Source organism: Stutzerimonas tianxiuensis, from assembly GCF_053470365.1.
On the sequence record NZ_JBPVWS010000014.1, the window covers coordinates 56,038 to 112,133 of the forward strand.

Annotated in this window: 54 protein-coding genes (2 of these 54 only partly in view); 24 read left to right on the forward strand and 30 right to left on the reverse strand. The window is 60.8% G+C overall.

Annotation, left to right across the window (positions count from 1 at the left end; all coding sequences use genetic code 11):
- A protein-coding gene (locus ACSSNI_RS17205) for a cold-shock protein (protein WP_003282211.1) crosses the window boundary here: on the reverse strand, positions 1-179 show its 5' portion. Its footprint begins 31 nt before the window's first position; 179 of the gene's 210 nt are visible here — the first part of the coding sequence; it begins with the start codon at positions 177-179; the stop codon falls past the left edge of the window.
- Positions 180-500: 321 nt separating this feature from the next.
- On the opposite strand from ACSSNI_RS17205, the gene dcd reads away from it, so the two are divergent.
- Complete coding sequence (dcd, locus tag ACSSNI_RS17210; RefSeq protein ID WP_102835792.1) at positions 501-1,067, forward strand: dCTP deaminase; 567 nt, start codon at positions 501-503, stop codon at positions 1,065-1,067.
- A 294-nt stretch (positions 1,068-1,361) separates the two neighbouring features.
- On the opposite strand, the gene ACSSNI_RS17215 is transcribed toward dcd, so the two are convergent.
- A complete protein-coding gene (locus tag ACSSNI_RS17215) occupies positions 1,362-1,943 on the reverse strand; it encodes a superoxide dismutase (protein WP_073300977.1) in 582 nt (193 codons plus the stop codon).
- Positions 1,944-2,306: 363 nt separating this feature from the next.
- Entirely contained in the window at positions 2,307-2,909 is a 603-nt protein-coding gene (locus ACSSNI_RS17220; protein WP_200638772.1) for a LysE/ArgO family amino acid transporter, read from the reverse strand.
- A 94-nt stretch (positions 2,910-3,003) separates the two neighbouring features.
- Between ACSSNI_RS17220 and ACSSNI_RS17225 the strand changes: the two genes are divergently transcribed.
- A complete protein-coding gene (locus ACSSNI_RS17225; protein ID WP_200638773.1) occupies positions 3,004-3,900 on the forward strand; it encodes a LysR family transcriptional regulator ArgP in 897 nt (298 codons plus the stop codon).
- On the opposite strand, the gene ACSSNI_RS17230 is transcribed toward ACSSNI_RS17225, so the two are convergent.
- On the reverse strand, positions 3,897-4,169 hold the full coding sequence (locus tag ACSSNI_RS17230) for a hypothetical protein (protein WP_200638774.1): 273 nt from the start codon (positions 4,167-4,169) through the stop codon (positions 3,897-3,899). The genes ACSSNI_RS17225 and ACSSNI_RS17230 overlap by 4 nt on opposite strands.
- Before the next feature lie 371 nt (positions 4,170-4,540).
- Here ACSSNI_RS17230 and ACSSNI_RS17235 point away from each other — a divergent pair, with 371 nt between their 5' ends.
- Positions 4,541-5,443: an ATPase gene (locus ACSSNI_RS17235; protein ID WP_148926620.1), complete on the forward strand. Its 903-nt coding sequence runs from the start codon at positions 4,541-4,543 to the stop codon at positions 5,441-5,443.
- Between the two features lie 76 nt (positions 5,444-5,519).
- On the opposite strand, the gene ACSSNI_RS17240 is transcribed toward ACSSNI_RS17235, so the two are convergent.
- Entirely contained in the window at positions 5,520-7,433 is a 1,914-nt protein-coding gene (locus ACSSNI_RS17240) for an autotransporter domain-containing protein (protein ID WP_200638782.1), read from the reverse strand.
- Positions 7,434-7,851: 418 nt separating this feature from the next.
- On the opposite strand from ACSSNI_RS17240, the gene ACSSNI_RS17245 reads away from it, so the two are divergent.
- On the forward strand, positions 7,852-9,045 hold the full coding sequence (locus tag ACSSNI_RS17245; protein WP_200638790.1) for a GGDEF domain-containing protein: 1,194 nt from the start codon (positions 7,852-7,854) through the stop codon (positions 9,043-9,045).
- Between the two features lie 6 nt (positions 9,046-9,051).
- On the opposite strand, the gene pncB is transcribed toward ACSSNI_RS17245, so the two are convergent.
- From pncB to hmpA, 5 genes are all read right to left on the reverse strand, one after another.
- On the reverse strand, positions 9,052-10,251 hold the full coding sequence (gene pncB, locus ACSSNI_RS17250; protein WP_200638792.1) for a nicotinate phosphoribosyltransferase: 1,200 nt from the start codon (positions 10,249-10,251) through the stop codon (positions 9,052-9,054).
- A gap of 27 nt (positions 10,252-10,278) precedes the next feature.
- Entirely contained in the window at positions 10,279-10,458 is a 180-nt protein-coding gene (locus tag ACSSNI_RS17255; protein WP_200638794.1) for a hypothetical protein, read from the reverse strand.
- Positions 10,459-10,652: 194 nt separating this feature from the next.
- A complete protein-coding gene (locus ACSSNI_RS17260; RefSeq protein WP_102835800.1) occupies positions 10,653-10,829 on the reverse strand; it encodes a con-10 family general stress protein in 177 nt (58 codons plus the stop codon).
- Between the two features lie 221 nt (positions 10,830-11,050).
- A complete protein-coding gene (locus ACSSNI_RS17265; RefSeq protein ID WP_102835801.1) occupies positions 11,051-11,284 on the reverse strand; it encodes a hypothetical protein in 234 nt (77 codons plus the stop codon).
- A 58-nt stretch (positions 11,285-11,342) separates the two neighbouring features.
- Positions 11,343-12,521, reverse strand: a complete 1,179-nt coding sequence (hmpA, locus tag ACSSNI_RS17270) for an NO-inducible flavohemoprotein (protein WP_200638796.1) — start codon at positions 12,519-12,521, stop codon at positions 11,343-11,345.
- A gap of 281 nt (positions 12,522-12,802) precedes the next feature.
- Here hmpA and ACSSNI_RS17275 point away from each other — a divergent pair, with 281 nt between their 5' ends.
- A complete protein-coding gene (locus ACSSNI_RS17275; protein ID WP_102835803.1) occupies positions 12,803-13,027 on the forward strand; it encodes a DUF2188 domain-containing protein in 225 nt (74 codons plus the stop codon).
- 3 nt (positions 13,028-13,030) lie between these two features.
- Here ACSSNI_RS17275 and ACSSNI_RS17280 read toward each other — a convergent pair whose 3' ends face one another.
- The 6 genes from ACSSNI_RS17280 to gcl form a co-directional block, all read right to left on the reverse strand.
- Complete coding sequence (locus ACSSNI_RS17280; protein ID WP_200638798.1) at positions 13,031-13,915, reverse strand: urea transporter; 885 nt, start codon at positions 13,913-13,915, stop codon at positions 13,031-13,033.
- Positions 13,916-13,990: 75 nt separating this feature from the next.
- Positions 13,991-15,406: a pyruvate kinase gene (pyk, locus tag ACSSNI_RS17285; protein ID WP_200638800.1), complete on the reverse strand. Its 1,416-nt coding sequence runs from the start codon at positions 15,404-15,406 to the stop codon at positions 13,991-13,993.
- A gap of 50 nt (positions 15,407-15,456) precedes the next feature.
- Positions 15,457-16,728, reverse strand: coding sequence for a glycerate kinase type-2 family protein (locus ACSSNI_RS17290; protein ID WP_200638802.1), 1,272 nt, complete (start codon positions 16,726-16,728; stop codon positions 15,457-15,459).
- A gap of 345 nt (positions 16,729-17,073) precedes the next feature.
- Positions 17,074-17,964: a 2-hydroxy-3-oxopropionate reductase gene (locus ACSSNI_RS17295; RefSeq protein WP_200638804.1), complete on the reverse strand. Its 891-nt coding sequence runs from the start codon at positions 17,962-17,964 to the stop codon at positions 17,074-17,076.
- A gap of 32 nt (positions 17,965-17,996) precedes the next feature.
- Complete coding sequence (gene hyi, locus ACSSNI_RS17300; RefSeq protein WP_200638806.1) at positions 17,997-18,779, reverse strand: hydroxypyruvate isomerase; 783 nt, start codon at positions 18,777-18,779, stop codon at positions 17,997-17,999.
- A 201-nt stretch (positions 18,780-18,980) separates the two neighbouring features.
- Complete coding sequence (gene gcl / locus ACSSNI_RS17305; RefSeq protein ID WP_200638808.1) at positions 18,981-20,762, reverse strand: glyoxylate carboligase; 1,782 nt, start codon at positions 20,760-20,762, stop codon at positions 18,981-18,983.
- 115 nt (positions 20,763-20,877) lie between these two features.
- Between gcl and ACSSNI_RS17310 the strand changes: the two genes are divergently transcribed.
- The 6 genes from ACSSNI_RS17310 to ACSSNI_RS17335 all read left to right on the forward strand — a co-directional run bounded on the left by ACSSNI_RS17310 (position 20,878) and on the right by ACSSNI_RS17335 (position 27,948).
- Entirely contained in the window at positions 20,878-21,786 is a 909-nt protein-coding gene (locus ACSSNI_RS17310; protein ID WP_200638810.1) for a LysR family transcriptional regulator, read from the forward strand.
- Positions 21,787-21,889: 103 nt separating this feature from the next.
- Entirely contained in the window at positions 21,890-22,735 is an 846-nt protein-coding gene (gene xth / locus ACSSNI_RS17315) for an exodeoxyribonuclease III (RefSeq protein ID WP_159968793.1), read from the forward strand.
- 136 nt (positions 22,736-22,871) lie between these two features.
- A complete protein-coding gene (locus ACSSNI_RS17320; RefSeq protein ID WP_448259792.1) occupies positions 22,872-23,180 on the forward strand; it encodes a DUF2946 family protein in 309 nt (102 codons plus the stop codon).
- Positions 23,181-23,402: 222 nt separating this feature from the next.
- Positions 23,403-24,800, forward strand: a complete 1,398-nt coding sequence (locus ACSSNI_RS17325; RefSeq protein WP_200638814.1) for a PepSY-associated TM helix domain-containing protein — start codon at positions 23,403-23,405, stop codon at positions 24,798-24,800.
- 187 nt (positions 24,801-24,987) lie between these two features.
- Positions 24,988-26,265: a sensor domain-containing phosphodiesterase gene (locus ACSSNI_RS17330; protein WP_200638816.1), complete on the forward strand. Its 1,278-nt coding sequence runs from the start codon at positions 24,988-24,990 to the stop codon at positions 26,263-26,265.
- Positions 26,266-26,694: 429 nt separating this feature from the next.
- Entirely contained in the window at positions 26,695-27,948 is a 1,254-nt protein-coding gene (locus ACSSNI_RS17335; protein WP_200638818.1) for a sensor domain-containing phosphodiesterase, read from the forward strand.
- 66 nt (positions 27,949-28,014) lie between these two features.
- On the opposite strand, the gene uraH is transcribed toward ACSSNI_RS17335, so the two are convergent.
- Positions 28,015-28,425 carry a hydroxyisourate hydrolase gene (gene uraH / locus ACSSNI_RS17340; RefSeq protein WP_200638821.1) on the reverse strand — a complete coding sequence of 137 codons (411 nt, stop codon included), beginning with the start codon at positions 28,423-28,425 and terminating at the stop codon, positions 28,015-28,017.
- Positions 28,426-28,438: 13 nt separating this feature from the next.
- Positions 28,439-28,933: a GlcG/HbpS family heme-binding protein gene (locus ACSSNI_RS17345; protein WP_200638822.1), complete on the reverse strand. Its 495-nt coding sequence runs from the start codon at positions 28,931-28,933 to the stop codon at positions 28,439-28,441.
- Between the two features lie 146 nt (positions 28,934-29,079).
- On the opposite strand from ACSSNI_RS17345, the gene ACSSNI_RS17350 reads away from it, so the two are divergent.
- The 3 genes from ACSSNI_RS17350 (at position 29,080) to ACSSNI_RS17360 (ending at position 31,668) form a co-directional block, all read left to right on the forward strand.
- Positions 29,080-29,751 (forward strand): heavy metal response regulator transcription factor, encoded by a 672-nt coding sequence (locus ACSSNI_RS17350; protein WP_200638824.1) that lies wholly within the window; start codon positions 29,080-29,082, stop codon positions 29,749-29,751.
- Complete coding sequence (locus tag ACSSNI_RS17355) at positions 29,748-31,103, forward strand: heavy metal sensor histidine kinase (protein WP_200638826.1); 1,356 nt, start codon at positions 29,748-29,750, stop codon at positions 31,101-31,103. Before ACSSNI_RS17350 ends, ACSSNI_RS17355 begins: the two co-directional genes overlap by 4 nt.
- Positions 31,104-31,215: 112 nt before the next feature.
- Positions 31,216-31,668 (forward strand): ferritin-like domain-containing protein, encoded by a 453-nt coding sequence (locus ACSSNI_RS17360; RefSeq protein ID WP_102835820.1) that lies wholly within the window; start codon positions 31,216-31,218, stop codon positions 31,666-31,668.
- 73 nt (positions 31,669-31,741) lie between these two features.
- Here the strand turns inward: ACSSNI_RS17360 and ACSSNI_RS17365 are convergent, their stop codons facing one another.
- Positions 31,742-34,063 carry a putative bifunctional diguanylate cyclase/phosphodiesterase gene (locus ACSSNI_RS17365; protein ID WP_200638828.1) on the reverse strand — a complete coding sequence of 774 codons (2,322 nt, stop codon included), beginning with the start codon at positions 34,061-34,063 and terminating at the stop codon, positions 31,742-31,744.
- A 210-nt stretch (positions 34,064-34,273) separates the two neighbouring features.
- On the opposite strand from ACSSNI_RS17365, the gene ACSSNI_RS17370 reads away from it, so the two are divergent.
- Positions 34,274-35,194 (forward strand): AraC family transcriptional regulator, encoded by a 921-nt coding sequence (locus ACSSNI_RS17370; protein WP_200638830.1) that lies wholly within the window; start codon positions 34,274-34,276, stop codon positions 35,192-35,194.
- A 2-nt stretch (positions 35,195-35,196) separates the two neighbouring features.
- On the opposite strand, the gene ACSSNI_RS17375 is transcribed toward ACSSNI_RS17370, so the two are convergent.
- From ACSSNI_RS17375 to ACSSNI_RS17385, 3 genes are all read right to left on the reverse strand, one after another.
- Entirely contained in the window at positions 35,197-36,726 is a 1,530-nt protein-coding gene (locus tag ACSSNI_RS17375; RefSeq protein ID WP_200638832.1) for a sialate O-acetylesterase, read from the reverse strand.
- 330 nt (positions 36,727-37,056) lie between these two features.
- Positions 37,057-38,736, reverse strand: a complete 1,680-nt coding sequence (locus tag ACSSNI_RS17380; RefSeq protein ID WP_200638834.1) for a response regulator — start codon at positions 38,734-38,736, stop codon at positions 37,057-37,059.
- Positions 38,720-40,246: an ATPase domain-containing protein gene (locus ACSSNI_RS17385; RefSeq protein ID WP_200638836.1), complete on the reverse strand. Its 1,527-nt coding sequence runs from the start codon at positions 40,244-40,246 to the stop codon at positions 38,720-38,722. Before ACSSNI_RS17385 ends, ACSSNI_RS17380 begins: the two co-directional genes overlap by 17 nt.
- Positions 40,247-40,691: 445 nt before the next feature.
- On the opposite strand from ACSSNI_RS17385, the gene ACSSNI_RS17390 reads away from it, so the two are divergent.
- The 4 genes from ACSSNI_RS17390 to ACSSNI_RS17405 all read left to right on the forward strand — a co-directional run bounded on the left by ACSSNI_RS17390 (position 40,692) and on the right by ACSSNI_RS17405 (position 47,059).
- The gene (locus tag ACSSNI_RS17390; RefSeq protein WP_200638838.1) at positions 40,692-41,999 is read left to right on the forward strand and encodes an ABC1 kinase family protein; all 1,308 of its coding nucleotides are present in this window, start codon (positions 40,692-40,694) and stop codon (positions 41,997-41,999) included.
- A 66-nt stretch (positions 42,000-42,065) separates the two neighbouring features.
- Positions 42,066-42,767 carry an SDR family NAD(P)-dependent oxidoreductase gene (locus tag ACSSNI_RS17395; RefSeq protein WP_200638840.1) on the forward strand — a complete coding sequence of 234 codons (702 nt, stop codon included), beginning with the start codon at positions 42,066-42,068 and terminating at the stop codon, positions 42,765-42,767.
- A 441-nt stretch (positions 42,768-43,208) separates the two neighbouring features.
- Positions 43,209-44,945 carry a sensor domain-containing diguanylate cyclase gene (locus ACSSNI_RS17400; RefSeq protein ID WP_448259739.1) on the forward strand — a complete coding sequence of 579 codons (1,737 nt, stop codon included), beginning with the start codon at positions 43,209-43,211 and terminating at the stop codon, positions 44,943-44,945.
- A 158-nt stretch (positions 44,946-45,103) separates the two neighbouring features.
- A complete protein-coding gene (locus tag ACSSNI_RS17405; protein ID WP_319300349.1) occupies positions 45,104-47,059 on the forward strand; it encodes a DNA topoisomerase III in 1,956 nt (651 codons plus the stop codon).
- A 7-nt stretch (positions 47,060-47,066) separates the two neighbouring features.
- Here the strand turns inward: ACSSNI_RS17405 and ACSSNI_RS17410 are convergent, their stop codons facing one another.
- Positions 47,067-47,381, reverse strand: coding sequence for a hypothetical protein (locus ACSSNI_RS17410; RefSeq protein WP_448259742.1), 315 nt, complete (start codon positions 47,379-47,381; stop codon positions 47,067-47,069).
- The gene (locus ACSSNI_RS17415) at positions 47,378-48,073 is read right to left on the reverse strand and encodes an AzlC family ABC transporter permease (RefSeq protein ID WP_448259744.1); all 696 of its coding nucleotides are present in this window, start codon (positions 48,071-48,073) and stop codon (positions 47,378-47,380) included. Before ACSSNI_RS17415 ends, ACSSNI_RS17410 begins: the two co-directional genes overlap by 4 nt.
- Positions 48,074-48,259: 186 nt before the next feature.
- On the opposite strand from ACSSNI_RS17415, the gene ACSSNI_RS17420 reads away from it, so the two are divergent.
- A complete protein-coding gene (locus ACSSNI_RS17420) occupies positions 48,260-49,204 on the forward strand; it encodes a class I SAM-dependent methyltransferase (RefSeq protein ID WP_448259746.1) in 945 nt (314 codons plus the stop codon).
- A gap of 163 nt (positions 49,205-49,367) precedes the next feature.
- On the opposite strand, the gene ACSSNI_RS17425 is transcribed toward ACSSNI_RS17420, so the two are convergent.
- From ACSSNI_RS17425 to ACSSNI_RS17450, 6 genes are all read right to left on the reverse strand, one after another.
- Positions 49,368-50,642, reverse strand: coding sequence for a hypothetical protein (locus ACSSNI_RS17425; protein WP_448259748.1), 1,275 nt, complete (start codon positions 50,640-50,642; stop codon positions 49,368-49,370).
- 51 nt (positions 50,643-50,693) lie between these two features.
- Positions 50,694-51,170: a curli production assembly protein CsgB gene (locus ACSSNI_RS17430; RefSeq protein ID WP_448259750.1), complete on the reverse strand. Its 477-nt coding sequence runs from the start codon at positions 51,168-51,170 to the stop codon at positions 50,694-50,696.
- Positions 51,171-51,258: 88 nt separating this feature from the next.
- Entirely contained in the window at positions 51,259-52,095 is an 837-nt protein-coding gene (locus ACSSNI_RS17435) for a CsgG/HfaB family protein (protein WP_102835835.1), read from the reverse strand.
- Positions 52,096-52,112: 17 nt separating this feature from the next.
- Positions 52,113-52,523, reverse strand: a complete 411-nt coding sequence (locus ACSSNI_RS17440; protein WP_448259752.1) for a curli assembly protein CsgF — start codon at positions 52,521-52,523, stop codon at positions 52,113-52,115.
- Positions 52,520-52,903 (reverse strand): curli production assembly/transport protein CsgE, encoded by a 384-nt coding sequence (csgE, locus tag ACSSNI_RS17445; RefSeq protein ID WP_448259754.1) that lies wholly within the window; start codon positions 52,901-52,903, stop codon positions 52,520-52,522. The genes ACSSNI_RS17440 and csgE overlap by 4 nt, the downstream gene beginning before the upstream one ends.
- A complete protein-coding gene (locus ACSSNI_RS17450; protein WP_159968772.1) occupies positions 52,900-53,550 on the reverse strand; it encodes a helix-turn-helix transcriptional regulator in 651 nt (216 codons plus the stop codon). The genes csgE and ACSSNI_RS17450 overlap by 4 nt, the downstream gene beginning before the upstream one ends.
- Before the next feature lie 236 nt (positions 53,551-53,786).
- Between ACSSNI_RS17450 and ACSSNI_RS17455 the strand changes: the two genes are divergently transcribed.
- From ACSSNI_RS17455 to ACSSNI_RS17470, 4 genes are all read left to right on the forward strand, one after another.
- Positions 53,787-54,422: a LysE family translocator gene (locus ACSSNI_RS17455; protein WP_448259757.1), complete on the forward strand. Its 636-nt coding sequence runs from the start codon at positions 53,787-53,789 to the stop codon at positions 54,420-54,422.
- Positions 54,423-54,522: 100 nt separating this feature from the next.
- Positions 54,523-54,987 (forward strand): VOC family protein, encoded by a 465-nt coding sequence (locus ACSSNI_RS17460; protein WP_102835840.1) that lies wholly within the window; start codon positions 54,523-54,525, stop codon positions 54,985-54,987.
- Positions 54,987-55,811 carry an aldo/keto reductase gene (locus ACSSNI_RS17465; RefSeq protein WP_448259759.1) on the forward strand — a complete coding sequence of 275 codons (825 nt, stop codon included), beginning with the start codon at positions 54,987-54,989 and terminating at the stop codon, positions 55,809-55,811. The genes ACSSNI_RS17460 and ACSSNI_RS17465 overlap by 1 nt, the downstream gene beginning before the upstream one ends.
- Positions 55,812-55,896: 85 nt before the next feature.
- Positions 55,897-56,096, forward strand: partial view of an SDR family oxidoreductase gene (locus ACSSNI_RS17470; RefSeq protein WP_200638873.1) — the 5' portion only. Its footprint extends 775 nt past the window's final position; 200 of the gene's 975 nt are visible here — the first part of the coding sequence; its start codon is at positions 55,897-55,899; its stop codon lies beyond the right edge, outside the window.

The following is a 56,096-nucleotide window of genomic DNA, read 5'->3' on the forward strand; positions in this document are numbered from 1 at the left end:
CCCTTCTGGCCGCGAGTAGCGACGAAGGAAACTTGCTGGCCTTCTTTCAGGCTCTTGAAACCGTCGCCTTGGATGGCGCGGAAGTGTACGAAGAGGTCGTCACCGGATTGCGGAGTGATGAAGCCGAAGCCTTTCTCATCGTTGAACCACTTAACGGTACCGGTTTGGCGATTGGACATTTGAAATGTCTCCTTGAACAAGGTGTAGAGATGATTTGAACGGGCAAATACCCCGAACGGTGACTGTGTGCAAGGAGTTAGGAGTCGTAGCAATGATCGGATCGAAATCTAAACATGTAGCGATTCACGGTGACACATGCAGCAGCAGCCAATGAAAGATACTCCATTTCTGTCGCATTGCGAGCATTATTTTCAGTTTCCGCCCGAAGCGCCAGAGATGCGACGCATGGACCCGGTTCGTGGCCTTTGAACCGGCTCCATGTGCTCGGTAAGATGCACGCCTTTATCTAAACGACCATCAGCCAAATCAGGACGCCCGCCATGAGCATCAAATCGGATAAGTGGATTCGCCGGATGGCCCAGGAGCACGGCATGATCGAGCCCTACGTGGAGCGCCAGGTGCGGACCGAGGGCAGCGAGCGCCTGATTTCCTACGGCGTCTCCAGCTATGGCTACGATGTGCGCTGCGCTGACGAATTCAAGATATTCACCAACATCAATTCTGCAGTCGTCGACCCTAAGAACTTCGACGAGAAAAGCTTTGTCGACGTAAAGAGTGACGTCTGCATCATCCCGCCGAATTCTTTTGCGCTGGCGCGTACGGTCGAATACTTCCGCATTCCGCGCAACGTGCTGACCATTTGTCTGGGTAAGAGCACCTATGCCCGTTGCGGGATCATTGTCAACGTCACGCCGCTTGAGCCCGAGTGGGAAGGGCACGTGACGCTGGAGTTCTCCAACACCACCACCTTGCCAGCGAAGATCTACGCCAACGAAGGCGTGGCACAGATGCTGTTCCTGGAGTCGGATGAAGAGTGCGAAACCTCTTACCGGGATCGCGGTGGTAAATATCAGGGCCAGCGTGGCGTGACCTTGCCCAAGGCCTGATTGGGCTTCACGAGCCCTGGCGGGCGGTAGTGACTGCCGCTCGCATCATCTTTGCGATATGGAATAGTCCGGCGTAGGGCAGGCGCCATCTGGCGGCGTCCCGGCTGCGCGTCCTGCGCTTCCCAGTACTGATCTGCTTCCCGTCGTGCAATGCCTCGAACCAAGATGGCTAGAGTCTTATTCGCTCGAGCAGATGCCGTTTCATTCCGCTTAAGCAAAAAAATGCCCGCATGAATGCGGGCATTTTTAGTTGCGCGAAGGGCCGGCAGTCCAGCTCTTCAAGCAGGCCTAGGCTCAGCCGGCGAAATTCTTCGCGACGAAGTCCCAGTTAACAACGTTCCAGAATGCTTCGACGAACTTCGGACGGGCATTGCGGTAGTCGATGTAATAAGCGTGCTCCCAGACGTCGCAGGTCAGCAGCGGCTTGTCACCAGCGGTCATCGGGTTGCCGGCACCGATGGTGCTCGCCAGGCCGACGCTGCCGTCGGACTTCTTCACCAGCCAGGCCCAGCCGGAGCCGAAGGTGCCGATTGCGGTCTTGGTGAACTCTTCCTTGAACTTGTCGAAGGATCCGAAAGAAGCATTGATGGCATCAGCCAGGGCGCCAGTTGGCTCGCCGCCAGCATTCGGGGCCATGCAGTTCCAGAAGAAGGTGTGGTTCCAGACCTGAGCGGCATTGTTGAAGATGCCACCTGAAGAGGTCTTGATGATGGTTTCCAGATCCTTGCCTTCGAACTCGGTGCCTGGGACCAGGTTGTTCAGGTTGGTCACGTAGGCCTGATGATGCTTGCCGTGGTGATATTCAAAGGTTTCAGCGGAAATGTGCGGCTCGAGGGCGTTCTTTTCAAACGGAAGCGGCGGCAATTCGAAAGCCATGGTGTATCTCCTGCTCAGGTGTCGAGAATAGATGCGGCTCGGAAGGAGGCAGTCTGCACTGGTAACCAGCGCCTCGCGGAACGGAGAAAACTACTGCATTGATGTTCGTCCGTTTACGCCTGTCTTTCCCTTCGCTCGCTACATGCTTGCGCATTCTTCGGCCGATCACGGGCGGCCGCAATGGCGGGCTGAAGCGTTCCACTCCATGCCCGCGGACCAAGGATCATAGCACTCAGCCTGTGGCAAAACCACGCGTCAACTGTGTGGAAAAGCCAGGGCCAGAGCCTTGTAACAAGGTTCTGGCGCAGGGGGAGAGGATGTCCGAGGCCCTCTGCGTGGACCTCCGATTACACTGGGCGTTCCTTAGGCCAGGACAACAAGCTGTGCGGCTACCGTGAACATCATGGTCGCCACGCCCAGATCGATCAGTCGCCAGGTCAGCGGCCGCGCCAGCCAAGGTGCAAGCCAGGCGCCCCCCAGTGCAAGAATCAGAAACCATATAGTCGAGGCGCTCGCGGCGCCCAGCGTATAAGCCGCGGGCTCGGGTTGCTGCGCGCCGAGGGAGCCGATCAGCAGTATCGTATCGAGGTAGACGTGCGGGTTTAGCAACGTCACGGCCAAGGCGGCAAGCAACACGCTCTGCAGTGAGCGCGGTCCGCGTTGGGCGTTTTCCAGCAAGGCTTGTGGGCGCGCTGCACGGCGCAACGCAATGGCACCGTAGACCAGCAAGAACAGCACGCCTCCCCATCGCGTGATTTGTAGCAGCACTGGATTTTCTGCCAGTACCGCAGCGAGACCGAAGACGCCAACGCTGACCAACAGAATGTCGCAGAGGATGCAGAGCGCAGCGACCGGTAGATGGTGCTCGCGGCGCAGGCTCTGCGCCAGGACAAATGCATTCTGCGCGCCGATGGCAATGATCAGTCCGGCGGTGATTAGAAGCCCGTTAAAGTAGCTCTGCCACATGATGCGTTGCCCTATCGTCAAGAGATGCTCGCAGTCTCGGTGCTGTTGGCCTATAAGAAAAACGAAATTCGGTAATGCCTCATAAGGAAATCGAATGTTCGATTACAAGTTACTGGTCGCTTTGGCGGCGGTGGTTGAGCAAGCCGGATTTGATCGCGCTGCGCAGTCGTTGGGGCTGTCGCAGTCGGCCGTGTCGCAGCGCATAAAGCTGCTCGAGGCTCGGTTGGGGCAGCCGGTGCTTTTACGCGCTTCGCCACCCCGGCCAACGGAGGTTGGTCGGCGTTTGCTTAACCATGTGCAGCAGGTACGTTTGCTCGAACGTGATTTGCAGGGGCAGGTTCCGGGGCTGGACGAGAGCCGACTGCCGGAGCGACTGCGCATCGCGCTGAACTCCGACAGCCTGGCTACCTGGTGGCCGGGTGCCGTCGCACCTTTTTGCACCCGTTATGGCGTGGTGCTCGACCACGTGTTGGAGGATCAGGATGTCGGGCTCAAGCGGATGCGAGCGGGGGAGGTTGCTGCGTGTGTATGTGCAGTCGAACGGCCGTTGGCGGGTGCGCGCAGTGAATTTCTTGGTGCCATGCGCTACCGCGCGCTTGCCAGTCCCGCCTACGTTGCCCGGCACCTCAAGCCGGACGCGCCAGTCGAGGCCTTATTAAAGGCCCCGGCGATCGTATTCGGCCCTGATGACCAGCTGCAGCACCGCTATCTAGAGGCGTTAGGCCTGAAGGGGGCGTTCAGTCATCATCTATGCCCGTCATCCGAAGGCTTTGTTCGGTTGCTGCAAAGCGACATGGGTTGGGGGTTGGTGCCTGAACTGCAGGTACGCGCGGAACTGGCGAGCGGGGAATTGGTTGATGTTTATCCGGGCGAACCGATTGATGTGCCGCTGTATTGGCACCATTGGCGCAACGGCGGTGAGTTGCTCGGCGAACTCACACGGCAGCTGTCAGGCTCGGCCAGGCAATGGTTGATCTATAAAACGGATTAGCCAACGACTCGCTGGCCGCGGTAGATGCGTACCGAGGGGCCGCTACGGTCTGATGGTGTGGACGGCGGGGTAAAAAGGGCGGGCATATCGCTATACGTGGCCAGTTGTCTGCCCAGGTCCCGGGTCATCTCGTCGCCGGAGCAGAGACAGGCGGTCAGCATGGCCTGGATCGCATCCGGTTGGCTCAGACGAATGTTCAGCTGCTGCTCGTCACGCAGCCGACGGCGCAGCTGCTGCATGCAATCCAGTACGGACTTGTTGAACTCCATGACGATTCATCCTCCAATCTATCGGCCGTTCTTGGCGTTTTGGCCCGACATCCGTGTCGGAAAGCGCTATCCGCTGGCATGAGTGCTCAAGCAACAGGCGTACCAGTTGCTGTTTGGATTGCCTGTTTTGCTTAGAAAACCTACCGGAAGTGCGTTGCACATGGCTTTACCGCCTGAATGCGCTTTACATCAGCATGATGCAGCGAGGTGCTGACCAGTGCCCGTTGCTGTCGGTGTGCACAGTCTTGAATCGCCTCGGCATGGAACGCCTGTTCCAGGTGCAGGTTCCGGACAGGCGATGGCGCTGAAGAGACGCAGTTGAATCGTTATACTGCGCGCTGTCTCTTGCTTCGCGCCCTTAAAGGTACTCCATGCGCAACGATGCTCACGACGAACTAGACAACATACCCAGCCTGACAGCCGGCCGCGATCGCGATCCGTACCCAGCGCCGGAGCTAGAGCCGATTGGCAAGTCGACGAGTCAGGCTGCCGACGATGCGCGGCCGCGCCAGAAGCGCCGTGCCGCCAGCACTGCGCCGCTGTGGTTCCTGATTCTAGTGCTGTTTGGGTTGCTGATTGCGTTGGGTTGGTGGGGCCTGCAGCAGGTATCCAGGCTCGAGGCTCAGCTGGTGGCCACACAAGAAAGTTTTGCACGCATCAGCGAAGACGCGACCGGCCGGTTGCAGGATATCTCCGGCAAGATCGTGGCGACCGAATCCAGCGTCACCACCGAAGGCGAGGCATTGAAGCTGCGCATCAAGCAGCTTGAAAAGCAGGCGCTGGACTTGGCAGAGCAACAGCGGGCTATCACTACCCAGCAGCAGAGCCTGACCGGCAAACAGGGTAATCAGGACAAGCGCCTGGACGAACAGGGTGGACAGATCGAGCGCATCGCCACTGACGTGCGAGAGCATCAGTCAGCAGCAGCCACGCTCGCCGATACCGTTAAAAAGGTTGCAAGTGATCAGGCCGCGCTCACGTCATCGATGTCGGCGCTGAAGGGTTCGGTGGACGAGCTGGGCAAGCTGTCTGGCCGAATTGACGGGCTGAGCAAGGACGTCGCAGCGTTGAAGCAGAGGGGCGATGCCAGCCAGGCGATCAGTCGCTTGGAGCAGGACGTGCTCATCTTGCGCAGTGAACTGGATAACCGGCCTGCCGCTACGCCAGGCGTAGTGACGTCAGAGTTCGATGCGTTCAGAGCCCAGATGACCCGCAACATCAACACGCTGCAGGGGCAGATTGCCAACCTCCAGCAACAGATAGACCAGCGCTAGGCAAGCCTGGATAAAAAAGGCCGCTGCGTATGTTACGCAGCGGCCAGGCGAATCAGCCAAAGGAGGAATGGCGGTTTTACAAGTCCAGCGCCAGGGATAACCCGACACCCTGGTTGCGGTTGTCGTTGCCTTGGTAGTTGTAGTTGGCTCGGACGCTGAGGCCTGTCGTCAATTGGTGCGCGATACCGACACTGAAACGGGTCTGGTCGCCCGTCGGGGTCGCACCCGGCAGCTCAAAGCTATTAGTCGGCACGCTGTTCAATGACATACGCAGATCTTCGCGCTGCTCATCCTCGCGCTCGACCTCGCGGGCGACCTCGCCAAACAGCCGAGTGCGCTCCGACACTGCATAAGTGCCAAATAGTCCGACCGACAAACGAAGTGATTCCAGCTCTTGGTCTTCGTAGCTCAAAGCGGTCGAGCTGGCGCCTTGCTCTCTATAACCGTCGACGTCGATTTTCTGATAGCTGGCACCGATGAACGGGCCGAACTCTAATGGATCCCCCATCTGCATCAGGTTAAATCCGGTTTTGGCGGACACACCCCAGACCATGCCTTCAGTACTGCCTTTTTCTGAGCGTTCCGCTACGCCGAGGGAAAAGGTGCGGTCCAGTGAATCGTAGTCAAGGTAGCCCGCGCTGGCATTGAGGTCAGCGAAAAACCGGTCTTGTTGATAGCTGGCAAACGCGCTCGTCAGATAGCTGCGCATATCGTAGTCCGAGTCCCCTGCACCGAGGCTGAGGGAGTTCTGCGCCAGGCCCAGACTGAGTCCCGCCAGCCAGTGCTCGCTGACACGGTTGCTCAGTCCAATCGCCAGGGTCGGGCTGTCCCCATCGCCGCCTCCGAAACCGTCGTACTCGGGACGGTTGTAACCTCCTTGAACGAAGGTTCGCCAGCCGCCTACCGATTGCCAGTTGCCACGCTGGGCAGCGAGTTCGTTGTCGAGTAACTGGAGGTGGTTGCGCAGCGCCGAACGGCCCATCTCTGGTAGCAGTGATACCTCTGCCGGTGCTGAAAGAATGGAGTAGATATAGTCAGCGCTTATCTGGTGGACTGCGGTGGTTGGGTGGACCGCGTCGTTGAACAACAAACGGCTCGGATCCGCGTTTGCGGTACCCAGGCCATAAGTCGGATCTAGCGGACAATTGCCCCCATCAAAGCAGACCGCGGTCTGGTTGATAGTGGGGTCGAATCCGTAGCGAGCAAGGTCTGCGCGAACTTCAGAAAGCAGTAGACGGTTGTTCAACAGAACGTAGTTGCCCCCTTGTGCCTGCAGTCCTGCAGCGAGCTCGGCGTTGAAACTGTCGCTCAGGCTGTTGAGAAACGCGCTGGTCCCGAGTTGTGTCCCTAGCGGGGTATTACCAACATCGGGCAGGTCGGAAATGATGATGTAGCGGGCGCCTGCGTTCTGCAGCGCGCCTACCGCCTGAACCATGTTCGCTGCTGCCTGCGCCATGGTCGTCGGCCTGGCTTGAAGTTGAAAGATATCGTTGGCGCCACCGTTGAGGTAATACAGCCCATTCGGGTCAACCTGCGGGTTTTGCACCAGATACCCAGGCCGGCTGCGTGTCAGGCCTCCTCCGGCGTCGACCGTCGAGGTGCCAATGAGTGAGTCAAGGATCTGATCCGTACGGTAACCACCTACTGCGTAGTTGGTACCGTCTGGATTGCCCGTCAGAAGGCGCGGCAGGATTGGGGTCGATGGCAGCGACTGAAGGCCCAGGCGGTTGGCGAGTACTTGGGTAACAACCTGTCCCGCATATTCGGTGTTGTTGGCCGCATAGGTCGGGCCAGTGCGATTGGTAAAGCGCAGACCGCCGGTTGGATTGCCCCCTAATAGAGGACTGCCGACGTCTGGAAAGTTGCCAGCATCACTCAGCGAGTCGCCGAAGTTAACGAATTGGCTGTAGGGGCTGGTCTCCGCATGTGCTGCAACGGATACGCCCGCCAGCAAGATGGCAAGGGCGAGTGGCTTGAGAGCGCTCTGCACGGGTATCTCCTTATTGTTCTTGTTTGGCAGTCGAAGTCGAAGCTCCGACTCCGTTCAAGCTAGTCGCCAATTGAAGGAGGCATAAGCGCTCTAAAGCGTCATTTGCCGGACGGCTTGGTATCGCTCGAATGGATTACGAACCCGAGGAAACTCTCAAAACGCCTTGTTACAAAGTTTTTATGACGTTAGCGCTACAGACCGATTGCCACAGGCCGCTAACCAGAATGGCACCAAAGCCGCATGAAACATGGGGATTTCTGCCGAGCTATTTTTTTGTTAACGGCCTCTGGTGCGAACTCAGGGTTGGCACCGTCCGTCGCTGATGCGATGGGATTATGGCAAAGTGCTACCATTCGGCGCGGTCGGCACGAAGACGTGGATGGCCGTTCCAATGCTTCAGTCGGGTGATTATAAAAAAATGCCGTCCTTGATCGATCTGCTATTGAGCCGCCTGGCTACGCTGCTGCCCAGTGAGCTCAAGTCCACTGAGTTCATGAAGCTGGTCATTCCGCACCGTCACTCGATGCTGATGAGCCAGCGCCGCGCGACCCTGATCGTCAACCGGGTCCGGCTGTTCGCGTTTCTCTTTGCAGTGCTGACACCCGTGTGGGGGATCATCGACCTGATGGTCTTCACTTACCCACTCTGGCTCGGCCTGGCTACCTTTCGCCTGCTGGCCTGCGCTGCCTTCGCCTGCCTGCTGCTGTTCTATCGGCCCAGCGGCAATTTGTTTGATGCCTATCGGGCCGTTGCGCTGCTGTTCACCATTCCGACTGTCTTTTACATCGCTTCGCATACGCTGCTTGGGGGCTATCAACTCACGCAGGCTTCCGCCGTGGTCGCCACAGGCTATGCGTTCCTGCCCTTCGTGCTGATGGCCGGGTTGGCCATCTTCCCGCTGACCCTGTTAGAGAATCTGGTAATGGCGTCCGTCCTGCTTCTCGCGCACGCATTGGCGGGTTATCTGTCATGGACGACGCTCAACTGGCCTTCCTACGCGGGTGGATTCTGGTTGCTGATCTTGATCGCGGGGGTCACCTCGCTGGCAAGTCTCAGCCAGTTGGCGTTCATGATCGCATTGGTACGCCAAGCCATCCGCGACCCGCTCACCGGCGTGTTTTCGCGCGGTAGCGGGCAGGAGATCCTGAAGCTGCAATGGGACACCGCTCGGCGTCACGACACCGGCCTGGCCGTTGCCTTTATCGATCTCGATCATTTCAAGCAGATCAACGATAACTACGGTCACGAAGCCGGAGACCTGGTGTTGCGCGAGTGCACCCAGCAGATGCTGGCCAGTTTGCGTAGCACCGATACGTTGCTGCGCTGGGGTGGGGAGGAGTTCGTTGTGATCATGCCTGACACCGATCGGGAACAGGCGCGCCTGGCGTTGAGTCGCATGATCCGATCGAGCCTCGGTAGGCGCCCGGACGGCAGCCCGCTGACCGCCAGTGTTGGTTTGGCTGAGCGTTGCGTTGATTTTGTCGAAAGCGCAGAAGAACTGTTGGACCTGGCGGACAAGCGGATGTATCTGGCTAAAACCTCCGGACGCAACCGCCTGTGTTTCGAGGCTGCTGGCGAGATACCGTCCGAAACGCCTCTGTCAGCCGCCTGAGCGTATTCAGCGATTCACATCGAACACGTGCATGAGATAGCTGATGAAGGCTTCATCGCGACACATGGTCTTGCCGGGTGAGTCGGATATCTTTGCCACTGGCTGACCATTGCAGCTGGTCATCTTGATCACCATGTTGGTCGGCTCGACCCCCGGTATGTCACACGTCAGCTGGGTGCCGATGCCATAGCTGGTGTTACTGCGCCCGGCTAGGGCGCGATAGATACCAAGCGCCTTCGGAAAATCCAAACCGTCGGAGAAGACCAGTTGGCGGGTCATAGGGTCGATACCCAGCCGTCGGTAATGGGCGATCGCTTTTTCAGCCCATTCGACCGGATCACCCGAGTCATGGCGCAGGCCGTCGAACAGCTTTGCAAGATACAAATCAAAATCTGCGGTGAAGGCGTCCATGGTGATGCAGTCGGTGATGGCGATGCCCAGTGCGCCACGGTATTCGCGCGCCCAGCAGTCTAAAGCCGCGCTCTGACTGTCGATCAGCCTTGGGCCGAGTTGCTGATGGGCCATGATCCACTCATGGGCCATAGTGCCCATGGGTTTGAGGTCCAGGGTGTGCGCCAGATACACGTTGCTGGTGCCGACAAAGTGACCGGGAAAGGTCTCGCTCAGCCGTTTGACCACCGCAGCCTGTACGCCGAACGAAAAGCGCCGACGGGTACCGAAGTCGGCCAGCTTGAAACCGGCCAGCTCGTCGGGCGTGGCTTCTTCGCGCAGCCACTGCAGCTTCTCTTCCAGGCGGTCGGTCGCCTGGTTCAGGGTCACCTGCGGATAGCGAGCACGGTTGCGTACCTCGCTGATGATTGCCAGCAGCGGCACCTCGAAGAGGATTACGTGCAGCCAAGGACCGCGCAGGTAGATCACCAGCTCGCCGTCATCAAGCTCCAGTCGCACGTAGCGGGGATCAAAGCGGAACAGCCCGAGGAAGCGAATGAAGTCTGGCTGCATGTAGGGAATGCGTTCCAGAAATAACAGCTCTTGCGGTTCGAATCGCAGCTCCGCCAAGGCCTCCAGTTGCTCGCGGATAGCACCCAGGTATGGCGTCAGGTCCTCTTCGGATCGACTGCGGAAGGCCCACTCCACCTCCGCATTGGGGTAGTGGTGAAGAACTGCCTGCATCATGGTCAGCTTGTAATAGTCGGTGTCCAGCAGGCTCTGGATGATTCGTTCGGAAAAGGCGCTGCCACGCATGAGTTGCTTCCTGGTTGCGGAGGCGGATCAGGCTCCGCCGATGCCTTCGATCACCTTACCGGTGCCGCCGCAACTTTTACATTCCCCTGCCTCGGTACGGCCGCTGCCGTTGCAAACGGGGCAGATATTTTCACCCGTCCCGGGCGTTCCTTGCGGCGCTTCGTCTCCGGGATTGGACGATGAGTGGTCATGATTTGGAATGTTCATATGAAAACCTCCTCTGCTGAAAGTCTGTATTTGTTTAAGCTAAATAAAATTTTAAATAAGTGATCCGGGGAGGGTGTCGGTTTATTGTCGTAAGAAATGCGCCAGCCAGAAATGCGGTAATTGTCTACGCAAAATAGCGGACAACAAAAAGGGCAAAGATTTTTAATCCTTGCCCTTTTTGTTTTCTATATCGATCAGCTTTTGCTGTTGCGACCGCCGCCGTGGCTATTCTGTCCACCCTTGCGGCCAGCTTCGGAGGCCTTTTCGCGGTCATTGGCGAAGTTGCCACCGCTGTTATGGCCGCCCTTCTTACCTGCTTCAGACGCTTTTTCGCGGTCGTTTGCGAAGTTGCCAGGATTTTTATTTGCCATGTCTTTCTCTCCTCAATGGACAAGACTTCTGCGGGGCTGAACAACTTCATCAGCCTTCAGGATTTCAGAGCCGAGGAGCACGCCAGTAGTTTCCGTTTTATATGTCCTGCGGACGAGTGGTTACAGATGAAGCCGCGACATGGCTAACTGCAAGTACAACGGAACGGCAATTAGCGTGTGGCGTATTTGAATTTACAGAATTGCATCGAATATCGGCCCGATCAGGCGACCAGCGCGAGTTGGCGCTGTGCCAGCAGCCGCATCACGTAACCGATCTTCAGCGCGGTCGGCCCCAGGATCACCAGGGCGTGGCTCGCCACCACCGCTCCGAGCTGAAGTTGGTCATCGACGACATAAGCACCGGCGATACCCAGCAGGAGCAGAAGTACGCCCAACGCCATCGACAGGTTGGCGAATAGTAAAAGACGGTACGAGTCGAGCGGTTGCATAAGCATGGGAGACACCTCGTTTCGGTGATGCGAGAGGGCCGGCCATGAGGCCGACCCGTCCGGTTTACTCCAGCGCGCTTGCTGGCCCAAAGAACTCATGGCGCAGCTGCTGGGCCGGCACGCCGAGTGCGTGCAGTTGCCGACGAACCGCCGCCATGAATGGTTTCGGGCCTAGGAAATACGCATCCAGGTCGCGCTCGGCGGGCAACCAGGCGTCCAGTCGTGCTTCGGTCAACAGGCCGATGGCGTCTGGTTGATGCTCATCGCCACGGTGCTCGTCGTAGCAATAAAAACGCTTTAGTTGGACGTGCTGCTCGGCGAGCTGGTCGATGGTCGCGCGGAAGGCGTGGGCTTCCGCGTTGCGTGCGCAGTGGATGAAGTGAATCGGTCGGCTGGTGCCGAGGGCGACTTCGAGCATAGCCAGCGTCGGGGTGATGCCGACGCCGCCACTGATCAGCACCAGCGGCTTGTCGCTGGACTGCAAGACGAAGTCGCCAGCCGGCGCGAACAGCTCCAGCGTCTCGCCAAGCTGCATTTGATGTAGCGCGTTGGAGGCCACACCGCCGGGTTCACGTTTAACGCTGATCCGGTAGTCCCGGCCATTGCTCGCCGCCGATAGCGAATAGTTGCGGCGGATCTCCTGGCCATCGACCAGCAGGCGCAGACCGATGTACTGGCCCGGTTCATGCGCCACCACGGGTTCGCCGTCCTCCGGCTCAAGGTAGAAAGAGGTGATTTCTGCGCTCTCAGGCACGTTGCGCGCGATTCGGAAATGCCGCGCGCCGCGCCAGCCGCCGGGCGCCTCGGCGGTCTGGCGATAGAGCTGTTCCTCGGTGCCGATCAGGATGTCGGCAAGCTGCTGATAAGCGGCACGCCATGCGTCGATGACTTCGTCGGTGGCGATCTCGGCCCCGAGCACTTCGCGGATCGCTCGCAGCAGGCATCCGCCCACAATCGGGTAGTGCTCTGGCAGAACCTGAAGCGCGACATGCTTGTTGACCACTTGTGAAACCAGCCCGCCGAGCTGATCGAGGCGGTCGATGTGTTTGGCATACATCAGCACGCCATTGGCCAGCGCACGAGGTTGGTCACCGCTGGCCTGGTGGGCCTGGTTGAACAGCGGCCGAACCTCTGGGTGCTCGGCCAGCATCAGTTTGTAGAAGTGGTCGGTGAGGGCTTCGCCGCCGCTTTCGAGCAACGGGACAGTAGCGGTGATTAGGGCACGGTGTTCGGCGCAAAGCATGGAAAACTCCAATTATTGGTAACGCTGTCTCTGGTTGGCAGCGTGGCGACCACGCGTCCCGGACAGGTACTGGAGCTGTTTCAATAATCGTTCCAGGCTGGAATTGACCAGAATCAAGGGCTTAAAGCGATTCTTGGTATTTCGTACCCTGCTGATGTGGGTTTTTATTACCTTGTTGGGTTTTTTGCACCTCAAGTGGTGGTGTCGATCAACAGCCAATCGAACCGTCATCAACCGAAGCGTTCTATAACTTCAACTATCGATGAACAGAGGGAGGCAACATGGAGAACTACCACATCACGCACGATGACGATCGCTGGGTGCTGCGTGAGGAGGGCGATAAACGCGCGCTGCTTGAAGCCTCGACGAAGGAAGACATCATCAACGAGACCCGTGACTACATGAAGCTGCGCACCGCCTCGGTGAAAATCCATACTCTCGACGGCAAGATCGAAGAAGAACGAACCTACCCGCGGGACCAGGACCCACGCGCCACCAGGGGCTAACCTTCAGCTCGGCTGCAACTCGCCCTGGCGCTGATACTGACGTTTACCCAGCGTGACCGCCCAGCAGGCGAGAATGAAGGGCATGGTCAGCGGCGGCAGGCCGAGCTGATCGAAGAACAGCCGGAAGATGATCGCCAAGCCGATGCCCAGTGCTGGCGCCAGTGCCGAGCGGTGAACCTGACTCAACGCCAGAGCGGCGAGCGCCGGGTTGTAGCCAGCCAGCCCGGCCAGCGCAGACGGCTCGGAAGCGCCGGCCAGCAGTGCCATAAAGATGCCTACTGCCGAGCCGCACAGTGTCCACACTGCAGCACGTCGATCAGCCAACAGTAATGCCGCGAACAGGCACAGCCCCGCCATGGGGTCAGCGAGAAACAAGACCTGGCCCACCCCCCGCATTATTCCCCCCAGCGCGCCCCAGCCATCCAGCTGATGCTCGGGTATGCGCGCCTCGACAACGCTTTCCAGAGCACCTGATAGCCCCATGGCCAACCATCCCAGCAGGACAAAGGAGAGTGTGAAGCCCGGCAAGCTACGCCGCTCACGCATCCGTCTGAGCAGGTGGTGCTGTACGGCGCTCGACAACGCGCCAGACATGATGATCAGCAGGCAGGCGAGCGGCGCCAGACCGAGCATCAACGTGATCAGAAGCCCTAGTAGCGCGGCGTTGTAGCCGTAGAGACCGGTTTCGATATCCTCAGGTGGATAACCGAGGCGCCACGCCGACAAGGTGCCGCTCAGCAGGCCGAGGAGGGCGCCCGCCAGAAACGCCAGGTCATGCAGCGCGATTGCAAAGAGGATCAGCAGGCCGCAGCCCAGGTGGCGCTGCAAGAAGATTTGGCTGATCCCGTTGAGCATCGAGCGCAACAACTGCGAAAAACGAGGGGGCATGGGCGTGTCGTGAGAAAAGGGCAAACAGACCCTCACCGGCGGAGCTGCGCTGCGCCGGTGAGGTTGTCTGGAGGGTCAGTTGAGCATTTCGATGCGCAGCGAGTTGGTGGTGCCAGACTGCCCCAGCGGCACGCCCGCCGTGATCACCACAGTATCCCCGGTGCCCGCCATGCCCTGGGCGCGGGCCAGTTCGAGCGCATTGAGGCAGACATGCTCCATGTCATACATGCGTGCATCGATCACCGAGTACACACCCCAGGCCACGGTCAGCTTGCGTGCGGTCGTCAGGTTCGGCGTCAGGCTCAGAATTGGCGTGGCCGGTCGCTCCCGCGAAGCGCGCAGGCTGGAGCGGCCTGACTCGGTGTAATTGACCAGCACTGCAACCGGCAGAATGCCGCTGATCCGGCGAATGGCGCAGCTGATCGCATCGGGCAGGGTGGCCTCGGCGCTTGGCCGATTGACGTCCAGCTGAGCCTGGTAGTCCGGGCCGCTTTCCACCTGGCGGATGATCTTGCTCATCATGCTCACCGCTTCCAGCGGGTACTCGCCGGAGGCGGTTTCCGCCGAGAGCATCACCGCGTCGGCGCCTTCGGCCACGGCGTTAGCCACATCAGTCACCTCGGCACGGGTCGGTGCCGGGGAGAAGCGCATCGATTCGAGCATCTGCGTCGCCACCACCACCGGCCGGCCCAGTTGGCGGCAGGTGCGTACGATATTGCGCTGAATGCGCGGCACGTTTTCCGCCGGCACTTCGACGCCCAGATCGCCACGCGCCACCATGATCGCATCGCACAGCCGCGCGATTTCGCGCAGGTGCTGCACGGCTGAGGGTTTCTCGATCTTGGCCATCAGGAAGGCGCGGTCGCCGATCAGTTCGCGTGCTTCATGAATGTCCTGTGGCCGCTGGACGAATGACAGCGCCACCCAGTCGATACCCAGCTCCAGGCCAAATGCCAGATCACGCCGATCCTTCTCGGTCAGCGGGCTCAACTCCAGCACCGCCTCTGGCACGTTGACACCCTTGCGGTCGGACAGCTCGCCAGCGGCCACCACGCGCGTGTCGATGGCATCAGCGTGCTTGGCCGTCACGGTCAGGCGCAGACGGCCATCGTCCACCAGCAGGCTCATGCCAGGCTGCAGGGCGTCGATGATTTCCGGATGCGGCAAGTTGACCCGCGTGCTGTCACCCGGCGTCGAGTCGAGGTCCAGACGCAGCGTTTGCCCACGCTTGAGCTGCACCTTGCCCTCAGCAAAACGACCGACGCGCAGCTTAGGCCCTTGCAGGTCCATGAGAATGCCGATCGGCTGGTTCAGCTGACGTTCCACCTCGCGAATCCAGCCGAAGCGTTCAGCGTGGTCGGCGTGCTCGCCATGACTGAAGTTGAGGCGGAACAGATTGACCCCGTTTTCCACCAGCTCGCGCACATCCTCGATGCTGCGTGTGGCCGGTCCTAGGGTGGCGAGAATCTTGACCTTCTTATCGGGTGTCATGGCAGGCTCTATCGGCAGTTGTGGTTAGGGACCCTGCTTGCCGTGTCCCGCTAGCGGGACGACGGCAGGATCAGAATGGCGCGGAAATCGTTGACGTTGGTCCGCGTCGGGCCGGTCATCAGCAGCGCATCGAGCGCCTGGAAATAACCGTAGCCATCATTGTTCGCCAGGGCATCTGCTGCGCTGTGGCCCAGCGCCTCGGCGCGAGCGTAGCTCTCGGGTGTCATCAAGGCGCCGGCGTTGTCTTCCGAGCCGTCGATGCCATCGGTGTCGCCGGCCAGTGCGTAAACATTCGGCAGCCCTTGCAGAGTGTCCGTCAGGCTCAGGAGGAATTCGGCGTTGCGGCCGCCGCGGCCATGGCCGCGCACGGTCACCGTGGTTTCGCCGCCGGAGAGGATCACGCAAGGCGGCTTGATCGGCTGACCGTGCAGCACCACCTGGCGAGCAATACCCCCATGGACCTTGGCTACATCGCGTGCTTCGCCTTCCAGGTCGCCGAGAATCAGTGGGGTGATGCCCGCTGCACGCGCCTTCTCGGCCGCCGCGTCGAGGGATTGCTGAGGCTTGGCGATCAGCTGGAAGTGGCTGCGTGACAGGCAAGGGTCGTCTGCCTTGACTGTCTCGGAGCGTGGATCTTCCAGCCAAGCGCGAACGTTCTGCGGTATCTCGATGTGATAGCGCGCCAGGATCGCCAGGGCCTGGGCCGAGGTGGTCGGGTCTGCGACGGTTGGGCCGGAGGCGATCACCGTGGCCTCGTCACCCGGCACGTCGGAAATCGCGTAGGTGTAAACGCTCGCTGGCCAGCAGGCCTTGGCCAGACGGCCGCCTTTGATCGCCGAGAGGTGCTTGCGTACACAGTTCATCTCGCCGATGTGCGCGCCGGAGCGCAGCAGCGCCTTGTTGATCGCCTGCTTGTCGGCGAGGCTGATGCCCTCGGCCGGCAGTGCCAGAAGTGAGGAACCGCCGCCGGACAGCAGAAAGATCACCCGGTCGCTTTCTTCGAGGTTGCTGACCATTTCCAGCACACGGCGGGCGACGCGCTCACCGGCATCGTCCGGTACCGGATGCGCGGCTTCCACCACCTCGATCTTGCGGCAGTCGGCGCCGTGGCCGTAGCGCGTTACCACCAGCCCGGAGAGCTCGCCTTCCCAGACCGCTTCGATGGCTTCGGCCATGGCGGCAGCCGCTTTGCCTGCTCCAATGACGATGGCCCGGCCGCTGCGGTCAGCCGGCAAATGGTCGGCCAGCACCTGGCGCGGGTGCGCGGCATCGATGGCGGCGGTGAACAGGTCGCGCAGGAAGGCTTGCGGTTCGAGGTTCATGTACAACTCCATCTATTAGGTCAGGTGCCCGATTCCAGACCTTAGGGCTCGGTTATGCAAGTACAAAAGGCAAGTCCTAAGGTTTGGAATCGACCCACCCGGCAGTCAGGCCGTGACTCCTCGTGCCGAGCAGGTCGAAAGGGGTGCCGCCCGAGGGCAGCGATCGGATCGCAGGTGCGCTGGGCTGAGGTTGTGGGGGACGCTGTGATTCCGACCCCGCGCAACTCCAATCCGACCCTTTGAGCATCGCCGGGCCAAACGTTGCGGTTCCCACCACCTGGTCTGTCTGTCCCTGAAGGTGGGCCGCTTGGCTTGGCCAACGTGCTCGAAGGCTGAAGTTTCTGTTTAATCCTTGCGAATCGAGAAGTTGGCCATGTGCTCCAGACCCTTGATCAGCGCCGAGTGATCCCAGCCGCTGCCACCGATGGCTGCGCAGGTGCTGAAGACCTGCTGCGCGTTAGCCGTGTTGGGCAGGTTCAGGCCGAGCTCGCGGGCACCGGCCAAGGCCAGGTTCAAGTCCTTCTGGTGCAGGCTGATGCGGAAGCCCGGATCGAAGGTGCCCTTAATCATGCGCTCGCCATGCACTTCGAGAATCTTCGAACCGGCGAAACCGCCCATCAGTGCTTCGCGGACGCGGGCTGGGTCGGCACCGTTCTTCGCGGCGAACAGCAGGGCTTCGCCCACCGCCTGAATGTTCAACGCCACGATGATCTGGTTGGCGACCTTGGCGGTCTGGCCGTCACCATTGCCGCCGACAAGGGTGATGTTCTTGCCCATGGCCTGGAACAGCGGCAGGGCGCGGGCAAAACTTTCCTCGCTACCACCCACCATGATCGACAGCGTTGCAGCCTTGGCACCGACTTCGCCGCCGGAGACCGGCGCGTCCAGGTACTGGGCGCCCGTGGCGTTGATCTTTTCGGCGAACGCCTTGGTGGCGCTGGGTGAGATCGAGCTCATGTCGATCACCAGCTTGTTCGGGCCGACGCCCTCTGCAATGCCGTTCTCGCGGAACAGTACGTCTTCTACATGCGGGGTGTCAGGCACCATGACGATGATGAACTCGGCTTCCTGCGCGACTTCTTTCGGATTGGCCAGGCCAACGGCGCCTGCTTCGAGCAGGGCGGCCGGGGCCGCATCGTGGTGAGTCGAAACAAAAAGGCTGTGGCCAGCTTTCTGCAGGTTCTGAGCCATAGGCAGGCCCATGATGCCGGTGCCGATAAATCCAATCTTAGCCATGAGGTTTTCTCCTTCGATTCGTTCAGGTCGGGTCAGATAGCGTTATGCGCTTTCATCCAGCCGAGGCCGGCCGCGGTGGTGGTGGCCGGCTTGTATTCGCAGCCAACCCAGCCCTGGTAGCCGATGCGGTCCAGGTGCTCGAACAGAAAGCGGTAGTTGATCTCGCCGGTGCCCGGCTCGTTACGGCCGGGGTTGTCGGCCAGCTGCACATGGTTGATCGCCGCCAGATTGGTCTCGAGGGTGCGCGCTAAGTCGCCTTCCATGATCTGCATGTGATAGATGTCGTACTGCAGGAACAGGTTGGTGCTGCCGACCTTGTCGCGAATCTCCAACGCCTGCGAGCTGTTGTTGAGGAAGAAACGCGGGATGTCGCGGGTGTTGATCATCTCCATCACTAGGCGAATATCTTCGGCTTCGAGCTTCTTCGCCGCGTAACGCAGGTTCTCGATAAAGGTCATCTCCAGCTTGCCGAGATCGGCACCCTTGGGAGCGATGCCGGCCAGGCAGTTGATCTGGGTGTTGCCCAGGACCTTGGCGTAGGCGATGGCCTGGTCGACGCCGGCGTGAAATTCCTCGACCCGCTCCGGGTCACAGGCAATGCCACGGTCGCCATTGGCCCAGTCGCCGGCCGGCAGGTTGAACAGCACTTGGGTCAGGTTGTGGGCGTCCAGGCGCGCCTTGATCTCTTCGGCCGGGTAGTCGTAGGGAAAGAGGTACTCGACACCGCTGAAGCCGGCTTCGGCAGCGGCGGCGAAGCGGTCGAGGAAATCCATCTCGGTAAATAGCATGGACAGGTTGGCGGCAAAGCGGGGCATGGGGTTTCTCCTTTTTTGTCTGTAGGGACAATCCGGTGATGCTCGTGGTGGTTGCGCGACGCGCAGCCATCCGGGGTGTTGCGTTTGCGGTGGATATGCTTCGCGATATCCACCCTACGGGGCCGAGCTGTTTCTGCCGTAGCGTGGAAGACGGCAAAGCCTCTTCCACGCGTTGGTGGCAGGTCGCGCTCGGTGTAACGGTCAATCCAGCAACGCGACCGCAGTCGGCGCATCTGCCCGGCCTTCGGCCAGCGGCTCGAATTCGTTGATGGCGTCGATCTCGGTGCCCATGGCGATGTTGGTCACGCGCTCCAGGATCACCTCGATCACCACCGGTACCTGATGCTCGGCCATCCAGGCCTGGGCCTGGTCGATGGCGGGGCGCAGGTCTTCCTGCTTGAACACGCGGATCGCCTTGCAACCCAGTCCCTCGACCACCGCGACGTGGTCGACGCCGTAACCTTCCATACCGGCCTGATCGGCATTGATGTTCTCGAAGCCCAGCTGCACGCAGTAATCCATCTCGAAGCCGCGCTGCGCCTGGCGGATCAGGCCGAGGTAGGCGTTGTTCACCAGAATGTGGATGTAGGGCAGCTTGAACTGCGCGCCCACGGCCAACTCCTCGATCATGAACTGGAAGTCGTAGTCGCCCGAAAGCGCCACCACCTTGCGCATTGGGTCCGCGGCGACCACACCCAGCGCTGCCGGAATGGTCCAGCCGAGCGGGCCGGCCTGGCCACAATTGATCCAATGGCGCGGCTTGTAGACGTGCAGGAACTGCGCGGCGGCGATCTGCGACAGGCCGATGGTGCTGACGTAGCAGGCGTCGCGACCGAATGCGTTGTTCATGCACTGGTACACGCGCTGCGGCTTCATCGGCACCGAGTCGAAGTGCGTTTTACGCAGCAGGGTGCGCTTGCGTTCCTGGCAGTCGGCGGCCCATGGGGTGCGATCCGGCAGCTGGCCGGCGGCCTTGCGCTCTTTGGCGACTTCGACGAACAGCTCCAGCGCGGCACCCGCATCGGACGTGATGCCGAAGTCCGGCGAGAACACCCGGCCGATTTGGGTCGGTTCGATATCCACGTGCACGAAAGTGCGGTCTTTGGTGTAGACGTCGACCGAGCCGGTGTGGCGGTTGGCCCAGCGGTTGCCGATGCCGAGCACGAAGTCCGAGGCCAGCATGTTGGCGTTGCCGTAGCGGTGGCTGGTCTGCAGCCCGCACATGCCCGCCATCAATGGATGGTCGTCGGGGATCGAGCCCCAGCCCATCAGGGTCGGGATCACCGGCACGCCCACGGTCTCGGCGAACTCCACCAGCAAGGCTTCGGCACCGGCGTTGTAGATACCGCCGCCGGCGACGATCAGCGGACGCTCGGCGGCGCAGAGCATGTCGATGGCTTTCTCAATCTGCTTGCGGGTGGCGGCCGGCTTGTAGACCGAAAGCGGCTCGTAAGTGTCGATGTCGAATTCGATCTCGGCCATCTGCACGTCGAACGGGAGGTCGATCAATACCGGGCCAGGGCGCCCGGAGCGCATGACGTGGAACGCCTGCTGGAATACGCGCGGCACCAGTGCCGGCTCACGCACGGTCACGGCCCACTTGGTGACCGGCTTGGCGATGGACTCGATGTCCACGGCCTGGAAGTCTTCTTTATAGAGGCGAGCACGCGGCGCCTGGCCGGTGATGCAGAGGATCGGTATCGAGTCGGCCCAGGCCGAGTAGAGGCCGGTGATCATGTCGGTACCGGCCGGGCCCGAGGTGCCGATGCACACGCCGATGTTGCCGGCCTTGGTGCGGGTGTAACCCTCGGCCATGTGCGAAGCGCCTTCGACGTGGCGAGCCAGAATGTGACGGATGCTGCCGTCGGCACGCATGGCGGAATACAGCGGGTTGATCGCGGCACCGGGGATGCCGAAGGCGGTATCAATCCCTTCCTTGCGTAACACCGCTACGGCGGCATCGATTGCTCTCATTCGGGCCATGGGTCGTGTCCTCTTCGGTAACTCGATAGTTTTTATACGTGGCCCAAGCATGAAGGGCTGGCCGGAACGAGGGAATTGGCAGAAACTTCAGTTCTGTCGATATCAGGAGTATCGAATGGATCGCTACACAACCTTGCACAGCTTTGTGCTGGTCGCTGAAAACGGCAGCTTTGCCGCCGCTGCGCTGAAGGAAGGCGTAACGCCGGTGGTCATGGGGCGCCGGCTCGATGCGCTGGAGCGGCACCTGGGCGTCAAGCTGATGCACCGCTCGACGCGCGGGCTGGCGCTGACCGACCTCGGCGAGCAATACCTCGAGCGCGCCCGAGGGTTGCTCAAGGATTTCGACGAAGCCGATGCCAGCATCAGCCATGACCGCACCTCGGTGCGCGGGCACCTGGTGATATCGGCGCCCGCTGCATTCGGACGTCGACACATCGGCCCGCACGCGCCGGCGTTCCAGTCGCGCTATCCGGACCTGCAGCTGTCCTTCAACTTCACCGACAGCGTGGTCGATCTGGTGCGCCACGGTTACGACATGGGCATCCGCATCGGCGAGGTGACTGATCCCAACTATGTTGCCGTCAAGCTGTTCCCCAATCGCCGTGTGGTCTGTGGCTCGCCGGACTACTTCGAGCGCCAGGGCGTACCGCGCACGCTGGAAGATCTGGCGCGACACAATTGCCTGGCGTTCAACCTGCAAGGCGGGCAGCAGCGCGGCTGGACTTTTTTGCGGGACGGCAAACAGGTGGCGGTGCGGGTGGCGGGGAATCTCGACTGCAACGACGGTGAACTCTTGTTCGACTGGGTCAAGCAGGGCCTGGGTATCGGTTGGCGCTCGACCTGGGAAATTCAGGCCGAACTCAAGCGCGGCGAGCTGGTGACGGTGCTCGACGAGTACGCCTTGCCGGCCTATGACATCCAGGCGGTGTATCCGCAGCAGCGCTATCTGCCGGCCAAGGTCCGCTTCTTCATCGATTATCTGAAGCAGATCTACAACGCGCCGGGCTACTGGGAGGTGCGTTGAGTCGAACCACGTCGATCTGCGTCTGGTCGTAGGGTGGATGTCGCGAAGCACATCCACGCGCTGCGGCCGTCAAACAATCGCAGGCTATCGTCAGAGGTGCCCAGTGGATCAACTGAAAATCGCCACCTTCAACATCAACGGCATCCGTGCCCGTCGAACCAACCTGCTCGAATGGTTGGAGCGCGAACAGCCGGACGTGGTGTGCTTGCAGGAGCTGAAGGCGCAGGACGCCGATTTCCCAATCGATGACATTCGCGCGGCCGGTTACGGCGCCATCTGGCAGGGGCAGAAGTCATGGAACGGGGTAGCGATCCTGGCCAAGGGCGACGACCCGCTGGAGATCCGCCGCGGCTTACCGGGCGATCCGGACGATACCCACAGTCGTTATCTCGAAGCCGCCGCCCATGGGGTGATCGTCGCCTGCCTCTATTTGCCCAACGGCAATCCGCAGCCGGGGCCGAAGTTCGATTACAAGCTGAGCTGGTTCGAACGTTTCATCGAGCACGCCGCCGGCCTGTTCGCCAACGGCCATCCGGTGATACTGGCCGGTGACTACAACGTGGTGCCCACCGACGAGGACATTTACAATCCGAAATCTTGGCGAAAGGATGCGCTGTTGCAGCCGGAAAGCCGCGCATGCTTCGAGCGCCTTCTGGCGCAGGGCTGGACCGACGCTCTGCGCGCCAAGTACCCGGACGAGCGCCTCTATACCTTCTGGGATTATTTCCGCCAGCACTGGCAAAAGAACTCCGGGCTACGCATCGATCATCTATTGCTGAGCGCTGATCTGGCGCCGCGACTGGTCGATGCCGGGGTGGATCGCTGGGTGCGTGACCAGGAACACGCCAGCGACCACGCGCCGACCTGGATAACCCTTCGTGGTGAGGCTGTGCAGGACGAGTCTGAAAAACCGGCCAGGCGCAGCAAGGCCAAGAGCACTGCCAAGTAACTTCACTGGCGCCGGATTAAAGGTTCGGCGCCCATCCGTTTTCACTGGAGCCGCTAGCTGCATGCACCGCCGTCGTCGTGCTCCCGTCTGGATAGCCACCTTCGCCGTCCTGTTGCATCTGTGCTCGATGCCGCTGATGGCTGCGCATATGCGGGCCACCGCTATGGCAGGTGGGCATGATGCGATGGGCCAGCACCATGCGGTGAAGGTAGACCAGCATCACGGTCATGCCAGCGAGCCCGCGCCGGCGCAGAGTCATCATCAGGGTATGCCTTGCTGCTGTGCCGCGGGGTCGGCCTCGCTGGCAGCTATTCCAGCTGGCTCGCCAGTATTGCTTCATCCTCGGCTGGTGCCGCTCGGCAACTTGCCTTCGGTCACCGCACCGCTGTTATCGCCGCGGTATCGCTGGCCGAGCCTGAACCCCCGCGCCTCTCCTTTCGCTTGATCGATCAAGTGTTGTCTGTCCGGTAGCCGCCGGTGGCTGCGCTCGCGCCGCTGTTGGTTGCTGGCCCTTGCTGCAGGCCTGTTTCCCGGCCGGCAGCGCGAAAATACGGCCCCGCCTTTGTAGGCGCGAGCTTGCTCGCGATCTGATCCATTGCTGCGCTATTGATCGCAGCAAACTGGCTCTTACAGAGAAGCTGCTGCCGTTTCGATCGAGTAAGTAGTCATGACTTCAAGTACCGCTGGCGCCCGCCCTGAGGCGCCACTCCTGGCTTCCCGAACACAGCACCCACTGCTGGCGTTATTGATTCGTTTGCATCTGTATGTCGGGCTGCTGGTCGGCCCGTTCATCTTTGTTGCTGCCTTGAGCGGCCTGGTCTATGCGTTGACACCGCAGCTAGAGGACCGGCTGTACGCCGAGCAGCTCTACAGCGACAGTAGCGGTACGCCGCAGCCACTGGCTCGGCAGATCGAGGCGGCCCAGACCTATATTGGCGAAGCGGCGACGCTGTCGGCGGTACGTCCGGCACCGCAACCGGGCGCGACTACGCGCGTAATGTTTCAGGCGCCAGGCCTTGGCGCGTCTGAAAGTCGCGCCATATTCATCGACCCGGTTACAGCTGAGATTCGGGGCGACCTGCTCGTATACGGCACAAGCGGCGTGCTGCCGTTGCGCACATGGCTCGATCAGTTTCACCGCAGCCTGCTGCTTGGCGAGCCAGGGCGGTTGTACAGCGAGCTGGCAGCGTCCTGGTTGTGGGTCGCAGCACTGGGTGGCTTTGCGTTGTGGTACATCCGTCGGCGGCGCGGCGGAGGTCCGGTGCGCTCAAGAGGTCTGCGACGCTGGCACGCCACGCTCGGTTTGTGCCTGCTGATCGGGTTGCTGTTCTTCTCCGCGACGGGTCTGACCTGGTCGCGATGGGCCGGCGGCAACATCGGTGTTGCGCGAGCCGCACTGGGCATGTCGACCCCGAGCGTCTCGACCGCGCTGGATGGCGAAACGGCTGCACCTGTGGGCGAACATGCACACCACGCCGGAATGGCCATGTCGGCCCCCCGGGTGGCAGCACCGGAGATGTTCGATCAAGTCCTTAGCGCGGCCAGAGCGAGCGGAATAGAGGCTGGCAAGGTCGAGATCGTCCCGGCTGTCGGGCCAGATCGCGCCTGGACGGTGACTGAAATCGACCGCAGCTGGCCCACCCAGGTCGATGCCGTCGCTGTCGATCCGCGCACCTTGAGCATCACTGATCGGATTGATTTCGCGACCTTCCCCATTGCAGCCAAGCTGACGCGCTGGGGCATCGATGCACATATGGGTTCGCTGTTCGGTCTGGCTAACCAGTTGTTGCTTGCTGTCACGGCGCTCGGCTTGGCGTTCCTGGTGGCCTTCGGTTACCTGATGTGGTGGCGACGCCGCGGGCAGCGCCAAGCTGGTCGGCTGGGGGTGGTCGCGGTTCTGCGCAGCCTGTCGCCACCTGTGCGCTGGACCACGCTCGCGGTGGCGCTGCTGTTTGGCTATTGCCTGCCGGTTCTGGGCGGCAGTCTTCTGTTGTTCCTGGTAAGCGAGTTCGTTCTGGCAGCGCCCTGGTGTTACCGGCCCGACGCGGCTCAGCGGGATGGCTGACTTCAGGGTCCGATAGACCATCGCTGCGATTTTTGCGCCGATCGTCGGCGAAAGTACAGCGTCCGCGTTTGTATCAGTAGTATCGGGTCAGCTGTTCAGGAAGCCGGGCCAGGAAGGGGGCGGCTTTCAAATATTTTGGGTTCGGTCACTCGGCAAGACATGGCTGCCGTAGTGAGGGAGGGAGTCCATGTCTGACGATGTAAAGCCGAATCAAGCTGACCGTTTCACGGTTATCGACGATCCGGTATCGATCCTGCTTCGCCTTGAGGGTACGAATCTTTCACTCAGCGAAATGCTGACCGAGGCGCTTCATGCCGTGCGCATGCATCTGGGTATGGATGTGGCGTTTATCAGCGAGTTTCGCGGCGGAAGCCGGGTGTTTCGCTACCTTGATGGCAACTTCGTGCCACTGCAGCTCGCCATTGGCGGCTCAGATCCGCTGGAAGACAGCTACTGTCAGCGTGTGCTGGACGGACGCCTGCCGGAGTTGATCCAGGACGCGGCGCTCCTGCCCGAAGCCCTTGCCATGCCAGTGACCAAGGCCCTGCCGGTTGGCGCGCATCTCAGTGTGCCGCTGCGCTTCAGCGATGGTCGCCTCTACGGCACTTTCTGCTGTTTCAGCACTACCTCTGACGGCACGCTCAATGAGCGCGATCTGAACACCTTGAGGCTGTTTGCCGCATTCGCCGGGCGGTTACTCGAGCGGCATGCGCTCAGCGAGATGCGCTATGCCAAAATCCATAGTCGCATTCGTTCGGTGCTGGAAGAACGGACGTACTCGGTGGTCTATCAACCGATCATTCATCTGCTCGAAAACCGGATCGTCGGGTATGAAGCCTTGGCGCGCTTCAGCGCAACGCCAGCGCGAACGCCCGATCTGTGGTTCGCCGAAGCGGCATCGGTCGGTCTGCAAGCAGAATTGGAAATCGCCTTGATCGAAGCGGCGCTCAAAGGGCTCGCTTTTCTGCCGGAACAGACTTACATGTCCCTGAATGTCTCGCCGGCCACGGTGCTGACGGGGTCGCTCGCAGCGGCGCTCGCGCATCAGCCGCTTGACCGGTTGATCCTTGAGATAACCGAGCATGCGTCCATCGGCGACTATGAGATTGTCGCCAATGTCCTCGAACCACTTCGAGAGCAGGGGTTGCGACTGGCGGTGGATGATGCAGGAGCTGGATTTGCCAGCTTCCGTCACATCCTTAAGCTCAAGCCGGACGTAATAAAGCTGGATGGTAGCCTGATCCGCAACATCGATAGCAGCACCGGTTGCCGCGCCCTGGCGGCTGCACTGATTCGCTTCGCGGAAGAAACGGGCAGCAAGGTCGTGGCTGAGTGCATCGAAACCGAAGCGGAGTTGGCGGTGCTGCGGGAGCTCAAGGTGAACAAGGCACAGGGCTTCCTGCTTGGTCGCCCGGTTCCCATCACCGCGCCGGTTTCCGCAGCGTTCGAGCAGGCTTTCTCGTAGCTGCATGAGAACTGGTATCGAAGGTCGCGCTGGCATCGAGGGTTAACAGGGATGATGGGTAGTTGGCGTGATAGCGGTCCGATGCCGCCGACTGAGCGAGGGGGATGTAGGTTGAGATTGTTGGGAGCTGCTCTGAGGTTTACATGGCACCGCTGCAAAGGCTTGGTGTCGTGATCAACAGTTATTGAATCAGTGAATGGGCCGCTAGACCTTGCCCCATAACGCCCCGAGGGCCGCTGCGCAAGGTAGGCTGATCGCAGAGGCTCGCACCCGGGAACCGATCATCTGGAACCTCAGTAAGGCGTCTGAAACAAACCACACTGTCGACAAGTCTTAACCTTGCAGCGGGGCTGCAGCGTTAACCTTGTTGCGGATAAGGCGATCCACTCAAGCCGTCGAAGCGAAACGGCTATTTCACCGGAGGTGTGAATGCTGCAGAACGTTCGGTTGGGCCCCGAAGTTTTCGAGGACAGGGGTGACGCGGCCTCCATGCTGCGGGACATAGAAACAGCGGGCCACTCGGTGGGCGATATGCTCTGCGAGGCGCTGCGCTCGGTGCGTTCGCATCTGGGGATGGACGTCGCGTTCGTCGCCGAGATGGTGCAGGGTTTGCGGGTGTTTCGCCATGTGTGTGGTCGTGACGACTCGCCACCGATATGTGTCGGCGGCTCTGACCCTCTTTCCGACAGCTACTGCCAGCGGGTCGTTGACGGCAGACTGCCGCAGTTGATCCCGGACACCAGCAAGCTTCCCGAAGCGGTGGCGCTGCCAATTACCGCCATCCTCGGTATCGGCTCCTATATCAGCGTGCCAATCCGCTTCAGCGATGGCCGTTTATACGGCACCTTCTGCTGCTTCAGTTCCAAGCCTGACGGCACCCTGAACGAGCGTGACCTGGACACCCTGCGGTTGTTCGCCGACTTTGCCGGCCGACTGCTCGAAACACAGGCCAGGGAGCAACGAGAACACGAGGAGCGGCTCGCACGGATCAATGGCGTGCTGAGCGAGCAGGCCTATAACGTGGTGTATCAGCCAATCTTCAACGTGCTACGGAACAGCGTGGTCGGCTACGAAGCGCTGGCGCGGTTCTCTGGTGAACCGCAACGTACCCCGGATCTCTGGTTTGACGAGGCCGAGCAGGTCGGTCTGCAGTGCGAGCTGGAAATGGCGCTTGTCAAGGAAGCGTTGAAAGGCCTGGGCGACATTCGCCGAGACTGCTACCTGTCCATTAACGTCTCGCCGGAAACCATTCTGGCCGGCGCAGTCGGAACGCTATTGGAAGGCCAGCCGCTGGACCGGTTGATGCTCGAGGTGACCGAGCATGCTTCGGTTCGTGACTATGACCTGATTGCCGAAGCGCTTGCGCCGATGCGAGCGAAAGGCCTGTTATTGGCCGTTGACGATGCAGGTGCCGGCTATGCGAGCTTTCGCCACATCCTCAAGCTCAAGCCGGACGTGATCAAACTCGACGGCAGCCTGATCCGTAACATCGACAGCAACCGCGACTGCCGAGCACTCGCTTCGGCGCTGATTCGTTTCGGCCAGGAAACTGAGTGCAAGATCGTCGCCGAATGCGTCGAGACGGAGGCTGAACTGGCCATTCTGCGGGAACTGCAGGTCAGTAAGGCGCAGGGCTATCTGCTTGGCTGTCCGCTGCCACTGGGTGACAGGCAGATGATCTAGACGAGGCCGCGACTGATAGCTGCAGCCCGCCTGGCTGCGACTATCAGTGTGGCAGGCTCTGTGGGCTCAATTACCCCGGTAGGTCGAGAAACCGTATGGGCTGAGCAACAGCGGGATGTGGTAGTGCGGCACGGTACCGTCCACCTCGAAGATCACCGGGACCTCCGGGAAGAAGCTCGCCGTGGCGTGTGCCTCGAACCAGTCACCGGTTTTGAAGGTGACGCGGTAGGTGCCTTTTTCCAGCGCCTTGCCTTGTGGGTACAGCGCCGTGATGCGGCCCTGCTGGTTGGTAACGCCATCGTTCAGCGCAGCCCACTGGTTGCCGTTCTGCTTTTCCAGGGTGACCTTTACATCGGGCGACGGCAGGCCATCGTTAAGGTTGAGCACATGCACGCTGAGCGGGTTATCGGCCGCCATGGCGAGGCTGGAAAGACCGGCGAGGACGAGGCTGGCGCAAAGGGTTTTCAAAGAAGTCATGGTGTTTCTCCGATCAGAATTTGGAAGGCAGCAGTTGAGCGATTGCCTGGGTGGCGCAGGCTTCGTCTGTTTCGGCGCCGCCGGCACCGGCTACGCCGATGGCACCAATCACCTCATCGCCGACGCGCAGCGGAACGCCGCCGCCCAGAAGCAGCAATTCGTCGAAGGTGTTGAGATTGGCGGCGTCCGGGTTGTTGCGCGCACGCTCACCGAACAAGCGAGTGGGCGTCTTGCTCGACAGTGCGGTATAGGCCTTGCGCTGTGCCGCGATGGTGTTGTGCGGACCGACATTGTCATCACGCTGTAGTGCGACGAGGTTGCCGCCGCGATCAACCACTGCCACAGCGGCAGTACGGCCGTCGGCATGGCAGGCGGCCATGGTCGAGTCGAGCAGGGCGTTGGCCAGTTGCAGCGATACGTTCTGCTGGTTAACGGGTTGTGGCGTGGCGGCCAGCGCCTGGGCACTGGCAAGCGCCAGGCCGAGCAGCGACAGGGGAACAATGCGCATCGGTTTCTCCTCAATGGGCTCCGTGGAGCAGGTGGCGCCATCCTGTGCGGGCGGCCCCGTCAAACCCATTGCCGGTGAATTACGTATTTGTAATGGGATAAACGCACTGGCCGGCCTAGCCTATGCGCCTCGCCCGGGAGGTACAGATGCGCATACTGGTGGTGGAAGACGAATTCAAGACAGCCGACTACCTACGCAAGGGCTTGAGCGAATCCGGCTATCTGGTGGAGGTTGCGCTCAATGGTCTGGATGGTCAGCACCTGATTCAGGAGAGCGAGTTCGATCTGATCATTCTCGACGTCATGCTGCCCGGCATCGACGGCTGGCAGCTGTTGCAAATCGTGCGGCGCAGGGCGCAGACGCCGGTGCTCTTTCTCACCGCACGCGATGCCGTGGAGGATCGGGTCAAGGGCCTTGAACTCGGCGCTGATGATTACCTGGTGAAGCCGTTTTCCTATGCCGAGCTGCTGGCGCGGGTGCGCACCTTGCTGCGCCGCGGGCCGCCGCGTGAGGTCGAGCATTTCAAGGTGGCCGATCTTGAGCTGGACTTGCTGCGCCGTCGCGTCAGCCGCAACGGCGAGCGGCTGACGCTGACCAACAAGGAGTTCGCGCTGCTGCATCTGCTGCTCAGCCGCGAAGGCGAGGTGCTGTCGCGAGCGCAGATCGCTTCGCAGGTCTGGCAGATGAATTTCGACAGCGACACCAATGTGGTGGATGTCGCCATTCGCCGCCTACGCGCCAAGGTGGACGACCCCTACCAGCCCAAGCTGATCCATACCGTACGCGGCATGGGCTACCTGCTGGAGGCGCCGGAATGAGCCTGATGCCACGCTCGTTGAGCCTGCGGCTGGCGCTGATGTTCGCGGTGGTTAGCACGGCGCTGCTGGGTGCGATCGGTTTTTATCTGTACCAGTCTCTCGAGCGCGAGATCGCCTGGCGCGACGATCAGGCCTTGCTGGGTCGGCTGGAGCGCATGCGAGCCCTGCTCGATGACAGCGATAGCATCGAGGCATTGCGTGAGCGGCCCCAGCTCTACGCCAACATGCTCGGCAATCGGGACAACCTGCTCTGGGTGCTGGGAGAGGGCGGCCAGCCGCTGATCGAGATCAACCCCGTTCAATTGGCGATCCCGCAGCTGCCGCTTGAAGCGCAGCCGCAACTCGATGACCTTGGCGACAAGGCGCGCCTGGCCTGGGTGCATATCGAGCGGGCGGAGGGCGGTCTGACGCTGATTGCCGGCAAATTGCTGACCGAGCGTGAGCAGATGCTTGCGGCGTACCGCCTGAAGCTCTGCCTGGCGCTGGCAGCCGGCGCGCTGCTGGCGTTTCTCTTGGGCTGGCTGGTGAGTGAGCGCGGGCTGCGGCCGGTGCGTCAGCTGACCCGCCGCGCATTGGCGATCGACGTCCAGCACCTGCACCTGCGAATCGACGATTGCGCCGAGTTGAGCGAGCTGCGGGCCTTGAGCGATGCACTGAACCAGATGCTGGCGCGGCTGGAGGCGGGTTTCACCCAGCTGTCGCGGTTCTCCGAGGACCTGGCGCACGAGATGCGCACCCCGCTCAGCAACCTGATGGGCCAGACCCAACAGGCGCTGCGTCGGGTGCGTTCGCTGGAGGACTACCAGAGTCTTATGGCGTCAAACCAGGAGGAGTACGAGCGCTTGGCGCGCATGATCAACAACATGCTGTTTCTCGCACGTACCGAACAGGCAAACGAACAGGTCGGCCCGGAGGAGATCGATCTGGCCGAAGCGGTGGAGCAGCTCGGCGACTATTTCGAAGGCATTGCCGAAGAGCACGGCATGCGCCTGCACAATGAGGCAACCGGCAAGCTGCGCGCCGATCCCGAGCTGCTGCGCCGGGCGCTGGCCAACCTGATCGCCAATGCGCTGCGCTACGGCGAGGCGGGGACGGCCGTAACCGTGGCCAGCCAATGCATCGGCGACCGGGTCGTGATCAGCGTCGCCAACAAGGGGCCGGCGATTCCTCCAGAGCACCTGCCGCGCCTGTTCGACCGCTTTTATCGGTGCGATCCGTCCCGTGCCGAGCCGGGCGACTCTGGCGGGCTGGGACTGGCAATAGTGCGCTCGATCATGCAGTTGCACGGGGGTGAGGTGCGGGTGACAAGCGACGCATCAGGCACCAGCTTCAGCTTGTCTTTTCCTTGTTGAGCCCGGCTTCCACCGGGCGGCCCGGCTGAACCTTTGTCGAAACGGCACAGTCGACTTAACAGGTTGGCCGTGTTTGTTCCGGCCCGTTCAAAAGCCCTTAGGAGGACTCTTCATGGATACCAAAGACACCATTTCCGTACTCAACGATCTCATCGAAACCAGCAAGGACGGTGAGAAGGGTTTTCGCGAGTGCGCTGAGGATCTGAAGAATCCGCAGCTGAAGACCACCATGAACCAGCGTGCCCAGGATTGCGCCACGGCGGCCGCCGAGCTGCAGCAGTTGGTACGCACCCTGGGTGGCGACCCAGAAACCACTACCAGCACTGCAGGTGATATGCACCGCCGCTGGGTTGACCTCAAGACGATGGTCACCGGCAAGGACGACGAAGCCATTCTCAATGAGTGCGAGCGTGGCGAAGATGTCGCCCTCAAGAGCTACCGCAAGGCGCTGGAAAAAGACCTGCCGATGGATGTGCGTTCAGTCGTGGAGCGCCAGATGCAGGGCGTGCAGCGCAACCATGATCAGGTCAAAGCACTGCGCGACGCCGAACGCGCCCGTAGCTGATTGATCGATGCAGTGAAGGACGCCGGCCATAGTGCCGGCGTTTTTCGTCCTACATCGATTGCGGGCTAGCGCTTCACTCCAGTACAGGTTCCGCCGTGCTTGTGAACGGCTCGTATTGGTAGAGCTGTTCACCGGACATCGGGCGGCTGAAGTGATAACCCTGAGCGATGTCGCAGCCGGCCAGCTTCAAGTAGACGAGCTGATCACGCGTTTCCACGCCCTCGGCCACTACGGTCAGACCCAGTCGCTTTGCCAAGGTGATGGTGGACGAGACGATGGGGTTGTCATCGTAGCTGTTGGACAGCGGGGCGATCAGTGCACGGTCTATCTTCAGCGTGCTAAGCGGCATCGAGTGCAAGTGGGCGAAGCCCGCATAGCCTCTGCCGAAGTCGTCAAGGCTGATGTTCAGCCCAGCCACCCGTAGCCGTTCAAGATGCTCGACCGCCATCCCTTCATCGTCCAGTACGACCGTCTCGGTAATCTCCAGCTCGAATTGCCAGTTTTCGATGCCGCGCTGTGCCAGCTCACTCAGCAGGCGTTCGCTGAAATCAGCTTGGCGCAGTTGCATCGCGGAGACGTTGACCGCGAGCCGCGAAGAGCGCCCTTGCGCCCGCCAGTGCTTGAGCTCCTCGAGCGCCAAACGAATCACTTCCCAACCGAGCGCGACAATGAACCCGCTGCGTTCTGCCAGCGAGATGAAACGATCCGGGTACAGGAGGCCGAACTGTGGGTGTTCCCAGCGAACCAGCGCTTCATATCCAATGACCTGCATCGAATCCAGCTGGATCTGCGGTTGGTAGTGAAGGACAAACTGTCGCTCGCTCAACGCTGCGACCAGCGACTGCTCCAGCGAGAACTCGTTGATGTCCGACAGGTTCAGCGAGGGATCGAAGAACCGATACTGGCCGCGGCCGCACTGCTTGGCCGAATACATCGCTGCGTCCGCACAGCGGATCAAGCCATCGAGTTCCTGGCCGTCTCGGGGGCAGATGCTCACGCCGATGCTCGGGCTGGTATTGACCTCATGTTCATCGAGGGCGTACACAGCGGTGAGCTTGTTCACCAGCTCGCGCACCCAGGTATCGATCTGCTCTTCGCTGCGGTCGCCTGCGAGCAGCACCACGAACTCATCACCGCCAAAGCGAGCCGCCTGATCGCCTGTCTCCAGCGCGCGGCTTATCCGTCCCGCCACGGCTTGCAGAAGCAGATCCCCGACCTTGTGTCCCAGCGAGTCGTTGATCGACTTGAAGCGGTCCATGTCGATGAACAGAATCGCCATCAAACGACGCTGGCTGCGCTGCCGCGCCAATGTCTCTGCGCAGATGTCTATGAACTGCCGGCGGTTGTGCAGGCCGCTGAGGTGATCGGTGGCAGCTGCATGGCTGCTGCGCCGATGCTCGTCTTCCAAACGGCTGATCAGCTCCTGGTTGATTCGATGCTCCTGCTCAAGTGCGCAAAACGCCTCATGACGTTTGTGCAGCAGCCGGATCGTCCAGATCATCCCTACAAGAATCACCAGCGTCATGCCCAGGTTCATCCATAGTTGATGGCTGAAGCTGCGCTGTTGCGCTTCGAGGATTTCATCGACCTGCTGGCTGACGACCATGCTGAAACCGCTGTCACGAACTCGGCTGTAGAGGCTTTGATATTCGTCCCCAGCGCGATACTGCGTGGCCCGGCCTGCATCCTTCGCTGCGGGCAGCGTGGGCGTCAGACCTTTGCCAGTTGCGACAATCCCGCCGTTGCTCAGGTACAGCCGTTCCTCGTCGGCGCTATCCAGCAAACGCACCAGGCCGGTATCGCCAAGGTCACTGTTGTGCAGCAGCGCGGAGAGATAGCCGACGTCCAGCTCCACCAGCAAGATGCGCTCAAGCTCTAGCGAGCTTGGGTTCGTCAGTGGTAACAGGAACGGCAGCCGCCAGCTCGCTGACGCCGGCTCCTGTTGCGAGTCGGTACGTCGGGGCAGGTAGGGTTTATTACCGTATTGCGTGATGTGGGCCCGAAATTCCCCGAGCCATTGTTCCGGCAGTGGCGGAGCGTGGGTCGAGTGGGTGGAGGCGAGTGCTTGTCCGTTCAGGTCGTAGAGGCTTGCGCGCTCGAGCATAGGGTCAGCGGCCAGCCGCTGGGTGATGCCTTGGCTATCAGGCGTCTGGTCATCCGCAGCGCCGAATGAGAGCGAGCCGATTACCTGTGTTCGGTCGATAAGTTGTCGCAGGTTTTCCGCAGCCATACTGGCCAGGCTCAGATGCTCGGCGGCCTTGGCTTGCAACGCCTCCTTCCGAGACGACTGTTCGTGATGCCAGTAAAGCCCCCATAGGAATGTCAGCGTGGCTATACAGAGTGAAAGCAGCAGAAGCTGGGGGAACTTGGGGGATGACAGAAACCGTCGAATCACGGCACAGCACTCGCGCGATGGTGTGATGTCAAAATATCATCATGATGTGTCACAACAATGACAAATATTGGAAACGTTCCCAGCGGTGCAGGTTGGTGCTTCGACGCAGGTTAGCCGGTCTGTCAGCAATCGAGTCGCGCCTGTGTTGCCTCAACGCAGAGAATGCCAAATGAGCTGCTAAGCTGATTCATCCGATTCCAGAGTCCGTCCATGAATTCTTTCATTTCTCCGATAAATGAAGAGACCAGCGCCCAGCGTGCCGAGCTGGCACGGCTGGTCGAGGGTGCCGTCAGCGGCGACGGCATGCACCCGACCGCCATCGAGCCGTTGCATCTGATCCGTTGCGCAAAGCCTGGCGAGGTGACCTACGGGCTGCACAAGCCCGCGTTGTGCGTCATCGTGCAGGGCGGCAAGGAAGTGCGCCTGGCCGACGAGCTGTATCGCTACGACCCGTTGCACTATCTGGTGGTGTCGGTGACGTTGCCGGTCGCCGGCTGCGTCATTCGGGCGTCCAGCGATGAGCCTTACATCTGCATTCGGCTGGACATCGATCCGTCGCTGATTGCCGGGCTGGTCGCTGAGGCCAGCCTGCCACCAACGCCGAAAGACACTGCAGGGCGCGGCCTCTATCTGGACCGTATCGACGCGCCGCTGCTAGATGCCACGCTTCGGCTGGTGCGCCTGCTGAGCAATCCGAATGACATTCCGGTCCTGGCGCCCCTGGCCTTGCGCGAGATTTTCTACCGCCTGCTCTGCGGCCCGCAGGGGCATCATCTGCAGGCGGTGGCGCTGCAGGGGAGTCAGTCGCACCGGGTCAACGATGCTATCGAATGGCTCAATCACAACTATGTCGAGCCGCTGCGCATCGAGGAGCTGGCGCGACGGGTCAATCTCAGCAGCTCCAGCCTGCATCATCGATTCAAGGCACTGACGGCCATGAGCCCGTTGCAGTATCAGAAGCAGCTTCGCCTGCAGGAAGCCCGCCGGTTGTTGGTGGTCGAAGGGTTGGAAGTGTCGGCTGCAGGGTACCGGGTCGGCTACGAGAGCCCATCCCAATTCAGCCGCGAATACAGCCGGCTGTTCGGTGCCTCCCCGGTCAAGGATCTGGCCCGCCTGCGCAACAGCGCCTGATCTCAACGCGCCGAGTCGTGTCCTCTGCTGGGCTTGACCTCGAAGGCAATCGACCAGTTGTAGAGCGGGTAGGGTTTATCCACCAGCGCTTCAATATTGGCTTCGTCCGGCATGCCTTCATCGGGCAGATATTCGTAATTGGCGTCCGCGACGGTGGGGGCACTGTCATGCAGTTCACCGGCGCCGCCTGTCGCATGGCTGGCATAGCGAATCGTCGGGATGCCCACCAGATCGCGGCCAACCACCAGGCGCAACACGGTATCAGCGGCGGCTTCGATGTTTTCCACCGGTACCTTGCCCTTGTCATCGGTGATGACGAAACCGTAGTTCTCGATCATTTGCGCCTTGTGCCCCAGATAGGGCTCGCTGAAGGCCAGCGGCGGATGAGGCACGTGGAAGTCCATCAGGATTTCACGGCCTTCGACCGTCGCGTGCAGAGGTGATAACGGTTGCCAGCCGCGCTGCTCGACCACCACCTGGTGGAATACTTTGCCGAGCATCTGGCCGAACCAGCGGTAGCCATTGGCCGACAGATGCGTGCCTTTGTCGACGTAGGGATAGACGGGGCCGGCCAGGTACCAGTTGGGCTCTTCCTTCGCCAGCTCCCACTGCGCAAGGCCGATGTCCAGGCTGCCATCGACGACCGATGTCTTGGCGTCGGTCTGGTAGCTGATGAACGCGGGCATCCGCTCCTGGCCGATGGCCTTGGCCGTGTCCTCGTTCAGGTCGTTGCGCAATTGACGCAGCATCTTCTTGTAGGTGGCCTTGTCGTTGACCCCGCCCTGTACCTCGGCATAGTCGTATTCGCCTTGCAGCCAGAACAGGGCGCTGAGGTTGTAGCTGGCGTCATCGGCCTGCGCGACCTGCCGGGCCTGATCCACCGCTTGAAGCACGCGCTTGTATTCGTGGGTGCCGCCGACCTTGGACAGCTGAGCAATGGAGCGGCCGGAGGTCGCAGCGTTACTGGCGACGAGCAAATGCTCCGGGTCGGCCTCGATGCCTTTGCTATCGAAATAGAGCCGCCGGGCCATGTTCAATGCGCCGACTTCCACCGACTCGCCTTCTTCCTGGGCCTTTTCTTCCAGCTGCGCAACGGCGTCGGCATCGAGCAGAACCTTCGGGTCGCGTTTGAGTTGCACCACCGCCTGGAGCGGCTTGAACGCGGCGCCGCCGACAGGGACGAAGCGATCGCCGCTAAAGGTGGCCGAGCGCGTCGAATCTCCCAGCATGAGGTTGTCATAGCCCGGCTGCTTGGATAGCGCAGGCCAGCCCTCGGCAGCCGATGCCAGCGACTGACCGAAAGTGATGACGTGGTTGTACTTCGCATCGAGAACCGGCGGCTGATGCTTGGGCTGCTCGATCATTTCCTGGCTCCAGCGCTTGTTCTGCGCATCGCGCGCGGCGATGGCCGGTTCATCGGCATGGGCTAACAGTGGGGCGCCTGAAAGCAAAAGGCTAGTGAAAGCAGCATAAATGATCGGATTTCCAGGGAGCAGAATGGCTCGGCGGGACTGGTTGGAAGCAAAGGGCATCGATCGGGTCCTTGTGATTGAAGCGCAAACGAGCGCGATGCAAGGGGGGTACGGGAGCTTGCGGCGTACCGTAAAGGCAGGGCTGGCGTTTGACGACCTGGGAGGCGCTTAGTTCTGGAGGGATGTGCAAGCCATCAAGGCGATACACGTCGCGAGCAGTGGGGCAGCGCGGATCAACAGGCTTTCGAAGCGACAAGCCGGTCGATGACCGGAGTGCGCGTTCGGAGAGGACCAGTAACACGATTCGCGAGCAAGCTCGCTCCTACACCAGGCATGCTGCCGTCGTCCGGGCAACGGCGTTCGTCCACGGCATGCGCCAAGGCAGAACGATCAGGCCTCGATGACTTCGACTGCGCTCTTGAGCGCCGCAGCCAGCTCTTCCAGCCGATAGGGTTTTGCCAACACCTGCACACCTTCGGCTTCGGCCGATTGTTTGATCGCTTCGGCGTAACCACTGGTGAGCAGTACGGGCACGCCGAATTGACGCGCACGGATTTCGCGGGCCAGGTCCAGGCCGTTCATGCCGCCGGGCATCATCACGTCGGAGAACACCACATCGACCTCGCGCTCGTTGGCGAGCGCACCCAGCGCTGCCGCCGCGCTGGCTGCGTAGGTCACTTCGTAGCCAAGGTGTTCGAGCATCTCGCCGACCAGCGCCGCTACCTCTTCATCGTCATCCACCAGCAGTACGTTGCCGGCCGAACGCCGGGCCGGTTCGTCCACCGGTGGCTGATCCTTGGTGGGGTTCGGCAGGTTCACCGAGCGCGGCAGCAGCATCACGACGCTGGTGCCCTGGCCGCATTCGGAATCGATCCACACCGTGCCGCCGGATTGACGTGCGAAACCATAGACCTGCGCCAATCCAAGGCCCGAACCCTTGCCAATTTCCTTGGTGGTGAAAAACGGGTCGAAGACCCGGTTGCGAACGTCATCAGGTATGCCGACGCCCGAATCGATGACCGCCAGGCGAACGAAATCGCCCCTGCGACCGAGCACTTGCTGATCGGGCGCGTTGCAAGCCTGCAGAAGAATCGAGCCGCCCTCAGGCATGGCATCACGCGCATTGACGGCGAGGTTGAGGATGACCAGCTCCAGCTCCCCTGGGTCGACTTCCACCGGCCAGAGATCGGGCGCGAATTCTTCCTTGACGTGTACGTCGCCGCGCAGGCTACGGTCGAGCAGCTCGCGCATCTGGCTGATCCGCTGAGCCAGGTCGACAGCCTCGGGCGCCAGGGATTGACGGCGGGAAAAGGCCAGCAATTGGCGGGTCAGCGCGGCGCCACGCTGGGCGGCTTGGCGCATGCCGTCCATGAGGCGCTTGCGGCGCTCCATGTCGTCGCGGCGGTCGAGCATGTCGAGCCCGCCGGAGATGACCATCAACAGGTTGTTGAAGTCATGTGCGATGCCGCCGGTAAGCTGGCCGATGGCTTCGATCTTCTGCGTTTGCCGCAGGGTTTCTTCGATGTGCGCGCGCTCGGCCATCTGCGTGCGCAATTCGAGGTTGGTACGTTCCAGCTCGCTGGTGCGTTCGACCACCAGTGCTTCGAGCTCCTGGGATGCCCGTTCGCGAGCCTCGATCAGGGCGCGCACTTCGTACTGGCGCAGCCGCCCGCGTACCGCGGCCTGCACGGCACTGGTCAGGGTGATGCTCTGCACCGGACGTTCGAGCAGCGAAACATTGCGCAGCGCCGCGACCATGCGTTGCCGCCAGGCGGCAACAGCGGGTTGCTGGTGCTTGCTGGTGAGGACCACGAAAGGAAAATCCGACCAGGGCGGTTGTCGATCGACCCAGTTCGATAGCGCTTGAAGGTCATGGCCGAACAGGCCTTCCTCAGCGATGAACACGGCAGACGCGTCGGTTTCGGCGCGTTGCAGCACTTCATCAACGCCGTGACAGACCATCGCATCCATGCCGCTGCGGCGTAGCAGCTCGGCTGTGGCCGGGCCATCCCGGCCAATGGGGGCATAGACAACGATCCGCGGATGCTCTGATTTAGTGGGCGTTGTCATGCTCGTCTGTCAGTAGCTGAGTCGCATCACCGGTGTATTCCGGTGTGCCCGATAGAATGCCGCTGAAGTGACTCAACGGTGGCCCGACCTGAACGCTGCTGGCGCTGAGGCGGTACTCGCGAACGGTGTTCTCATGCCGCCCGCTGCGCTTTTTGACAACAGACAAGGCCCTGCGAACGATACCGGCGTGCTCGAAGTAGCGCAGCATGATAACCGCATCGCTTAAGTAGCTGATATCGATGGGCGTATCCATCGGGCCCACCAGGCCATGCTGGGCCAGCACCATGATGCTGATCACACCTTTCTGCCCCAGGTAGCTCAGCAGCTCGTGCATTTGCAGGATCAGAAAACGGCCGTCCGGCATCGCATGCAGGTAGCCGTTGAGGCTGTCCAGAATCACCAGCCGCGAGCCTTGCTCTTCCACACCGCGCCTCACGGCTGCGGTGAATTCGCCGGGCGACAGCTCGGCCGGGTCGACCTGTTGCAAATGCAGCAGGCCCTGTTCGACCCACGGCTCGACGTCGAGACCCAACGAGCGTCCACGTGCCATTAAGGTGCCGATATTTTCGTCAAAGACGAAAAAGGACACCTGCTCACCGCGCTTGCACGCTGCGACCGCAAAGCTCAATGCCAATGAAGACTTTCCAACACCGGCAGCACCCACGAACAGGGCATTGGTGCCCCGCTCCAGTCCGCCGCCGAGCATGGTGTCCAGCGCTGCATTCCCGCAGGAAGCCGCTTCGCCGATGTAATTCGAATGATGCTCTGAGGCGATCAGCCGAGGGAAGATTTGCAACCCGCCCTTGCGTATGACGAAGTCGTGATAGCCACCGCGGAACTGGATACCGCGCATCTTCACGACGCGCAGACGCCGCCGCTCCGCGCCATAGTCGATGGCCAACTGTTCCAGCATGACCACGCCGTGTGAAATCGAGTGCAGCTGCAGGTCGCCCAGTTCGGAGGTCTGGTCATCCAGCAGAATCACGGTGCAACGGCGCGTGGTGAAGAAGTGCTTGAGCGCCAATACCTGGCGCCGATAGCGCAGCGGGCTCTGCGCCAGCAGGCGCATTTCCGAGAGGCTGTCGAAGATCACTCGGGTCGGATTGGTTTGGGTCACACGGTCGAAGACTTGTTGAGTGGTTTCGCTCAGCTCCATCTCTGCCGGGTGCAGCACCGTCAGCTCGAGCTCTGGGTCGAGGCTGTCTTCCGGGGTGACGAGCTCGAATACGTCGACACCCTCGAGCGACCAGCCGTGACGCTTGGCGACCAACTCCAGCTCCTGCTTGGTCTCCGACAGGGTGACGTAGAGTACGCGCTCACCCTGGCGGACGCCTTCGAGCAGAAACTGCATGGCGATGGTGGTTTTGCCAGCGCCCGGGCTGCCTTCATAAAGGTACATGCGATTGGCATCGAGGCCGCCGCCGAGGATGTCGTCCAGGCCTTCGCTGCCGGTGGAAATACGTGGGAGTTCGTCGTCCGCGTTGAAGGAAAGATCACTTGAGTCGGTCATTCCGTACTCCTTACGCAGGCTTCTATTTCAAAGGAAGCCGCGTTGGTTGTTCCTGCCGGCCAAGTCCTTAATCCAGGCAAGGCCATGCGGAACACGCCCATAAAATGCCTGGTAGGCGGGTCGGGCAAAAACCCTCTCGAACGATCGTCAGAGGCGTGCCGAGCGAGCTTATTACAGGTGTTCGGCGGACGATAGCCGAGGGGCGTAGTCAGCTAATCCGACTCGCTTTTCCGCGGCCCGTTCCGTGTCAGGCTCTTTGTCAGCTGCGCTCAGGAGGGCTTTTCATGCGGGTAATGGCCTGCCACGTCACCGGTCGCTGGCGTTTCGCCAGTTGCTCCGAACGGGCTACTGACGTGTTGATGATGTAACAGGTTGCAACCATTGCCCCTTGGTTCACCTGGGCGGCTGCTCCATGATCATCCTTTGCCTGTGACAGGTAGCCTGCATGTCTCGTTTCTCTCGCCCATCGACGTCAGCGCTGGGGCGCTTCCTCAACCTTGGTGGCACTGGCGCCCGGATAGCAGGCAATCTGCTGGTGCAGCGCATCACACCTGGCAAGGCGCGTATCGACTGGGAGCCGGTCGGCTCATCGCTCGGCGAGACGCTAGGGCAGATGAAGGGCCCGGTACTCAAGCTCGGCCAACAGGCTTCGCAATGGCAGGACGTGTTGCCCCAGCCGATAAGCGCGGCGCTGTCTCGTCTACAGAACCAGGTTCCTTCGCTGCCGTTCGCCTCGCTTGAGTCCTACCTGCAACGTCTCTACGACGGGCAGCTGTACGAGCTGTTCGAAACCATCGAACCCCAACCCGCTGCGGCGGCGTCACTGGGGCAGGTACACCGCGCACGTGATCGGCAGGGGCGGGCTCTGATCATGAAGGTCCAGTATCCAGGCATTCGCGGCATCTGCGACGCTGACCTCCGACAGTTGCGTCGCTTGATGCCGCTGGGGCGGCTGTTCGGCACGCCCTCGGCGCGGCTCGAATCCGTCTACCGTGAGCTGCAGCGCGCCATCGACCAGGAGCTCGACTACGAGGCCGAGCGCAACAACCTCGAGCGCTTTCGCCAGCATTTCAGCGGCTGGCCTGGCCTGCGCATTCCGTATGCCGTCCCGGCGTTGTGCCTTCCGGGTGTGCTGGTGCTGGAGGAAGTGCCGGGGCGCTCAATGAACGAGGTCGACCAGGCGGCCCTCAAAATTCGGCAACAGCTGGCCGAAGCTCTGTGCGACTGGCTTGCCGAGCAGGCGTTCGGCCTGGGACTGCTGCACGCGGACCCGCACCCAGGCAATCTCGCCTGGACCGAGACCGGGGAACTGGTGGTCTACGACTTCGGCAGCGTCGTGCCGCTGCCGGAGCGCTTGCTGCGTGCTTATGTACAGATCTTCGACGCCCTGCGCGGTCCCTCCAGCGAGGCGCTGGAGGCGGGCTTCCAGGCACTCGGAGGGCGCCAGCCCGGCAGCGCGCCGCCGCATAGCCTGTATCGACGCATCCATTTGCTGCTGCATCCGCTGCTGCAACCGGGCGCGGAATGGGATTTCCGCGGCGCGTCCCTGCATCAGCAGCTGGTCGAGCTCTCGCCTTTGCTGATGTCCGCACTCGGCAGTCTGCAGCCGGCGTCCGGTACGCTACTGGTCAATCGAACGCTGGAAGGGCATTACTGGAACCTCTACCGGCTCGGCGCCTGTCTGCCGGTGGCCGACCTGCTGGCGAAGCACATCGAGCAATGGCGCACCGGTTTGCCCGACAAACCAGGCTAAGCGCTCAACCCTAAAGTCGGACCCGACCATTCCAATCAGGCCTGATCGCGGCCAGAGGCAAACAGAATGCAGATGGATTCTTTTCCCGAGGGATATCGCGCACTGGTCATCGGTGCCTCTGGCGGCATCGGTGCTGCGCTGGTCGAAACGTTACGGGCGGACCCGCGTTGCGCCTCGGTAACTGAACTTGCGCGCTCCACCATACCGCCGCTGGACCTAACCGACCCCACCAGCATCGGACAAGCCGCGGCGGAGGTAGCCGGGCAGGGCCCGTTCCACCTCATCATCAATGCGGCGGGTGTGCTGCACAGCGACGCTTTCATGCCGGAAAAGCGCCTCGCCGACCTCGATCACCAGCAGCTGCTCGACACCTTCCAGGTGAACACCTTCGGTCCCGCGCTGTTGCTGCGACACTTCTGTCCGCTGCTCGACCGCCAGCGCGGTGTATTGGCCATGCTCTCAGCCAAGGTCGGCAGCATCGGCGACAACCGCCTCGGCGGCTGGTACAGCTACCGCGCTTCCAAGGCCGCGCTGAACATGCTGATCAAGACGGCTGCCATCGAGGTCAAGCGCAGCCAGCCGAATGCCGTGTTGCTGGCTCTACATCCGGGTACGGTGAGCTCCCGCCTGTCACAGCCTTTCCGCGGCAGCGAAATAGGCCGGCCGGCCAGCGAGGCGGCCGATGACCTGCTGCGCGTCATCGACGGGCTGGGGCCGGAGGCCAGCGGTGGGTTTTATGCATATAGCGGAGAGGGGTTGCCGTGGTAATCACTGCTTGTCGGGGCGAGCCGGGAAGGGGCTGCCGTTCTGCTGAAGACAGATATATGTCTGCTCGGGTCTGATGGGCGGGCGGCTGCTTTAGGTCAAAGCAGGCAAATCATCCTGCACCACCACCACATTAGCAGCGCCAAATTTCAAGCAGGAGCGTGACGACTTAACTTCGCGGAACATCTTGCGTGCAGGGCTCAAGAATCTGCAAGAAGCCAGCGCTACCGTTGAGCGCCACGGGACATATGCCGAGGCAGCCAGCGAAGGCAAATTATGCAGCTACCATCCGCCTGATCCAAGACCCGCGCATATATCAGGAAAATACTATGTATACAAAGGTCAACATGGGATTGGCGGTCGGATTTGAGTATATTCGCTTCGAGGGAACCGCAGCGCACAGATAAACCCCGGCACACGCGAACATAAGACAGGCTTTGGCAGATGGATCTATACAAGCAGGTGTTGTTCGCACTTATGTTTCTGCTGGCAGTGGAACAGACATGTGCCGCATCACAGTTGGTAATTGACCAGGGCCCAGTCGAACTGACCGACTTTAATATGGGCTACCTCGTCGATCCCTCGCGTACCCTAACTTTTGAACAGGCCAGAACCCAGCCGTTCAAGGAAACCAGCAACCGGACCTCCTTGGGCACTGATGCGCGAGTCGCCTGGTACCGGCTGGCTCTGAAGAATGCATCGAGCGCGGATCAGAAGCTGTTTGTCCATCTGCCACACGCCTACCATCTACGCTCAGTCAGTATTTATCAGGAGCGAGACGGCGAGCTGCTGCGGCACGAAGTGCTAGATCTGAACCAAACGGCCGGTTCCGATTTGATGTATCGCGGGACTGTAGTTTTCCCTCTGACGCTGGCGGTGCAACAGTCCACCACGCTCTACGTGCGCAGCTTCTCTTATTCGCATCAGTGGTTTGCAGTCGAAATTTTTGATGAACAAGCCTCGCGTCTAGCACTGGTAAGTATAAACACCGATATAGCCCTGATGGTCGGAATGCTACTCGCGCTAGTGCTTTACAACGCGTTGCTATATTTCGCTACCAGTAACCGGGAAAATATCTACTACTCGCTGTATCTGATTTCCGGACTGACTTGGATTGCACTGTCCTACGGCCTGATCGCCAGTGTGTTCAACGGATATGGTGACGCCGTTTTCCAGCTGAACATGTCACTGATCACAATGCCGATCTTCCTGCTGCTATTCATGATGGCTATCTTCGAAACCAAATTGTTCTACCCGGCCGAGCACCGTTTTTTACAGGGATTGATTGCACTCCTAACAGCGACCCTTGTCTGGTCCGTATTCGATATTTCCGCTGCGCTCAAACCGGCAAGCAGCTTGGCGGCGCTTATGATGCTGGTCACCTTTTCGGTCAGCATCTCGCTGTACCGTAAGGGCCATCCGCTCGCAAAGTATTTCTTGGTCGGTCATAGCTTCTTCGTACTGTTCAACATCCTCGCCGTGCTCACCTATAAGGGGCTACTTTCGCCGAGTTACGTAAGCAGCCACGGGGTGGGTATCGGTATCGTGCTCGAAGCGCTGACCCTGGCATTCATCATCTCTCACCGTATCAAGCTGCTTGAAGACATGCGTGCCTCCCAGGAGGACCTGAAGAAGCAGGCCGCCACCGATCCGCTAACCAAGTTGTATAACCGACGGTTCTTTTTCCCAGAATCAGACTATTTGCTGGAGTTGGCCAGACAGACCCGCACTCCGATGTCGATCGTGACCCTGGATATAGACCACTTCAAGCGCATCAACGACTCCCACGGCCATGCCTGTGGTGACAAGGTCATCATGTATCTGGCGAAAACACTGAAAGAGGAAAGTCGCACTGTTGACCTTGTTGCACGTTTGGGCGGCGAAGAGTTTGTTGTCCTGCTACCAGGTGCCAACCTGTTGGAAGCCAGTCAGTGTGCTGAGCGTATCCGTCTTGCAGTGCAGGCGCTGGAAGTCGCTGTCAGCATAGGCGAGAACATTCAGGTAACTGCAAGCATTGGCGTCGCGGAGATCAATATCGAGCAAGAGAGTATTGAAACCGCGCTGGGGCGCGCCGACAGGGCGCTGTACGACGCCAAGAAAAGCGGGCGCAATCGCGTGTGCCAAGCAGAGCCCGTTGTGATGTCCAGCGTCCAGACGTTGGCTGATCAAGTAACCGTTTGAATTAGGCGGTGCTCTGTAACCCTCTAGATTGAGTCACGGCGCTGCGTCTTCGCATAGTGGAGTCACTATTGGCTGTATATCCATACAGATAAATCTTGCTTCAGGCATCACCGCTGCGCATGCTGTGCGTCATCCACGAATGATCTAGTGATGACCCGATGCGGCTGTTTCTCTGCGAAAAACCTTCCCAGGCCAAGGACATTGCCCAGGTGCTTGGTGCTACCCGGCGTGGCGATGGCTGCTGGGTGGGTGCGAGCGTTACCGTCACATGGTGCATCGGCCACTTGCTGGAAACCGCGCCGCCAGACAGCTACGACGCGCGCTACAAACGCTGGGTGCTGGCGGATCTGCCCATCGTGCCCGAGCGCTGGAAGATGCAGGTCAAGCCCAAGACCGCGAGCCAGTACAAGGCGGTCAAGCGGCTGCTGGGCGAAGCGAGCGAGCTAGTCATTGCCACTGATGCCGACCGCGAAGGCGAAATGATCGCGCGGGAGCTGGTCGAGCATTGCCGGTATCGCGGGCCGATTCAGCGTCTGTGGCTGTCGGCACTGGACGATGCCTCAATCCGCAAGGCACTCGGTTCACTGCGCGCGGGCGCGGACACCTTCAATCTGTATCAGTCGGCGCTGGGCCGTTCGCGGGCGGACTGGCTGATCGGCATGAACATGAGCCGGTTGTTCACCTTGCTCGGACAGCAGTCCGGCTATCAGGGTGTGCTGCCCGTGGGCCGCGTGCAGACACCAACGCTGCGGCTGGTGGTCGATCGCGATCGCAGCATTGCCGGCTTCGTGCCGCTGCCATTCTGGGCCATCGAGGTGCAGCTGCTGGGTGATGGCGTGCCGTTCACCGCGCAATGGCGAGCAGCGGACGATCGCTGCGATGATCAGGGCCGCTGCCTCGACCAGCACCTTGCGCAGCGGGCAGCAGAGGCCATGCGTCAGGCGGGGGAGGCGAGGCTGCAGAAACTCAAGACCGAGCGTATGCGAGAAGCGCCACCACTGCCGTTCGATCTCGGGACGCTGCAGGAAATCTGTTCGAAAAAGCTCGGGCTGGGCGCTCAGGAAACCCTTGATATCGCCCAGTCACTTTACGAAACCTACAAGCTGATCACCTACCCGCGCAGCGATTGCGGCTATCTGCCGTTGAGCCAGCATAGCGAGGCGCCCGCGATTCTTGCAGCGCTGGCCGGGGCTGACTCGACACTGGTCGCGCTCAAGCCGCATCTGGATCCGCGGCGCAAGTCGCGCGCCTGGAATGACGCCAAGGTAGGCGCGCACCACGGCATCATTCCTACCGCCGCGGCGCGCTCGCTGGAGCGGCTGACGGGCAAGCCGCGTGCTGTCTACACGCTAATTCGCGCTCGTTACCTGGCGCAGTTTCTGCCGAGCCACGAATACGACCGTACGCAGGCTGACTTCGATTGCGCCGGCGAGGCGCTGCGAGCGGTGGGCAAGCAAGTTGTCGAACCGGGCTGGAAACGCGCCTTGCCCGAAGCGCTTGCGGCCAGCCGTGGGCGACACGTAGATGCGGCGAATGCGTCCGCGCAAAGCTTGCCGGTGTTGCAACAGGGGCAGGTGTATCCGGTGGCCGATGTCGTGCTCAAGGACCTCTGGACCCAACCGCCCAAACCCTTCACCGAAGGCGACCTGATCAAGGCAATGAAGAACGTTGCGAAGCTGGTGGATGATCCCAAGCTGAAACAAAAGCTCAAGGACACCACTGGTATTGGCACCGAGGCGACCCGCGCGGGAATCATCCAGGGCCTGCTCGACCGTGGCTATCTGACCAAGCAGGGCAAGGCGCTGGCGGCAACGCCAGCGGCGTTTAGCCTGATTGACGCTGTGCCGCGCGCCATCGCCGATCCTGGCACCACGGCGATCTGGGAACAGGCCCTGGACATGGTGCAGAACGGTGAGATGAGCCTGGAAGAGTTTGTCAGCAAACAATCGGCGTGGATGAGCAAGCAGGTGGAGCGGTGCAAGGGCGTTCGCTTGAATATCACTGGCCCGGCCATGCCTGGCGGTCGCGGCGCGCCCTGGAAAAAGCGCAAGGGTGCTGGACGCAAAACGGCGCCGCGCAAGGGCCGGGCGGCCAGATCACCGAGCCCGGCGTGAGGCTCGTTTAGCTTCCAGTTAGAGACTGCAGCAGGTAATAACAGCCGCTACCCAGCACGGCTGTCATGATCAGGCCCAGCCGTGTTGCCACGGCGATGCCCGCGACCAGCGTCAACGCAACCCCGGCAGCCAATGGCGCCTTGGTGGCCTCGCTATAGAGGATGTATGCGGCGAAATTGATGAACACGGCGGTTGGTAGTACGCGTTCGAGTAGCCGCCGGGTTGTGTCGGTCAGGTCGATGCTGACGAATACCGGCAGGATGCGTACCAGGCAGCTGGTGGCGAATAAGGCCGCGATAGCCAGCAGTATGGAAGTCGTCATGCGCGCACCTTCGAAAGCACAAAAGTGGCGAGCAGCACGCTGGGGATCCAGAAATACAGCGGACCTAGTAGCAGGATCAGCAGCACGGCGAGTGCTGCACAGAGCAACACTGCCAACAAAAGGCGCGCTTTGCCTGCATCAAACTGTGGCAGCCGAGCACGCAACTGGCTGATCGAGAGATACATCAACACCACGCTTGCTGGAAACCCGAGGTTCAGGTCGACGTCGAGCCAGGCTGAAGGGATCAGGCGACCCATCAAGGCGCCCGCCACTCCGGCGATCACCCAGGTCAGGAAAAGGCTGCCGCGGATCATCGCCAGCTGAGCCCAGGAGTCCTGTTCGCGCTCGCTGGCATAAGCCTCGTCGCCGAGCATGTGAGCCAGCAGCGCGCGTGGTGCCCGGCTCCTGGGCAGGCGCGTTGCCGAGACGTAGGCAATCGGCAGATAGCGACTGTTGATCGAGGCGGTGAGCAGCAACATCGTGAGGAACCCGGCGCCGGAATCAGCCAGTGGTAAAACGGCAAACTGTCCGCTTCCGGTAAAACCCAGCAGGCCGATCAGGGCGACGTCGAGCGGGCTCCAGTCTGAGCGTCCGGCCAGCACGCCGAACAACAGGCTTACCGGGATGATCGCCAACGCAGCCGGCGCGACCCGGCGCAAGGCGTCGAAGGGGCGGTGTGCGGTGGCTTCCATGCAATGCTGTCCTTTTGCTCGCGCCATGGTGCGCTTATCGCACCGAGCCAAGCAGTCTAAACCCGCGGTCTTACTGTCGTCTCGCGTGACAGTGTTCATCGACATTGTTCGGTTCGACTGCTATCGGCTCAGCAGCGCCAGCGGTTCGCGATTAGAATGCGCGCGCCTTTTTTGAGACGACCGATCATGCAGCCCGACGCCCTCGCTACCCTCCAGCAGCACCTCACCCAAGCCCTGACCCAGGTGCCCGACGAAACCCGCCGGATATTTCACGGGCGAGGGCGCTGCTGGGCCGGGCTTGAGCACGTCACGGCGGACTGGCTGCAAGGGGTGGTATTGATCTCGCTGTTCCGCGAGCCGGCCGCATCGGAATTGGATGCACTGGTCGAGATGCTTTCTGTCCTGACGAGAGGACCAGCCTGGAAGGCGAGCGGGGCGCATACGCTTTTGCTGCAACACCGCTATCTGCCGGATAGCCACATGCAGCAGCTGCTGGGCGAGCCTATCGAGGAATGGCTGATCAGCGAGAACGGCCTGCGCTACAAGCTTGACCTGGGCATCAAGCAAAACAACGGGCTGTTTCTCGACATGCGTTACGGCAGGCGCTGGGTTCAGCAGCATGCCGCCGGCAAGCGCGTGCTCAATCTGTTCGCCTACACCTGTGGCTTTTCCGTCGCTGCGATCGCGGGTGGCGCTGAGCATGTGGTCAACCTCGACATGGCACGCGCCGCGTTGAGTCGCGGGCGGGACAACCATCGGCTCAACGACCATGACCTGAGTCGGGTCAGTTTCCTTGGCCATGAGCTGTTTAAATCCTGGGGCAAAGTGAAAAAGACCGGCCCCTACGACCTGGTGATCATCGACCCGCCGTCTTTCCAGAAGGGCAGCTTTGCGCTGAGCCGCGATTATCAGAAGATCCTCAGGCGTCTGCCCGAGCTGCTCACCGAAAGCGGGACGGTGCTGGCCTGCATTAATGATCCGGACACCGGCCCTGAATTTCTCGTTCAAGGCATGGCGACCGAAGCGCCAAAACTGGTGTTTCACGAGCGGCTGGAGAACCCGCCGGAGTTTCCCGATATCAACCCCGACAGTGGTCTCAAGGCATTGGTTTTCACCCGTCGCTCGTTATAGGCACAGCGATCCGAGTCTAGGGCTGAAGCAACGCCAACAGACATGCCCTGGCGCTGGCGTATGGTTTGGCGAATAGCGCCGGTGGCGCATATAGCCGGATTAGTCGACGTGGGATGGAAACGAAACTGCCGGCACACGGCCGGCAGTTTTGGCTGCTGCGACGTCAGTGTTGGCTAACAATCGCCATGTTGTTGAGACCTGCCTGGCTGATCAACGCGGTGTTGCCGATACCGCTCTGCATAACGTCTGCGGTGTGGTTGCTGCCGCTCTGCATAACCGTAGCGGTGTGGCTCTGGCCGTTCTGAACCAGGTCTGCCTCGTTGAAGAAACCGTTCTGGCTGACGCTGGCCACGTTGAGGTCGCCGTCCTGGTCGATGTCGACGTTGTTATTGACACCCGTGCTAGACCCGGTGATGCGGTTGCTGTCACCGTCCTGATGCGCCGCCAGGATGTTGCCGACGTCCGACTGGGAGAAGTTCAGCTCGTTGTATTTGCCCTGCTGCTCGACTTCGGCTTGATTGTAGCCGCCGCGCTGGTCGACCTTGGCGATCTGTTCGCGTCCGTTCTGGTCGATCGCGGCCGCGTTATCGAGGCCAGTTTGGTTGGCGGTAGCTGTGTTGCCATTGCCGCGCTGATCCAGGGTTGCCTTGTTCAGGTTGCCCTGCTGATACACGAAGCCGTTCTGATTGCTGCCGCGTTGGTCGACGTTGACTGTGTTGTATTTGCCGCTCGAGTAGGCGTAGGCCTCTTGATTGCGTCCGGCTTGATACACATCGGCGTTGTTCGCCGTGCCAATTTGCTCAACTTCGGCTACCGAGCCACTGCTCCAGGTCTGCACCACCTCAGCCATGTTCCGATCGCCCAGCTGATCGACCAAGGCGCGATCACCGGAGCTTAAAGTCTGGCTAAGGGTAGCCTCGTTGAGGTTGCCGTCCTGATACAGCGAACTCTTGCTGCCATTGACTGCGAACTGGTAGCTGGTCGCTGAGTTGTCGGTGCCGTCCTGCTTGGTGAACGCTTCGGCGCCATAGCTAACGCCCTGCTCAGTCTTGGCAGTGTTGCCCTGGCCGCGCTGGCGCTGTTCAGCGCTGCTGCCCAAGGTGCCGCTCTGGCTGACGCTGGCTTGATTCGCGTGTCCGTACTGCCACTGCACGGAGCGGCTGTTGAAGGCCAGGGTCTGGTTGACGTCCGCCTCATTAAAATTGGCGGTCTGGGTCTGCAGTGCGGAGGAGGACGAAGAGCCGGTCTGCTCGACCATTGCGTCGTTGCCCCAGCCGCTCTGCACCTGTTTGGCCATGCTGGAACTGCCGAAGCTTTGGGCTACCTCGGCAACATTGTTTACACCGTTCTGGCGCTGTTCGGACGTGTGATCGGCGGCCATAGCCTGAGCGGCGGCAACGGTCAGCAGGGCAGCTACAAGGGGTTTGATCTTGAACATTGTTGTATCTCCATGGAATGTTTTCAGCGGTACTTCCTGGTGGTGCTTTTTTCAGCGGTACTGGCGGACCAGCACGCTCAGACCCTGGCCATGCTGCGTGACGCTGCTGCTATGCCCAGTGCCGGTCTGTTCGATCAACGCGTTGTTGTATGCGCCGTACTGTTCGATGCGGGCCTCGTTGTAGCTGCCCGTTTGAACAATCAATCCGAGGTTGTGACTGCCTTGCTGCTCGATGGATGCATCGAGCGCATAGCCGCTCTGGAGGATGAAGGCTTCCAGTGCGTTGCCAGTCTGTGTGATGTCCCCGTTCAGGCTTTCGCCAGCCTGAGCGACGAGCGCCAGGTTGCGGGCGGGGATATCGGTTTTGGTTTGTGTCAGTGAGATCACTTGAGATCGGCTGGCGGCGATTTCGTCAGGCGCTAGGTCGGCCGAGGTCGAGAGATTGGATGCCTGGAGGGCAGAGCAGTTAAGCGCTGTCAGCATCAGCGGCACCAGCGCTTTGCGAGCAATCCTTTGCGCGTCGAACATCAGTCATCCTTGGTTAAGTCGCGGTAAGTCATCCTGATCTAAACCGCGATTTAACAAATCCATCTAACGGCTGAAACCGCTTCGTTTGCTAGGGGTTGGCCGGCGTGCTGAGGTACTTGGCCAACTGAGCGTCGACTGCCGGCGTGCTGTCGGCGGTTTGCCACAGACGACGGTCGACACCCTGAGCGATGAGGTGGGCGACGGCCGCCTCGATGGCTGACAGCACGCAGAGCTGCGCCGGTTCGTTGGTGGTGTAGCCGGCCTCGGCTTCGAGCAGTTCCTTGAATTCGATGAACTTGTAGACGTTGGCGCTGCGTCCGATGGAGTAGATGGTTTTGGTGGTCATCACGTTGGATAGCACCTGGCCGCTGCGTACGTCGATGGCGCGCAGATTGACTGTGACTTGATCGACCCGGTATTCCTGCGATACCCCAATACCCAGATAGCGAGCACCTTGCCCGCCACTGCGCACGTTGGTTTCGTAGGCGACGATGGCGCCTTCCATAATGATGTTGGCGGCCAGCAGCGATGGCAGTTCGGATTGAATATTTGGCGCCACGTCCGGTTTGGCTTGCGAAGCCCGAATGATCTTGCGCTCGGTCAGCACGTTCTGCAGGCCCTCACGCTCAAGCACGATAAACCAGCCGCTGGCCTGCATGGCATCGACCAGCATGCTCGCTGCACCCTGGGTTACCGCTGTGGAAAAGGAGGAGGCCGGGCTGGGCTTGTACTGACCGGTCTGATCGCGAAATCCGTAGACCGCTGCCACGAGTGGGCCTCGCGGGCGGGGCAGCTCAAGTAGATCCTGGTAGGTCGAGGTACGCGGCGTGAGTGTTGGGGTTTCCTGGTCTGCCGACATTGGCTCGCGTACGGCGCAGCCTTGTAGAACAGCCATCATCCCGATGGCTACAAATAGGCTTCTCATGGCCTTTCTCTCCCTGGTTATTGTCCAATGATGATTTCTGAGATTTCACCGGTCACTCGATCGGTAATTTCGACGATCAGTAAGCCAGCATCGCCGTTGTAGGCCCGAACGAAGAAGTCCGTGGTTGTGAGCGAACCGGTTTCGCCTGCTTGCGCATCCCTAAGCAGCTCACTCAGCAGGCTTGATTCCAGCTGACTGGTAAGGCGCTCCAGATCTGAAGGCCGCTCATAAATGGAGCGGTCGACCGCATCCGGATCCTTCTTGTCGTTCTGCGCCTGGGCACTGCCCAGCAGCCACGCACCGTTGAGGGGGCTGCCGCCAAACGATGGATTGACGGGGGTATAGACCAGTTCGGTGGCACTGAGGCCGGAGCTAAGCAGCAATCCGGCCAGGAACACGCCGGTGATTTTTTGTTGTGGCCGGTTCATAACTCATCCTTCGCGAGGTCAATGGTGTCTTCGAATAGTGCTTCGACTTTCCTACGATTTATCTCTTGCAGCACGAAATCCGCCGCTTCATAGGCGGTTTGCTCCATGTCACCGACGTTCGGTTGCAAAAAGCGGCGATACAGCGGCTGATTGTTCTGCTCCACCCAGACGAGAATTCCCCAGCGCGCCGAGGGGCGTTCCTTGACGGCCAGGTTGAAATCCAGCGCGCTGGTGTCGTTCAGACGTTCACAGAATTTGCGGTAGAACTCCTGTCCGGATCGGGAAACCGTGTTGTTGGTGATGAATCCCTTGAGTTCGGCTTCATCGGCACAGGCCTGGATGCTGAAAAGCAGCAGCAGGCCTAGGCACGCCGCCCTCATATACCGGACTCGCCGACGTGCCCCAGCACGAGCGACGCGCCCTGCGCGCGGTTGGACGCGCCCAGCTTGCCCAAGGCGTTATGGATATGACTCTTGATGGTATGGGTGCTCAGATGAAGGGACTCGGCGATTTCAGAGTTCGAAAGGCCTTTCCCGGCCAGCGCGAGAATTTGCTTCTCCCGTACCGACAGGTCGTCGATGGCGCGCGAAGCGTGGGTCAGCTGACGGTAGCGGCCCAATAGCTTTTCCATCAATGCTCGGGGTAGCCAGTCGCCGCCCTCAAGAATGACGCCGACTCCGCGGCTGAAGTTGGTGCGACTGGCGTTCGGGTAGAACACACCTTTGATCCATGGGTGCTGAACCAGCAAACGACGGGCCTGATCGACCGGGGCGTTGACCAGCGCCGTCGGCGTATCCCGCAATTGGCGAAGCAGGCGCAGGCATTCCTCGTGTGCAAAGCTGCAGACATCGAGCAGAACCAGATCAGCGTCGGTAATCCCTGAACGGAACATGTTGCTGCGAGTGAGGCGAGCCTGTGGGCAGCCCTGTAAATGCTGATGGAGCAGGGCGTCCAGTTCCTCGCTGTCGGACAGCAGGGCAAGACGAGTGGAGGAGGCGACGAGCACCGCAGTGGCTTCATCGAACATACGCATATCCTTTGCAATGAGATCTATCTAGGAGCGCCCGTGATCCTCGCGGGACTGGCGCTTTGACATTGTGTGAAGAAAGGTAGTTCAGAGACGTGACAAAAAAAAGTCGTAAACGAGAAGTGGTGCCTGTTTTCCGACGAGCCGCATTTGATAAACGCGTGTGGCCGATTGGCTTTCGAGAACAGACTGAACTAGATTTAATCTCCTTTTTTCAAATCGAGCAGAGCAGGTAAATGCCAGAGCCGACGTTTTGGTTAGTGTTCTTTTCGGCTGCGCTGGCGCTGAATGTGTCGCCTGGCCCCGACTTGCTGTTCGTTCTGTCGCGCACGCTGTCCGGCGGCAGGCGGGTCGGGGTGGCCTCGGTATGTGGCGTCTGTAGCGGAGCGTTGGTGCACGTCGCGGCCGCTGCTCTGGGGATCTCGGCCATCATGGCCACCTCGGCGTTGGCCTTTGCTGTGGTCAAGTACGTGGGGGCAGCTTATCTGCTTTACCTCGGTGTTCAGGCGTTGCGCTCTGCCGGAGCCACCGCATCGTTCCACCTCGAAGCGGCGCCGAAAGTCAGCGTTTGGCAGGCTTATCGGCAAGGCATCCTCGTGGATGTCCTCAACCCGAAAGCGGCCATTTTCTTCATGGCATTTCTGCCACAGTTCGTTCGACCCGACCATGGTGCTGTGGCGCTGCAATTGTTGATATTGGGTGTGCTGGTGGTGCTAGTGGCGGTCGTCGTGGAATGCGCCATGGTGTTCTTGGCGGCTCGGGCAAGTTCGGCACTGCGCAGTAACCGTCGTTTGAGTCTTTGGCTCGACCGTGTACTCGGCTCGGTGTTGATCGGACTGGGTATCCGTCTCGGATTGGCTGAACGGGTGTAAGCAACAGGCCCATGCATGGGAACGTCAGCGCCTGTTTCGGTCTGAAGGGTATGCGGTGCGCTTTTCGTAGACGCAGCCGCAGCAACCGAAAGGAGTGCTCATGTCTCGGTACAGCAAGAACACCACGTCCAATCTGATTCCCTGTCTGCGCTATCGGGATGTGCCCGCGGCGCTGAAATGGCTTTGCCAGGTCTTCGATTTCGAGCAGCAGCGTGTGATCGAAGATGCGCAGGTCGGCGTCATTCATGCCCAGCTCAGTTTCGGCAGCGGCATGTTGATGGTCGGGCCGGTAGCGGATTCGGAATACGGCCGCCAAGTGAAACAGCCGGATGAGGTGGGAGGCCTCTCTACTCAGAGCATCTATGTGATCGTCAACAGTGCCGACGCCCTTTATACCAAGGCCAAGGCGGCCGGCGCCGAGATCGTCATCGAGCTCAAAGACCAGGATTACGGCGGGCGTGGTTTCAGTTGTCGCGACCTTGAGGGCCATTTGTGGAACTTCGGCACCTATGATCCGTGGGCCGAGCCGGTCGCCGAGCAAAACGCCCCGCAAGGAGACTGCTGATGCGTAGCCTCAAGCTAGCCGATGGCGCCAGCGTTCCCTTGGTTGGGCAGGGCACCTGGCACATGGGCGAGAATCCCCCAGAGCGTGGCAATGAGATCGCTGCGTTGCGGCTGGGTATCGAGCTGGGCATGACTCTGATCGATACCGCGGAGATGTACGCTGAAGGCGGTGCCGAAGAGGTGGTCGGCGAGGCGATCCGCAGCTGCCGCGACCAGGTGTTTCTGGTCAGCAAGGTCTACCCCCATAACGCCAGCCGCAAGGGTGTTCCTGAGGCCTGCGAGCGCAGCCTGCGTCGTCTCGGTACAGACTGCCTCGATCTCTACCTGTTGCACTGGCGCGGCCAATACCCGCTGGCGGAAACGGTTGAGGCGTTCGAGCGTTTGAAAGAGGCCGGAAAGATTCGCCGTTGGGGCGTATCGAACCTGGACCTGGATGACATGCGCGAGCTGGATGCGCCGGACTGTGCGGTCAATCAGGTGCTCTATAACCCTCAGGAGCGTGGCATCGAGTTTGATCTGTTGCCCTGGTGCCAGGCGCAGGGCATTCCGGTCATGGCTTACTGTCCGCTGGGGCAGGGCGGAGGTCTATTGCGTCATCAGGCCATACTCGACATTGCCCGGCGGCATGGTGCGGAACCTGCCCAGATTGCGCTGGCATGGTCGCTGCGCCAGCCGGAGGTGCTGGTGATTCCCAAGTCATCAAACCCAGCTCATGTGCGACTTAACGCCAGCGCAGCGGAGCTGACATTGAGCGCCGACGACCTGGCGCTTCTCGACAAGGCTTTCCCGCCGCCCTCCCGATCCCAGCCTTTGCAGATGGTCTGAAACTTAGCGTCGCGCGTGGCGCGGGGGAATGTTTGCCTCGCCGCGGGTGTCAGCTTATGACTGACAGCAAACCGGAGAAGCGAACATGAGCGAATCCAGACTCGACGGCGTGGTGGTGGTCATCACTGGCGCCTCCAGCGGTATTGGCCGTGCCACAGCGCAAGCCTTTGCGCGGGAGCAGGCCCGAGTCGTCCTGGCGGCGCGTGACGAGGAGGCGTTGCACGAAGTGGCTAATGAATGCCGAGCCCTGGGCGCCGAGGCACTGGTGGTGCCGACGGACGTGAC

Coding starts and splice junctions, on each gene's coding strand:
- dcd (WP_102835792.1), top strand. CDS start 501: ATGAGCATCAAATCGGATAAGTGGATTCGCCGGATGGCCCAGGAGCAC.
- ACSSNI_RS17215 (WP_073300977.1), bottom strand. CDS start 1,943: ATGGCTTTCGAATTGCCGCCGCTTCCGTTTGAAAAGAACGCCCTCGAG.
- ACSSNI_RS17220 (WP_200638772.1), bottom strand. CDS start 2,909: ATGTGGCAGAGCTACTTTAACGGGCTTCTAATCACCGCCGGACTGATC.
- ACSSNI_RS17225 (WP_200638773.1), top strand. CDS start 3,004: ATGTTCGATTACAAGTTACTGGTCGCTTTGGCGGCGGTGGTTGAGCAA.
- ACSSNI_RS17230 (WP_200638774.1), bottom strand. CDS start 4,169: ATGGAGTTCAACAAGTCCGTACTGGATTGCATGCAGCAGCTGCGCCGT.
- ACSSNI_RS17235 (WP_148926620.1), top strand. CDS start 4,541: ATGCGCAACGATGCTCACGACGAACTAGACAACATACCCAGCCTGACA.
- ACSSNI_RS17245 (WP_200638790.1), top strand. CDS start 7,852: ATGCCGTCCTTGATCGATCTGCTATTGAGCCGCCTGGCTACGCTGCTG.
- pncB (WP_200638792.1), bottom strand. CDS start 10,251: ATGCGTGGCAGCGCCTTTTCCGAACGAATCATCCAGAGCCTGCTGGAC.
- ACSSNI_RS17255 (WP_200638794.1), bottom strand. CDS start 10,458: ATGAACATTCCAAATCATGACCACTCATCGTCCAATCCCGGAGACGAA.
- ACSSNI_RS17260 (WP_102835800.1), bottom strand. CDS start 10,829: ATGGCAAATAAAAATCCTGGCAACTTCGCAAACGACCGCGAAAAAGCG.
- ACSSNI_RS17265 (WP_102835801.1), bottom strand. CDS start 11,284: ATGCTTATGCAACCGCTCGACTCGTACCGTCTTTTACTATTCGCCAAC.
- hmpA (WP_200638796.1), bottom strand. CDS start 12,521: ATGCTTTGCGCCGAACACCGTGCCCTAATCACCGCTACTGTCCCGTTG.
- ACSSNI_RS17275 (WP_102835803.1), top strand. CDS start 12,803: ATGGAGAACTACCACATCACGCACGATGACGATCGCTGGGTGCTGCGT.
- ACSSNI_RS17280 (WP_200638798.1), bottom strand. CDS start 13,915: ATGCCCCCTCGTTTTTCGCAGTTGTTGCGCTCGATGCTCAACGGGATC.
- pyk (WP_200638800.1), bottom strand. CDS start 15,406: ATGACACCCGATAAGAAGGTCAAGATTCTCGCCACCCTAGGACCGGCC.
- ACSSNI_RS17290 (WP_200638802.1), bottom strand. CDS start 16,728: ATGAACCTCGAACCGCAAGCCTTCCTGCGCGACCTGTTCACCGCCGCC.
- ACSSNI_RS17295 (WP_200638804.1), bottom strand. CDS start 17,964: ATGGCTAAGATTGGATTTATCGGCACCGGCATCATGGGCCTGCCTATG.
- hyi (WP_200638806.1), bottom strand. CDS start 18,779: ATGCCCCGCTTTGCCGCCAACCTGTCCATGCTATTTACCGAGATGGAT.
- gcl (WP_200638808.1), bottom strand. CDS start 20,762: ATGGCCCGAATGAGAGCAATCGATGCCGCCGTAGCGGTGTTACGCAAG.
- ACSSNI_RS17310 (WP_200638810.1), top strand. CDS start 20,878: ATGGATCGCTACACAACCTTGCACAGCTTTGTGCTGGTCGCTGAAAAC.
- ACSSNI_RS17320 (WP_448259792.1), top strand. CDS start 22,872: ATGGCTGCGCATATGCGGGCCACCGCTATGGCAGGTGGGCATGATGCG.
- ACSSNI_RS17325 (WP_200638814.1), top strand. CDS start 23,403: ATGACTTCAAGTACCGCTGGCGCCCGCCCTGAGGCGCCACTCCTGGCT.
- ACSSNI_RS17330 (WP_200638816.1), top strand. CDS start 24,988: ATGTCTGACGATGTAAAGCCGAATCAAGCTGACCGTTTCACGGTTATC.
- ACSSNI_RS17335 (WP_200638818.1), top strand. CDS start 26,695: ATGCTGCAGAACGTTCGGTTGGGCCCCGAAGTTTTCGAGGACAGGGGT.
- uraH (WP_200638821.1), bottom strand. CDS start 28,425: ATGACTTCTTTGAAAACCCTTTGCGCCAGCCTCGTCCTCGCCGGTCTT.
- ACSSNI_RS17345 (WP_200638822.1), bottom strand. CDS start 28,933: ATGCGCATTGTTCCCCTGTCGCTGCTCGGCCTGGCGCTTGCCAGTGCC.
- ACSSNI_RS17350 (WP_200638824.1), top strand. CDS start 29,080: ATGCGCATACTGGTGGTGGAAGACGAATTCAAGACAGCCGACTACCTA.
- ACSSNI_RS17355 (WP_200638826.1), top strand. CDS start 29,748: ATGAGCCTGATGCCACGCTCGTTGAGCCTGCGGCTGGCGCTGATGTTC.
- ACSSNI_RS17360 (WP_102835820.1), top strand. CDS start 31,216: ATGGATACCAAAGACACCATTTCCGTACTCAACGATCTCATCGAAACC.
- ACSSNI_RS17370 (WP_200638830.1), top strand. CDS start 34,274: ATGAATTCTTTCATTTCTCCGATAAATGAAGAGACCAGCGCCCAGCGT.
- ACSSNI_RS17375 (WP_200638832.1), bottom strand. CDS start 36,726: ATGCCCTTTGCTTCCAACCAGTCCCGCCGAGCCATTCTGCTCCCTGGA.
- ACSSNI_RS17380 (WP_200638834.1), bottom strand. CDS start 38,736: ATGACAACGCCCACTAAATCAGAGCATCCGCGGATCGTTGTCTATGCC.
- ACSSNI_RS17385 (WP_200638836.1), bottom strand. CDS start 40,246: ATGACCGACTCAAGTGATCTTTCCTTCAACGCGGACGACGAACTCCCA.
- ACSSNI_RS17390 (WP_200638838.1), top strand. CDS start 40,692: ATGTCTCGTTTCTCTCGCCCATCGACGTCAGCGCTGGGGCGCTTCCTC.
- ACSSNI_RS17395 (WP_200638840.1), top strand. CDS start 42,066: ATGCAGATGGATTCTTTTCCCGAGGGATATCGCGCACTGGTCATCGGT.
- ACSSNI_RS17400 (WP_448259739.1), top strand. CDS start 43,209: ATGGATCTATACAAGCAGGTGTTGTTCGCACTTATGTTTCTGCTGGCA.
- ACSSNI_RS17405 (WP_319300349.1), top strand. CDS start 45,104: ATGCGGCTGTTTCTCTGCGAAAAACCTTCCCAGGCCAAGGACATTGCC.
- ACSSNI_RS17410 (WP_448259742.1), bottom strand. CDS start 47,381: ATGACGACTTCCATACTGCTGGCTATCGCGGCCTTATTCGCCACCAGC.
- ACSSNI_RS17415 (WP_448259744.1), bottom strand. CDS start 48,073: ATGGAAGCCACCGCACACCGCCCCTTCGACGCCTTGCGCCGGGTCGCG.
- ACSSNI_RS17420 (WP_448259746.1), top strand. CDS start 48,260: ATGCAGCCCGACGCCCTCGCTACCCTCCAGCAGCACCTCACCCAAGCC.
- ACSSNI_RS17425 (WP_448259748.1), bottom strand. CDS start 50,642: ATGTTCAAGATCAAACCCCTTGTAGCTGCCCTGCTGACCGTTGCCGCC.
- ACSSNI_RS17430 (WP_448259750.1), bottom strand. CDS start 51,170: ATGTTCGACGCGCAAAGGATTGCTCGCAAAGCGCTGGTGCCGCTGATG.
- ACSSNI_RS17435 (WP_102835835.1), bottom strand. CDS start 52,095: ATGAGAAGCCTATTTGTAGCCATCGGGATGATGGCTGTTCTACAAGGC.
- ACSSNI_RS17440 (WP_448259752.1), bottom strand. CDS start 52,523: ATGAACCGGCCACAACAAAAAATCACCGGCGTGTTCCTGGCCGGATTG.
- csgE (WP_448259754.1), bottom strand. CDS start 52,903: ATGAGGGCGGCGTGCCTAGGCCTGCTGCTGCTTTTCAGCATCCAGGCC.
- ACSSNI_RS17450 (WP_159968772.1), bottom strand. CDS start 53,550: ATGTTCGATGAAGCCACTGCGGTGCTCGTCGCCTCCTCCACTCGTCTT.
- ACSSNI_RS17455 (WP_448259757.1), top strand. CDS start 53,787: ATGCCAGAGCCGACGTTTTGGTTAGTGTTCTTTTCGGCTGCGCTGGCG.
- ACSSNI_RS17460 (WP_102835840.1), top strand. CDS start 54,523: ATGTCTCGGTACAGCAAGAACACCACGTCCAATCTGATTCCCTGTCTG.
- ACSSNI_RS17465 (WP_448259759.1), top strand. CDS start 54,987: ATGCGTAGCCTCAAGCTAGCCGATGGCGCCAGCGTTCCCTTGGTTGGG.